Here is a 56248-nt window from a genome sequence, read left to right as displayed (position 1 = left end):
TCTTCCGGTTCCGGACCCGCGACCGCACCCGCTGACCGGCGGCGTCAGGCGCTGCGCTTGCGGGACGCCGTCTTCTTGGCCGTGGTCTTGGCGGTGCTCTTGGCGGCCGCGCTCCTGCCGGCGGTCTTCTTGGCGGTGCTCCCGGCCGTCGCCTTCCTGGCCGGCTGGGCGGACTTCGCCGTGGACTTCCCGGCGGCGGCCGTCGACTTCTTGGGGGCCGCCTTCTTCGCCGCCGTCTTCTTCGCCGCCGCGGACGTCGACTTCTTGCCGCCGGTCTCCTTGGGGGCCCGCCGGGACGACTTCTTGGCCTGGGGCAGGGGCCGGACCTCGGCCTCCTCCGCCCGGCCCTCGTCGCCGCCCCGGGACTCCCGCGCCGCCCGCACGCTGCTCTCCAGCGCGGCCATCAGGTCCAGCACCTTCCCGGGCTTCTCCTCCTCGCGGGCCTCGGGCGGGGCCTCGCCGGCCGACTTGGCGGCGATGACCTCCTCCAGGGCCTCCTGGTACTCGTCGTGCAGGTCGTCCAGGTCGATCTCGCCGAGCGTGTCCATGAGGGCGTCCGCGAGGTCCAGCTCCTGGTCGCGGACGGTGACACCGGAGTCCGGGGCGACGCCCTCGGGGGCGCGCACCTCGTCCGGCCAGAGCAGACCGTGCATGGCGATGGCGTCGCCGACGACCCGGAGCATGCCGAGGCGTTCCCGGCCGCGCAGCGCGAACTTGGCGATGGCGACCCGGTTGCTGCGCTTGAGCGCCTCGCGCAGCAGCGTATAGGGCTTGGCGGCGGGGGCGCCGCTCGCCGCGAGGTAGTACGCGGAGCCCATCTGGAGCGGGTCGATGCGCTCCTCGGGCACGAAGGCGACGATCTCGATCGTCCGCGCGGTCGGGATGGGCAGGTGGGACAGGTCGTCGTCGGTGATCGGGATCATCGAGCCGTCGGCGTCCTCGTACGCCTTGCCGATCTCGGCCTGGGTGACCTCGCGGTCCTCCAGCTCGCAGACCTTGCGGTAGCGGATCCGGCCGCCGTCCTCGGTGTGGATCTGGCGGAAGGAGACCGAGTGGCTCTCGGTGGCGTTCACCAGCTTGATCGGGATGCTGACCAGGCCGAAGGAGATGGCGCCGTTCCAGATCGATCGCACGTGCAGCACCTTTCCGGTCGGGCGGTTCGTCGGGCGTTTTGTCCGTGTTCCGTGCGATTCTCATGGTATGGCGCCTATCACGGAGGTGGAGGGGCGGCGGGTGGCCCTCAGCAATCTGGAGAAGGTGCTGTATCCCGCGTCCGGCTTCACCAAGGGCGAGCTGCTGCACTACTACGCGACGACCGCCGGGGTGCTGCTGCCGCATCTGCGGGACCGCGCGGTCTCCTTCCTGCGGTATCCGGACGGTCCGGACGGCCAGCTGTTCTTCACCAAGAACGTGCCGCCGGGTACGCCCGACTGGGTCACCACCGCCGAGGTCCCCCGCTCGGAGGGGCCCGCCCGGATGGTGCTGGTGCAGGACCTGCCGAGCCTGATGTGGGCGGCGAACCTGGTGACCGAGTTCCACACCCACCAGTGGACCGCCGACGACCCCGGCGAGGCCGACCGGCTGGTGTTCGACCTCGACCCCGGTCCGCCCGCGACGGTGGTGCACTGCTGCGAGGTCGCGGGGTGGCTGCGGGAGCGGCTGGCGGCGGACGGGATCGAGGCGTACGCCAAGACGTCGGGGGCCAAGGGGCTGCATCTGCTGGCGGGGGTGCGGGGGGCGTCCTCGGAGCGGGTGTCGGAGTACGCGAAGGCGCTCGCCGTGGAGGCCGAGCGGGCCCTGCCCCGGCTGGTGGTGCACCGGATGACGCGCAGCCTGCGGCCGGGGAAGGTGTTCGTGGACTGGAGCCAGAACGCCGCCCGCAAGACGACGGCCGCCCCGTACACGGTGCGGGCCCGCCCCGACCCCGCGGTCTCCACGCCGGTGACGTGGGACGAGGTGGCGGGCTGCCGGCGGGCGGAGGAGTTCGTGTTCCGGGCGGAGGACGTCGGGCCGCGGGTGCGGGACCACGGCGACCTGCTGGCGCCGCTGCTCGACCGGCGCCGGGCGGCGGCCCTGCCGTAGGCCCTGGGCCACCGGCACGATCCGAACGATCCGAACGGCGCCCCCTAGAGGCGCGTCCAGGTGGCGCGGTCGCGGGCCATGGAGTGCAGGGCCTCGACGTCCGCCGGTTTGAGCACCCCGCCCCGGCGGGCCAGGTCGGGCAGCTCGCGGTCGGTGAGGACACGGACCGCGCGCGGTGGCGCCGGGACGGTCACGTGGGCCGGGTCGACGAGGACGAGGACGGCGCGGACCTCGGCCGTCAGCGCGTAGGAGGCCCGGTCGGCGTCGGCGCGGACCCTGCGCAGCAGAGGACGCGGTTCCCGGCGGCCCAGCGCGACCAGGGGGTCGCCGACGTGCACCCGCTGCCTGCGGGCGGGCAGCACGTGCAGCGCGAAGAGCCCGCCGGGGCCGATCAGCAGGTGGTGGACGCGGTCGCCGCCGGGCAGCGGCACGGAGTGCAGGGTGTGCCAGCCGGCGCCGTCGAGGCGGTCGAGGGCCGTCCCCGTCGCGTGCTCGGCCGCCAGGGCGCGGCGGCGCGGGTCGGGGCGCAGCCGGTGCGCGGGCCCGGGGTCGCGCTCCAGGGCGATCAGCAGCGCCTCGCCGGGCCGGTTGGGGGCGAGGTCGTCGTCCGGGTGGAGGGAGAGCCGGGCCAGTTGGGCCGGGGTCGGGACCGGGGGCGGGCCGACGGCGACCGGGCCGGTGAGGAAGGGGCCCAGCGCCTGGAGGACCTCGTCCCGCCGGTCGTCGCTCAGCAGGTTGACGCGGGCCGCCTCACGGTCGTACCAGGCGACGTTCCCGCCGTCCGGGAGGCAGACGTAGAGGCGGTCCTGACCGTGCCGCCGGGCCGGTACGACGCGCAGTCCGTCCATCCACACCACCCCCTTCACCATGGGACCAGGCGGGGTGCTGCGGGGCAAGAACCCGGCTACCTTGGGGAGGAGTTGGCAGACCCCCGAGAGCCCCGGGCCGGAATGGGGAGGCGCTGTTGCGTACCCGCGGGATGGGATCCGACGTGCCGGCGCCGGGCCGGGCGTGGGACGAGGTCGTGCCGGGGCTCTGGATGGGCGGGCACGAGTTCCGGCGGCCGGGCGGGCGGGTGGAGTTCGCCGTGGTGCGGGACGAGTTCGATCTCGTACAGACGCTGCTGCGGCTGCCCGGGCACGGGCCGGCCGAGGGCGTCGAGCACCACGTGTGGCCGATCCCGGACGGGCCGCTGGACGGGACGCAGCTCGCCGGGGTGATGCGGCTGGCGGAGGCCGCGAGCGAGGCGCTGGACGGGGGCGGCAAGGTCCTCGTCCGCTGTCGTCACGGGTACAACCGCTCCGGGCTGGTCGTCGCGCACACGCTGATGCGCCGGGGCAGCGGCGCCGACGAGGCGGTCCGGCTGATCCGGGCCCGGCGTTCGCCGTGGGCGCTGCACAACGAGCTGTTCGTGGCGTATCTGCGGGCCGGACTGGCCACCGCGCGGCTGCTGGAGGACCTGGCCGAGTAGCCCGGCACACCCGGACGCACGCAAAATGGCCTTCCGTACCGAGAGGCGTACGGTGCCGCCCACAGCCGTGCGGGACCGTCGGCGCCGCTCACCGAACCCCAGGAGTGCAGTGCTCCCGATCCGCCGTGGGCGTCCCGCCCGCGTTCCCGCCGTCGTCGCGCTGCTCCTGGTGACCGCGGCGGCCGGTGCGCTGGCGGCATGCGGCGACTCGGGCGGGCTGCGGAGCGCGGGCGCGACCCCGGCGGCGCGGAGCCCGGCCCGGCTCTGGCCCGACCTGACCCCCGCGTCGAGTCCCGCGTACGACATCGGCGAGGTGGACAACGAGGTCGTCAAGGGCGTGCGGGTCCCCGCCGGCGGCATCCGCGAGGTGGACCCGGTGGCCGTCGTGCGGGAGGAGATCGCCGCGCACCCGGACGACTACGCGGGCGCCAAGGCGCGCTACCACGAGACGTCCGTCCGGATGGCGGACTGCGGTGCGGACGGCACCGCCGGTGACCGCGCGGGGTGCCCGGTGCTCCGGCCGTACTACCGCGACCTGACGGGTGACGGGCGCCCCGAGATGACGCTGGGCTTCCGGCTGCTGCCCGCGAAGCTGACCGCCGTGCGCGTCTACACCGTCGAGAAGGGGCGGCTCGTGCGGGTCATGTCCTACGACGACGCGGTGAGCGAGGTCGAGCTGGCCGGGCGGACGGTGATCGTCCGCTCGCCCTCGGAGGTCGCGGGCTACGAGTACCGCCTCCAGTGGACCTGGGACGCCGACCAGCGGGCCATGCTGCTCACCAGCGACGAGATGCTGCGCACCGACGACGGCGGCCTGCACACCGAGCGCCCGTCGCCGCGGCCCTCCGGGTCGCCGTCCCCGTCGCCGTCCGCGTCGCCCACGGCGAGCGCCCGGTGAGGCTCGCGCTCCCCCGGTGGGCCGGTCCGCTGGCGGTGAAGGCGGCCGTCTTCATCACCGTGATGTGCTGCGCGCTCGCCGCGCTGCTCGGCGTCCTGGTGCACGTCTCGGTCACCAACCAGACCGTCGGCCAGGCCCGTGACGTCGCCCTGACCAGGCTGGGCGAGGCGACGGAGGCGTACGAGGCCGGGGACCCGCTGCGCCGGGGCGCCGGGCTCGATCCGCCGGGGCTGCCGGCCCGGCTGCGCGAGCTGGCCGTGTCGGGCCGGCGGGGCACGATGGTCGCCGAGTCCGACGGGCGCCCCACGATGTGGGCGGCGGGCCCGGCGGGCGGTGGCCGGGCGCTGGCGGTGCGGGTCGACCACTCGCAGGGCGAGCGCACCATCGACGGCCTGGACGGCGCGATCGTGTGGTCCTCGGCGCTGGCGATCGGGGCGACGCTGCTGGTCGGCGCGTTCGCGGTGACCCGGGTGACGCGCCGGCTGCACGCGACGGCACGGGTGGCGCGGCGGATCAGCGCGGGCGACCTCGACGCGCGGGTCGGCGATCCCCGGGCGCAGGATCCGACGCGTCCGCAGGACGAGGTGGCCTCGGTCGCGGGCGCGCTGGACTCGATGGCCGCCTCGCTCCAGGGCAAGCTGCTGGCCGAGCAGCGGTTCACCGCGGACGTGGCGCACGAGCTGCGCACCCCGCTCACCGGTCTGCACGCGGCGGCCGAGCTGCTGCCGCCGGGGCGCCCCACCGAGCTGGTGCAGGACAGGGTGGCGGCGCTGCGCACGCTCACCGAGGACCTGCTGGAGATCTCCCGGCTGGACAGCGGGCGGGAGCGGCTGGAGGTGGAACCGGAGCCGCTGGGCGAACTGGCGGAGCGGGTGGTGCGCGGCTCGGGCACCGACACGCGGGTGGACGTCGCACGGGACGCGCGGGTGGAGACCGACCGGCGGCGGCTCGAGCGGGTGCTGGGCAACCTGGTCGCGAACGCGCACCGGCACGGCCGGGCGCCGGTGGTGCTGACCGTGGACGGGCCGGTGATCACCGTGCGGGACCACGGGGACGGCTATCCGGACTACCTCCTGGCGCACGGCCCGCAGCGGTTCCGCACCGAGAGCGGCAGCAAGGGGCACGGACTCGGGCTGACGATCGCGCTGGGGCAGGCCGAGGTGCTGGGCGCGCGGCTGGAGTTCACGAACCCGCCGGACGGCGGGGCGCTGGCCGCGCTGACGCTGCCTCAGCAGCCCTGAGCCGGCGGCGGGGCGCGCGGCACACGGTCCGGGCGGCGCGCTCCGATGGCGCAGCGTGACGGGCGGCCGGCACCGGGCGCTCCTAATGTGGCGAACAGTCAGCTGAAAAGCCGTTCGCTCCGGGAGGTACTCCCATGTCCCAGTTCTCCGCACCGTCCTCGCGCTCGCCACTGGCCCGCGGCCTCGCCACCGCCCTCGCGGCCGGCGCGCTCGCCACCGCCGTCGCCGTCACGCCCGCCGCCGCGAACGACGAGTGGGGCGGCGGGGACTCCTCCTCCAGCAGCGGCACCGGCGGGAACGGCGACGACTGGGGCGGCGACGACGGCCGCCGGGAGCAGGGCCGGTACCGGGGCGTGGTCACCACCGACCGGCTCCCCCTGCGCACCTCGCCGTCCCGCGGCAGCGAGGTCATCCGGTACGCCCGCCGCGGCGAGACCGTCCGCATCCACTGCAAGGCCCCCGGCAACCGGGAGCGCGGCAACCCCCTCTGGTACCTCCTGACGGACGGCACCTGGGCCTGGGGAGCCGCCCGCCACATCGACAACATCGGCCCGGCGCCGCGCTGGTGCTGACGCCGACGCCCCCCACACCACACCATTTGGGTAAGTTCCGGACATGACCAAGGCCGGACCCGGAACCGGGATCACCGTGGCACCAGCGGACACGCCCGCTCCCGTCGCCCGGCTCCCCCGGCGCCGGGGCATCGAACTCGCGCTCATCCTCATGGCCGTGCTGCTGTCGGTGTTCGGCTACTGCAACGTCGGACTCGCCCAGCACGGCACCCTCCCGCCCGGCGCCGCCGGTTACGGCGCCGGGCTCGGTGTGCTCGCGCTCCTCGCCCATCTGGCGGTACGGCTGCGCGCCCCCTGGGCGGACCCGCTGCTGCTGCCGATCGGCGTGCTGCTCAACGGGCTCGGCCTGGTGCTGATCTACCGGCTCGACCTGGAGACGCCGGGCGACCGGGCGGCCCCCACCCAGCTGGTGTGGTCGACGCTGGGCGTCGCGCTGTTCATCGTGGTCGTCCTGCTGCTGCGCGACCACCGGGTCCTGGCGCGCTACGCCTACGTCTGCGTCGCCGCCGCGCTCGCCCTGCTCACCGTGCCGATCTTCTTCCCGGCGGTGAACGGCGCCCGCATCTGGATCCGGATCGAGGGCTTCTCCATCCAGCCCGGCGAGTTCGCCAAGGTGCTGCTCGCGGTGTTCTTCGCCGCCTACCTGGCCGCGAACCGCAGCGCGCTGGCGTACGCGGGCCGCCGCGTGTGGCGGCTGCAACTGCCCACCGGCCGCGTCCTCGGCCCGATCCTCGCCGTGTGGCTGGTCAGCGTCGGGGTCCTGGTCCTGGAGCGCGACCTCGGCACCTCGCTGCTGTTCTTCGGCCTGTTCGTGGTCCTTCTCTACGTCGCCACCGGCCGCACCGGCTGGATCGCCGTCGGCCTGCTGCTGGCCTCGCTGGGCGCGGTCGCCGTGGGCTGGCTGGAGCCGCACGTGCACAACAGGGTGGAAGACTGGCTGCATCCCTTCGCGTCCATCGAGGCGGGCGACGGGCCCAACCAGCTGGCGCAGTCCCTCTTCGCCTTCGCGGCGGGCGGGGTGACCGGCACGGGCCTTGGCCTCGGGGACTCCATTCTGATCGGCTTCGCCGTCAAGTCCGACTTCATCCTCGCGACCGCCGGGGAGGAGCTGGGCTTCCTCGGACTGACCGCCGTCTTCCTGCTGTACGGGCTGCTGGTGGAGCGCGGCTACCGGGCGGGCCTCGCCGCGCGCGACCCCTTCGGCCGGCTGCTCGCGGTCGGCCTCTCCTCGATCGTGGCGCTCCAGGTGTTCGTCATCGCGGGCGGCGTGACCGGGCTGATCCCGCTGACCGGCATGGCGATGCCGTTCCTGGCCCAGGGCGGATCCTCGGTCGTCACCAACTGGGCGATCGTGGCGCTGCTGATCCGGCTCAGCCACGCGGCCCGGCGCGGGACGCCCTCGTGACCCGGCACATCCGGCACGCGGCCGTCTTCTGCGCCCTGCTGCTGGTCGCGCTGGTGGTGAACGCGGCCCGGGTGCAGATCGTCCAGGCCCCGGAGTACGACGGCAACCCGGCCAACCGACGCCCCGACATCGCCCGCTACAAGCAGCCGCGCGGCGACATCCTGGTCGGCGGCGAGGCGGTGACGGGGTCCCGGGACACCGGGCAGCACCTGCGCTACGAACGGACCTACGCGAACGGGCCGATGTACGCGCCGGTCACCGGCTTCGCCTCGCAGGCGTACGGGACGAGCCTGCTGGAGCACGCGGAGGACGGCCTGCTGTCCGGCGCCGACCCGATGCTCGCGCCGCTCCCGCTGTGGAACGACGTCACGGGCGCGCACAACCCGGGCGGCGACGTCGTGACGACGATCGACGGGGCCGCGCAGCGGGCGGCGTTCGAGGGCCTCGGCCGGCGCACGGGCGCGGTGGCCGCGATCGAACCGGCCACGGGCCGCATCCTGGCGCTGGTCTCCACCCCCTCCTACGACCCCCAGCTGCTGTCCGGCAACAGCGCGGCCGCCAACCGGACCTGGGACCGGCTGAACGGCGACCCGGACAAGCCGATGCTCAACCGGGCGGTGCGCCGGACCTATCCGCCCGGTTCGACCTTCAAGGTGGTCACCGCGGCGGCGGCGCTGGACGCGGGCGTGATCCGGGACCTGGACGAGCCGACCCGCTCCCCCGACCCGTACACCCTTCCCGGCACCCGCACCCGGCTGACCAACGAGGCCGACGGCTGCCGGAACGCCTCGCTGCGGGAGGCGTTCGAGTGGTCCTGCAACACGGTGTTCGCCAAGCTCGGCGTGGACGTGGGGGTGACGGACATGACCGCCATGGCGGAGGCGTTCGGCTTCAACGACGACGCGGTGCGGATCCCGTTCGCCGTCTCGCGCTCCACCTTCGACACCTCGGTGGACCGGGCGCAGCTCGGGCTGGCGTCGATCGGGCAGTACAACACCCGGGCCACCCCGCTCCAGATGGCGATGGTGGCGGCGGCCGTGGCGGGCGGCGGTCAGGTGCGCTCGCCGTACCTGGTGGAGCGGACCCTGCGGGCGGGCGGCAGCCTGGTGGCGACGGCCGGGTCCCGGCCCTCGCGCGAGGTGATGCGGCCGTCGACGGCGGCGCGGCTCAAGGAGCTGATGACCGGCGTGGTGGAGAGCGGCACCGGGGCGAACGCCGCGATCCGCGGGGCCACCGTCGGCGGCAAGACCGGCACGGCCCAGCACGGCGTCGGCAACTCGGGGACGCCGTACGCCTGGTTCGTCTCCTGGGCCCAGCGCGACGGCGACGTGGAGCCGAAGGTCGCGGTCGCCGTGGTGGTCGAGGGCACCGCGGCGGATCGTGAGCGCATCAGCGGGGGCGGACTGGCGGCACCGATCGCCCGGTCGGTGATGGAGGCGGTGCTCACCGGGTGAGACGCGGGGTACCGCACGACCGGGCACCGACTTATCGTCCGGTCCATGACCGACACCAGGTACGAACTCGCCCAGGTCAACATCTCGCGTCTCAAGGCTCCCCTGGACTCCCCGCAGTTGAAGGACTTCGTCGACGCCCTCGAGCCGGTGAACGCCACCGCCGACGCGGCGGACGGGTTCGTGTGGCGGCTGCAGAGCGACTCGGGCAACGCGACGGACGTGGCCGTGTTCGGCGACGACTGGCTCATCGTCAACATGTCGGTGTGGCGGGACGCGAACGCCCTGACCGCGTTCATGTACCAGGGGCGCCACCGCGAGCTGCTGGGGCGCCGCCGGGAGTGGTTCGAGAAGCTCGCTGAGGCGGTCACGGCACTGTGGTGGGTCCCGGCCGGGCACCGGCCCACGGTCGCGGAGGCGGAGTCCCGGCTGCTGCACCTGCGGACCCACGGCCCGACACCGTACGCCTTCACGCTGCGGACCTCCTTCCCGGCGGGGGCGACGGCGCCGGAGACGGGCCAGGTGCCGGAGGGTCTGGGCTGCTCGCTCTAGCGGCCTGAGCGCCACTCACTTCTTTACTCGCGGTCAACAAGTCGTGCGCGGGGGATTGACGAGCTTGCTGACACGCAGTCTCATAAGACGAGTCAGTCAGAGTGACCGCGGGTAACACGACTAGGTGGGACAGCCATGACGACCCTGACGGAAGCCGACGCGCTCGACGGTCTGCGCGACGCGCTCGGCCTGCTCAAGGACCGCGAGCAGGTGGCCGAACGGCTGCTCGACTCGTCCGCCAAGCACTCCTTCGACCCGGACAAGGAGCTGGACTGGGAGGCGCCGTTCGAGGACGGCAAGTGGTTCTGGCCGCCGGAGCTGGTGTCGCTGTACGACACCCCGATGTGGAAGCGGATGAGCGAGGAGCAGCGCATCGTGCTCTCCCAGCACGAGGCCGCCGCGCTCGCCTCTCTCGGCATCTGGTTCGAGCTGATCCTCATGCAGCTGCTGGTGCGGCACATCTACGACAAGGCGGCGACGAGCGCGCACGTGCGCTACGCGCTGACCGAGATCGAGGACGAGTGCCGGCACTCCAAGATGTTCGCCCGGCTGATCACCCGCGGCGAGACGCCCTGGTACCCGGTGAGCCCCGCCCACCAGCACCTCGGCCGCCTCTTCAAGACGATCTCCACCACGCCCGGCTCCTTCACCGCCACGCTGCTCGGCGAGGAGGTCCTGGACTGGATGCAGCGGCTGACCTTCCCCGACGAGCGGGTCCAGCCGCTGGTCCGGGGCGTCACCCGCATCCACGTCGTGGAGGAGGCCCGGCACGTGCGCTACGCCCGTGAGGAGCTGCGCCGCCAGATGGTGACGGCCCCGAAGTGGTCGCAGGAGTTCACCCGGATCACCTCCGGCGAGTTCGCCCGCGTCTTCTCCGTCGCCTTCGTCAACCCGGAGGTCTACACGAACGTGGGCCTCGACAAGCGCGAGGCGCTGGCGCAGGTCAAAGCCAGCGGCCACCGCCGAGAGATCATGCAGACCGGCGCGAAGCGCCTCACCGACTTCCTGGACGACATCGGGGTGCTGCGGGGGGTCGGCCGGCGGCTGTGGAGGTCGTCGGGGCTGCTGGCCTAGCGGGGCCGGTACCGGCCGCTCACGTGCGGGGTGGCGGGGAGGTGCGGGTTACGCTGCGGTTCATGACCCCGCAGGCTCCCACCCCCGCCTACCGCCGGCTCAGCGTCGAGGAACGCCGCGTCCAGCTGCTCGACGCGGCGCTCGCCCTCTTCGCGCACCGGCCCCCGGAGGAGGTCTCCCTCGACGACGTGGCCGAGCAGGCCGGGGTCTCGCGGCCGCTGGTGTACCGGTACTTCCCGGGCGGCAAGCAGCAGCTGTACGAGGCCGCGCTGCGGTCGGCCGCCGACGAGCTGCGGCTCTGCTTCGACGAGCCCCGCGAGGGACCGCTGCTGGCCCGGCTGACCCGGGCCCTGGACCGCTACCTCACCTTCGTCGACCAGCACGACACCGGATTCAGCGCGCTGCTGCGCGGCGGCAGCGTGGCGGAGACCTCCCGGACCTCCTCCATCGTGGACGGGGTGCGCCGGGCCGCCGCCGAGCACATCATGAGCCACCTGGACGTGGCCGAGCCCGGCCCCCGGCTGCGGATGACCGTCCGGATGTGGATCACGGCGGTGGAGGCGGCCTCGCTGATCTGGCTGGACGAGGAGAAGCAGCCGCCCCTCGACGAGCTGCGGGACTGGCTCGTGGAGCAGTTCCTCGCCGTGCTGACGGTCACCGCCCGCCGCGACCCGCAGACCTCGGCGCTGGTCGAGGCGCTGGCGGCGGACATCTGACACCGCCGCGCGGATCGCTGACACTGGTGCCGTGAAGAGCGAAGACACCCCCTTCGAGGGCGGCCCGATGGACGGGCGGGTGCTGCCCGTCCTGGTCGGCATGACCGGGCACCCGCCGAAGACGTACCGCATCCCCGTACCGGACCCGGACGGCGGGCCGCCCACGGTGCTCGTCTACCGGCGCGTGCCCCGCGACGGACGCGGCGGACTCGGGTTCGCCCGCTGGAAGTACGCGTACGACCCCGAGGGCAGGCTCGGCTCCGGCCGGAAGTGGCCCTGGTCCAAGCCGGACGCGAAGAGCGGGCCGGGCGCCGATCCAGACACCACGCCGGGCGGCAAGCCGGACGACGCCGACGGGTGACCCCGTTGCGCCGAACCGCCCACACTCGGCGCGCGGAACCCACGGGCCCGTCACAGGCTCGCGGTACGGAGCGGACCCGCCGCCCCGTACCGGAGGTGATGACGTGTCAGGAAGGCTTCTGCGCCTGGTGTGTACGGCGGCGATGGCGGCCGGGATCGCCCTGGCGCCCGGACCCGCCGCGGCCGAGCCCGAACCCGGCGGGACCGGCGGCGACCGCCCCCTGTCAGAGCTGCTGACGGACCTTCAGGAGCTGTACCGGGAGGCGGAGAAGGCCACCGAGACCTACAACGGCACCGAGGTCCGGCTGACCCGGCAGCGGGCCGAGGTGCGGCGGCTGGACGCCGAACTGGCCCGGACCCGGCACTCGCTGAGCGACAGCCGGGGCGCGGCCGGGCGGCTGGCCCGGCAGCAGTACCAGAACAGCAGCAACCTCTCCCCCTATCTGCGGCTGCTGCTGGCCCGCGATCCGCAGCACGCGCTCGACCAGGGGCATGTGATCGGGCAGCTGGCCCGGGAACGCGCCGAGACGGTCGGCCGCCTGACCGGCGACACGAAGAAGGCCGACGAGCTGGCCCGCCGGGCCCGCGAGGCCCTGGACGCGCAACGCTCCCTCGCCGTACGCCAGGTGAGCGAGCGGGACGACGTACGCGACCGGCTGCACGCCGTCGAGGAACTGCTCGCCTCGCTCACCCCCGAGGAGCTGGCCGCGCTGGCGGAGTTCGAGCGGAGCGGGATCGCCGACGCGCAGGAGCGGTTCATGGCGTCCGGCGCGCTCGGCGACGACGCCAAGCCGTCGGGGGCGGGCGACCGGGCGGTGCGCTTCGCGGTGGAGCAGCTCGGCAAGCCGTACGAGTGGGGCGCCGAGGGCCCGGCGTCGTACGACTGCTCGGGGCTGACCTCGGTGGCCTGGGACCGGGCCGGGACGGCGATCCCCCGGACCAGCCAGGAGCAGTGGGCCCGGCTGGACCGCGTGCCGCTCGGCGAACTGCGGCCGGGTGACCTCGTCGTGTACTTCCCCGAGGCCACCCACGTCGCGATGTACCTCGGCGACGGCATGGTCGTCCAGGCTCCCCGCCCCGGCGCCGACGTCAAGGTCTCCCCGATCGCCGCCAACCCGGTCCTGGGCGCCGTACGCCCCGACCCCGCCGCCGGGCCCCTGCGGCACTACGCGCCTCCGGCCCTCCCCGAGGGGGCGACGGACGGGTCGGACGAGGGGTACGCCGCCCCCTACGCGCCGGCCGGCGCTCCGGAGATCTCGGCCAGGTAGGCCTCGGTCTTCGTCGGCTCGTAGAAGAAGTTCTCGAAGTCGGACGGGTCGTTGAAGCCGTTGGCGAAGCGGTCGGCGGCGGGCTGGAGCTGACCGGCGGCGCCGATGAGGTTCAGGATGTGCTCCGGCGGCGGCGCGAGCATGGCGTTCGTCCACTTGGTGACGTGCTGGGCGGTCTGCCAGTAGCGGTCGAAGGTCTGCCGCATCCACGCCTCGTCGAACTCCCCGTCACCCTGGTCCAGGATCGAGGCGAGGTAGGCGGCCGCGCACTTGGAGGCGGAGTTGGAGCCCTGGCCGGTGATCGGGTCGTTGGCGACGACCACGTCGGCCACGCCGAGCACCAGGCCGCCGCCGGGGAGCCGGCCGATCGGGTTGCGGACGGTGGGGGCGTAGCGGCCGGCCAGCGTGCCGCCGGCGTCGGTCAGCTCGACCTTGGTGGCCCGCGCGTACTCCCACGGCACGAACTTCTCCATGAGCTCCAGGGTCAGGGAGAGGTGCTCGGCCGGGTCCTTGACGTCCTTGAAGGCGTCCAGCGGGCCGCCGGGTATGCCCTCCCAGAACAGGATGTCCGCGCGGCCGGAGGTGGTGAACGTCGGCATGATGAACAGCTCGCCGACCCCGGGGACCAGGTTGCAGCGGACGGCCTCGGTCTCCGGGTGCTCCGGGCGCGGGCCCAGCCCGTGCACGTAGGCCACCGCGAGGGCGCGCTGCGGCTCGCCGTACGGGGAGCGGGAGGCGTCGCGGGCGAACATCTGGACCAGCTCGCCCTTGCCCGCGGAGACCAGCACCAGGTCGTAGGCGCGGGAGAAGTAGTCCAGGTCGCCGACGGCCGCGCCGTGGATGACCAGCTGGCCGCCGCGCTGGGCGAAGGTCTCCATCCAGCCGGCCATCTTCACCCGCTGGTCGACCGACTGCGCGAAGCCGTCGAGCCGGCCCAGCCAGTCGATCGCCCGCTGGGTCGGGCCCGGGTCGTGCGAGCCGGGGGCGGCGACCGAGACGCCGAGTCCCTCGATCTTCGGGGCCTGGGACTCCCAGAAGTTCAGCTGGAGGTCGCGCTCGTGCTGGAGTGCCGTGTGGAACATGCACTGCGTCGACATGACCCGGCCGGTGCGGATCTCGTCCGCGGTCCGGTTGGACATCAGGGTGACCTCGTAGCCGTGCGACTGGAGGCCGAGGGCGAGCTGGAGACCGGACTGGCCGGCTCCGACGACGAGTATCTTCCGCATGCGGTTTCCGTCTCCTACTCGGGGGTTTCGTCGAGCGCGTGGCCCACGAGGGACAAGAGGGTCTCGATGGCCGAGATCCGACGGCGCGCATCCATGATCATTACAGGTATGTGCGCGGGGATCGTCAGCGCCTCCCGCACGTCCTCCGCCCCGAACAGCTCGCTGCCGTCGAAGTGGTTCACGGCGACGACGTACGGCAGTCCGCAGCTCTCGAAGTAGTCCAGGGCCGGGAAGCAGTCCTTCAGGCGCCGGGTGTCGGCCAGCACGACGGCGCCGATCGCGCCGCGCACCAGGTCGTCCCACATGAACCAGAACCGCTGCTGGCCCGGCGTGCCGAACAGGTAGAGCACCAGGTCGTCGTCGAGCGTGATGCGGCCGAAGTCCATGGCCACGGTGGTGGTGAGCTTGCCCGGGGTGGCGGTGAGGTCGTCGGTCTCCTCGCTCGCCTCGGTCATCAGCGCCTCGGTCTGCAGGGGCGTGATCTCCGAGACGGCGGTGACCAGCGTGGTCTTGCCGACGCCGAAACCGCCCGCCACCACGATCTTCGTGGCTATGGGCGCGCGGGTCGGGTCCGTCTGCCAGGGCTGTGCGGGCTCGTCGGGGTCGACGAGCGGGGAGACGCCGGAGGCGGCGGCGTCAGAGACGACGGAGTCCACTGAGCACCCTTTCGAGCAGAGCGCGGTCCGGGCGGCCCGTGCCGTGGCCGGTCCCGGTGCCGTACACACGGATCTTTCCCTGGTCCGCGAGGTCGCTGAGGAGCACGCGGACCACGCCGAGCGGCATCTTCAGCAGCGCGGCGATCTCGGCCACCGTACGCATACGGCGGCACAGTTCGACGATGGCCCGCATCTCCGGCATCACGCGGGAGGTCAGGCCGCCGTTCGTCAGTTCCTTGCGCTCCTCGGCGGCTTCGAGCGCGGCGGTGCCGGCCGTGGCGCCGACGAACGTCTCGACCAGCAGGACGTGGCCGAAACGGGTCCGTCCGCCGGTGAGCGAGTAGGGGCGTACGCGGGCGGGTTTGCGGTCGGCGCCGCGTACGGGGAGGTTCCCCCGGCTGTTCCCGGGACTGCTGCTCATCGGGGGCTCCCCGTCGACTCGGACTCCAGGGACTTCCGCAGCTCGCTGCGGAGTTCGGGCGTCAGGACGTGGCCGGCGCGGCCGACGAAGAGCGCCATGTGGTACGCGACGACGCTCATGTCGCAGTCCGCGGAGCCGTGCACGCCGAGCAGCGAGCCGTCGCTGATCGACATCACGAACAGGCTGCCCTCGTCCATCGCGACCATCGTGTGCTTCACCGGGCCGAAGTCCATCAGCCGGGCGGCGCCGATGGTCAGGCTGCCCACGCCGGAGACGACGGTGGCGAGGTCGGCCGCCGAGCCGCGCGGACCGGTGCGGGGCGCTTCGCGGACCTGCCGGGCCTCCTCGTTGCGACCGGGGTCGGAGGAGAGGAGCAGGAGGCCGTCGGAGGAGACCACCGCGACCGATTGGATGCCGGGCACCTCCTCGACGAGGTTGGTCAGCAGCCAGTGGAGATTGCGGGCTTCACTGCTCAGACCGAAGGTACTGGGCGCGGTCAACTGCTTGCCTCCTCGACGGTGCCCCCCGTGGCTTCTTCGGTTGTGTCCGCCGCGGCGATCTCCGCCTCGACGTCGCGTCGTCCGGCTTCCGCCCCCTGGCGGAATCCTCCCAGACGGCGGCGGAGCGCCTCGGCGTCGACGGAGCCCGAGGTGCGCGGCCGCGGTGCCGCCGCGGGTGTGCTGAGCTTCGGGGTCCGCTTGGGCAGGCCCTTGTCGGTGACGGGTTCGGCCTCGTCCGGCGCGCGGTCGTGGGCGTCGGGGCCGACGGCGTACGGGCCGGGAGCGGGCTCCGGGTCGGGAGCGGGCTCCGGGGCCGCGGCGGGCTCCAGGTCCGGTGGTCCGGCCTGGGCCGGGAGCAGGAGCGCCATCGTGGTGTCGTCGGGGAGGTCCCGGCCGGGGGCGGCGGTCTCGTCCCGGGTGCCGGGCGCGTCGGTGTCCGTTGCGGCGCTCTCCGCGACCGGTGCGCCCTCCGGTTCCGGCTCCGGCTCCGGTGCGTCCGGGGTGGCCGGTGCGGCGGGAGCGTCCGCCTCCGCGCGCCGTACCGCCTCCTCCGCCGAAGCCACCAGCGGGTCCGCGCTGTGCGCACCCTTCGTCGCGCGCCCGTGCAGGACGTTGGAGTTGGCCTCCGCGTCGGCGCCGGGCAGGGAGAAGGAACCCGTGCCGTCGGACACCGGCACGGTCGGGGCCAGTGCCGCCGGCGGGGCCGGTGCGAGCAGCGGAGCGGGCAGTACGAGGACGGCCGCGACCCCGCCCTGCTTCTGCTCCCGCAGCCGCACGCGCGCCCCGTGCCGGTGGGCGAGCCGGGCGACCACGTAGAGGCCGAGCCCGAGACCGTCCTCGCCCTCCTGGTCGTACGGCGCCTGCGGGTCGAAGTCGGTGAGGCGGGCGTTGAGCCGCTGGAGGCGGTCGGTGGCCATGCCGATGCCCTCGTCCTGGACGGAGAGCATCACCTCGCCGTTCTCCAGCAGCCAGCCGGAGACCTCGACGGGCAGGTCCGGCGGCGAGAACGAGGTGGCGTTCTCCATGAGTTCGGCGAGCAGGTGGGAGAGGTCGTCGGCGGCGAACCCGGCGACGTGCGCGTGCGGCGGCAGCGCGGCGATACGGACCCGCTCGTACCGCTCGATCTCGCTCACCGCGGCCCGGACCACGTCGACCAGCGGCACCGGTGAGGCGCTGTGCTGGACGTGTTCGGTGCCGGCCAGCACGAGGAGGTTCTCGCTGTGCCGGCGCATGACCGTGGCGAAGTGGTCGAGCTTGAACAGGGTGGACAGGCGGTCCGGGTCCTGCTCGCGCTCCTCCAGGCTCTCGATGACGGCGAGTTGCCGCTCGACCAGGCCGAGGGTGCGCAGCGCGAGGTTGACGAAGGTGCCGCCGATGCTCTTGCGCACCACGTCGAGGCGGGCGGCCGACTCGGCGAGTTCGGCGCGCAGTTCCTCGCGGGCGTCGGCCATCTTCTGGCGCTGGCCGACGAGGTGCTTGCGGTCGGACTCCAGCGTGTTGACCCGCTCGGCGAGCGTCGCGGCGTGCGCGTGCAGGGCGTTGACGGAGCGCACGACCTGGGCGAACTCGTCGTTGCGGCCGGTGAAGGCGACCGGCTCCTCGGCCGCCATGTCCTCCGCGCCGGCCAGCCGGGCCGATCCTCGGCGCAGCACCGACAGCGGGCGGGTGAGGGTGCGGGCCATGGCGGTGGCGATGCCGAGGGCGAGCAGGATCAGGGCGCCGAGGGCGGCGATCCGGATCTCCAGCGCGGTGACGTCGTCGTCGCGCAGCTGCTCCAGCGCCGTGGTGCGCTTCTCGTAGAGGGCGGACTCGGCGCCGCGCATCGCGTCGACGCGGGCGGAGAGCGCGGCGTCCAGCCGCTTGGCGCTGGTCCCGAGGTCGTCGTCGGAGAGCGTCGGTTCGTCGGTGAGTCCGGCGAGGTACTTCTCGGCGGAGTTGACCTCGGGTCCGGCGACGGTGGTGTCGAAGCTGCTCCGCGCCTCCTTGGGGGCGCCCTCGCGGAAGTCGGCGAGGGCGGCGTCGGAGCGCACCCGGGCCTGCTGGGCGGCGGCGGCGAGCGCGTCGCGCTGCTTGGCGTCCGCGTCCGAGGAGCTGGTCGTCTCGGTGGGCAGGCCGGTGATGGGGTCGATGACGGTCCGGGTGGTGCTGGGCACGGCGAGCGCCGCGAGCAGCAGGCCCCGGGTGGCGGCGGCCTGCTGGACGGCGGTGTCCAGTTCGGCCAGCGCGTAGGCGCCGGCGCCCGCGCGGGGCGGCATCCCCTCGGCCAGCTTCTCGGCCAGGGCGTGGAGTTCGGTGATGGCCTCGGAGTACGCCTGGTGGGATTCGAGGGCGGTGCTCTTGCCGGTGAGGGCGGCCCGGCGCAGGGCGGCGATGGCGTCCAGGTCCTCGCGCAGGGCGGAGGGCGTGTCGGTGTCGGCGCGCAACTCCTCGACCTGCCGGTCCACGCGGGCGCTGCGCTGCTCGGAGGGCGCCTTGTCCTCGGGCCGGCCGGCCGCGATGTAGGGGGTGACCTCGTCGCGCTCGTCGGCGAGGGAGTGGGCGAGGCTGAGCGCGCCCTGGGTGCGTTCGGCGAGCGTCACCAGTTCCTGGGAGTCGTGCAGTTGCCCGGAGGCGTTGACGACCGAGGGGGCACCGGCCGCGGCGACGGCGGCGGCCACGACCGCCACGGCGACGATGAGGCGGTTGCGTACGTGGGTGGGACGACCCTTGCCGACGGGGGTCTCCGGCGGTGCCGGGGTGGAGGTGCCGGGGGTGCGCTCCGCGCTCCCCGCGGGGGCCGTCTGCTTGTCTGTGCGACGAGGCCGCGTCTTCTGCACCGGTGCTCGCATTCCTCACTCGTGTACCCGTGGGCCCGGGTGGCGCTCCGTCAACTGGCCGGTCGGCGCAGGCATCCTCCGCCGAGCTCCGGGCCGTGCCCCGGCCGCCGGCAGCGCGTCGGGCGGGGAGACCGCGTGAGCGGGGCAGGCCCCCCACAGTTTCCCGACCCTCCCAGTGCCGGTGGGTGGTGAGCACGCATCATCCGACCCGCCACCCGAAGGAGTGAACCCCGGACGGGAGTTGGTGGGCAAGTTCCCCCGGCGCGTGCGACACGGGTGTGCGGCGCGCCGGTTGGACGTCTGCGACGGGCGGTGGCACTATGTGCCGCCACGTGTCGTCCGGGCATGTGATTCCACCCCAAATCAGGCGCCTGACCTGCATCGGCGCGTGGGTTCCGGGGGAATCCGTGGAGGGTGCCAGCCTTTTGCGGACGCTGTGAAGGGGTCGTGCAGACTGGCCGGATGCGCACCGAACTCGTCTCGGAACCCGGACTGGCCGACCACCCCAACGAGGACTTCGCGAGCGTCGGACTACCGGCCTCGGGACAGGGCGGCTCACTCGTCGTGCTGGACGGGGTGACGCCCCCGCGGACCGGGACGGGGTGTCTGCATTCCGTGCCCTGGTTCACGGCCCACCTCGGCGGCGCGCTGACCGAACTGACCGTTTCACTGCCGGATGTCCCCCTCGTCGACGCGCTGTCCCGCGCCATCGCGCGTACCTCCGCGGCACACGCGGAAACCTGTGACCTTTCTCACCCGCGCACCCCGCAGGCAACCGTGGTCCTCGCCCGCTGGTCCCCCGCCGAGGTCGAGTACCTGGTCCTCTCCGACTCCGCCCTGCTGGTGGAGGCGCCCGACGGCGCGGTCTCGGCCGTCCTGGACGACCGGCTGGCCCGGCTCCCCCGCTCGGCGCTCGCCACGGACGCGATGGTGGACGCCAACCTGCGCAACAAGGAGGGCGGTTTCTACACGGCCGCGGCCGATCCGGCGGTGGCGGCGCGCGCGGTGACGGCGGTGCTGCCGCGCGGCGAGGTGCGGACCCTGGCGGCGCTGACGGACGGGGCCGGGCGGTGGGTGGAGAAGTTCCGGGAGGGCGACTGGACGGACTGCCTCACGCTGCTGCGCAAACGGGGCGCGCAGGCCCTGGTGGATCGCGTACGGGAGCTGGAGCGGACGGACGCGGCGGGCGCCCGCGCGCACCTCGGCCGCAGCAAGACCCACGACGACGCGACGGTGGTGTACGCGGAGCTGTGACGCGCGGGGGCCGGGGCTACTTCTCCATCCCGCGGTTCAGTTCGTGCAGCAGGCGGGCCAGTTCCGAGACCTCGCGCGGGTCCCAGTCGGCGAGCCGGCCGGCGTAGCGGGCGCGGCGGGCCTCGCGTACCCGGCCGACGCGGTCCTGGCCCTCCGGGGTCAGGGTGACGAGCCAGGCGCGGCCGTCGGCGGGGTCGGGTTCGCGGGCGACGAGGCCGAGTTCCTCCAGGGCGCGCAGTTGCCGGGACATGGTGGCCTTGCCGACGCCGATGTAGGCGGCGAGGTCGGTGGCCCGCTGCCCGCCGCACTCGCCGAGCCGCACGAGGAGGCCGTACGCGGACGACTCCAGGTCGGGGTGGACCTCCCGGGCCATCTCGCCCTGGTTGGCCCGGGCGCGCCGCAGCAGCACCGTCAACTCCCGCTCCAGCGCAAGGAACTCCGGCTGGTTCACACCACTGCCGGCAAGCTCGGATTCGACTCCGCGACCGTCGCCGTTCCCGCTTTCGTGCACGTCAGCCCCTGCCTCGGTTCTTTTCCGGTTTTCCCGGTCCTGAAAGTTTCCGCCACGGCCCGCCATCGCCGCAGCTTGGCAAGTATTTCGCAGGCTTAGACCAACGGCAGCTTCCGGTCCCCCTTCCCACCTCCTGTTCTACGTGCGTAGCGTCTTCACCGGACCCCCGAATGGCATGCCCACGCCATGCACGGGTTCTCCTCCCCACTCGCGCATCCCCCACCGAGCACCACCACCGAGCCATCGGAGGCACGTCATGCTCGTGCACAGATCCGGATCGGCCCGCGGCCGGCGTCTCGCCGTCACCGGGATCATGCTCGCCGCCCTCTCCCTGGTCTCCGTCCTCCCCGCGCAGGCGGCGTCGGCCGCCGACACCCCGCCGCGCGGCTCGGCCCACATGGGCATGGGCGTCCTCGAACACGACGGGAGCCACGGCACCCCGGTCCCGGGCGACGCCGCCCAGACGGAGGGCGTCGACGTCTCCAGCCACCAGGGCAACGTCGCCTGGTCGACCCTGTGGAACAGCGGGTCAAGTGGGCCTACGTCAAGGCCACCGAGGGGACGTACTACACCAACCCGTACTTCGCCCAGCAGTACAACGGCTCGTACAACGTCGGGATGATCCGCGGCGCCTACCACTTCGCCACCCCGGACAGCGCGAGCGGCGCCGCCCAGGCGAACTACTTCGTCGACCACGGCGGCGGCTGGTCCAGGGACGGCAGGACGCTGCCGGGGGCGCTCGACATCGAGTGGAACCCGTACGGCGCCGCCTGCTACGGCAAGACGCAGAGCCAGATGGTCTCCTGGATCCGCGACTTCCTGAACACGTACAAGGCCCGCACCGGCCGTGACGCCGTGATCTACACGGCCACCAGCTGGTGGACCCAGTGCACCGGCAACTACGGCGGCTTCGCCGCGAACAACCCGCTGTGGATCGCCCGGTACGCCGCGTCGGTGGGCACGCTGCCGGCCGGCTGGGGCTACTACACGATGTGGCAGTACACGTCGTCCGGTCCGACGGTCGGCGACCACAACAGGTTCAACGGCGCGCTCGACCGCGTGCGGGCGCTCGCCAACGGCTGACCCGGCGTCGGCGCCGGCCGCCCGGGGTGGGGCGACCGGCGCCGGCCCGCGTCACCGGCCCCGGTCGCCGTCCCCCGCTCCGCGCCTCCCCGTCCGCACCGCGCCGACGCTCGCCGCCACCACCAGCGCGACGGCCAGGCACTGCGGCAGGGAGAGGCCCTGGTCCAGGACGAGGAAGCCGGCCAGCGCCGCGATCGCCGGGGCCAGGCTCATCAGGACCGCGAAGGTGGGTGCCGGGAGCCGCCGCAGGGCCAGGAGTTCCAGGGTGTAGGGCAGTCCGGAGGAGAGCAGGGCCACGGCCGCGCCGAGGCCGAGCACCGACGGCTGGAGCAGCGCCGTACCCGCCGACCCGATCCCCAGCGGGAGGCTCAGCAGCGCGGCCACGGTCATCGCCAGGGCCAGCCCGTCGAGGCGGGCGAAACGGGCGCCGGCCCGCGCGTTGAAGACGATGTACGCCGCCCACATCGCACCCGCGCCCAGGGCCAGGGCGACGCCCGCCGGGCTCAGTTCGGCGAAGCCCTCGTGCCCGAGGAGGGCGACCCCGGCGAGGGCCAGCGCGGCCCAGACCAGGCTCAGTGCGCGACGGGCGCCGAACACGCTCAGGGCGAGCGGGCCGAGTACTTCGAGGGTGACGGCCGGGCCGAGCGGGATCCGTTCGATCGCCTGGTAGAAGAGGAGGTTCATGCCGCCCAGGGCCACCCCGAACGCGGTGACGACGGCCCAGTCGGAGCGGCTGTGGCCACGCAGGCGGGGACGGCAGACCGCCATCAGCAGCAGCGCGGCGAGCGTCACCCGCAGCGCCACCACGCCGAAGGCACCGGCCTGCGGAAACAGCAGGGCGGCCACGGCCGAACCGAACTGCACGGAGACCGTGCCGGCCAGCACCATCGCGATGCCGGTCAGGCTGCCCGCGCCGGGCGGGGCGACGGCGGTGCGGGAGGTGGGTGTGACCGCGGGCTGCGCGGCGAGGGCCGCGGGGGTCGTCTCTGCCATGGCCCCCACGCTAGGAATCCGGGCGCGGCCCGTGAAATGCCTGTTGGTCCGCGGTTATGCTCATGAGGCATGACCATGGAGCTGCGCCACCTGCGGGCCTTCCTCGCGATCGCCGAGGAGGGCACGATCACGCGCGCCGCCGCGCGCCTGCACACCGGTCAGCCCGCGCTGTCCCGCACCCTGCGCCAGTTGGAGACCCACCTCGGCACGCGCCTCGTGGACCGTTCCACGCACCACCTGGAGCTGACGGCCGCCGGCCGCGGCTTCCGGGACCGGGCGGCGGCCGCGCTGGCCGCCGTGGACGCGGTGTTCGACCCGCGCTCGCTGGGCGCGCTGCCGCTGCGCCTCGGCCACCCCTGGGCGGCGCTCGGCGACCACACCGTCCCGCTGCTGCGCCGCTGGGACGAGGAGCACCCGGACGTACCGCTGGAGCTGCGCCGGATCGACGACCGCACGGCAGGGCTGACCCGCGGCGAGGTCGACGTGGCGCTGCTGCGCGGGGCGCTGGACGCGCCGGGACTGGTCACGGAGCTGCTGAAGCGGGAGGAGCGGGTGGCGGTGGTCCCCGCGGACAGCGAGCTGGCCGGACGGGAGACGCTGACGCTGGCGGACCTCCGGGCGTGGCCGATCGCCCTCAACACGGTGGCCGGGACCACCACCCTCGACCTGTGGCCGCCGGAGGTGCGGCCCACGGCGACGATCGAGGTCACCAACACGGACGAGTGGCTGACCGCGATCGCCGCGGGCCGGGCGGTCGGCGTCTCGACCTCGGCCACCCCGCGGCTGCACCTCCACCCCGCGATCGCGTACCGGCCCCTGACGGACGCGCCGCCGGTGCCCCTGGTGCTGGCCTGGAAGCGCGGCGTCCCGGCCCACCCGGCCATCCCCGAACTGGTCCGCCTGGCCCGCGAGGTGGTCCCGCGGGGGTAGGACCCCAGGTACGGCGAAGGCCCGGGCCCCCTCACAGGGTCCGGGCCTCCGTCTCATCCGGCAGCGTCCGTCACGCCGCGACCGGAGTCGTGCGCACCGCCCCGTTGGTCGCGGGGGCGAGCGCCAGTTCCAGCACCTGCCGGACGTCGCTGACGGCGTGGACGTCGAGCTTGTCCAGCACCTCCGCCGGGACGTCGTCCAGGTCGGGCTCGTTGCGCTTGGGGATGATCACCGTGGTGACCCCCGCCCGGTGCGCCGCGAGCAGCTTCTGCTTGACCCCGCCGATCGGCAGGACGCGTCCGGTCAGCGACACCTCGCCGGTCATCGCCACGTCGGTGCGGACCAGCCGGCCGGACAGCAGCGAGGCGAGGGCCGTGGTCATGGTGACGCCGGCGCTCGGGCCGTCCTTGGGGACCGCGCCCGCCGGGAAGTGGATGTGCGCTCCCCGGTCCTTCAGGTCGCCCACCGGCAGTTCCAGCTCGGCGCCGTGGCTGCGCAGGAAGCTCAGCGCGATCTGCGCCGACTCCTTCATCACGTCGCCCAGCTGACCGGTCAGGGTCAGCCCCGCCGCGCCCGTCTCCGGGTCGGCCAGCGACGCCTCGACGTAGAGGACGTCGCCGCCCGCGCCGGTGACCGCGAGGCCGGTGGCCACGCCGGGCACCGAGGTCCGCCGCTCGGCCGGGTCCTGGGCGGACTCGGGCACGTGGTGCGGCCGGCCGATCAGGGCGCGCAGGTCGGCGTCGGTGACGGTGAACGGCAGCTCCCGCTCGCCCAGTTCGTGCTGGGCCGCCACCTTGCGCAGCAGCCGGGCGATCGACCGCTCCAGGGTGCGCACGCCCGCCTCACGGGTGTACTCGCCCGCGAGCTTGCGCAGCGCGCCCTCGTCGACGGTGACCTCCCCGTCGTCGAGTCCGGCCCGCTCCAGCTGGCGCGGGAGCAGGTGGTCACGGGCGATGACGACCTTCTCGTCCTCGGTGTAGCCGTCCAGGCGGACCAGCTCCATGCGGTCGAGCAGCGCCTCCGGGATGGCCTCCAGGACGTTGGCGGTGGCGAGGAAGACGACGTCGGACAGGTCCAGCTCGACCTCCAGGTAGTGGTCCCGGAAGGTGTGGTTCTGGGCCGGGTCGAGGACTTCGAGCAGGGCCGCGGCGGGGTCACCGCGGAAGTCGGAGCCGACCTTGTCGATCTCGTCCAGCAGGACGACCGGGTTCATCGACCCCGCCTCCTTGATCGCCCGCACGATCCGGCCGGGCAGCGCGCCGACGTACGTACGCCGGTGGCCGCGGATCTCGGCCTCGTCGCGGACCCCGCCGAGGGCGACGCGAACGAACTCGCGGCCCATCGCGTGGGCGACGGACTCGCCGAGCGAGGTCTTGCCGACGCCGGGCGGGCCCACCAGGGCCAGTACGGCACCGCCGCGCCGGCCGCCGACCACGCCGAGGCCCCGGTCGCCGCGCCGCTTGCGCACGGCGAGGTACTCGGTGATGCGCTCCTTCACGTCCTCCAGGCCCGCGTGCTCGGCGTCGAGCACGGCCTGGGCGCCCTGGATGTCGTAGGCGTCCTCGGTGCGCTCGCTCCACGGCATCTCCAGGACCGTGTCGAGCCAGGTGCGGATCCAGGAGCCCTCGGGCGACTGGTCGGAGGACCGCTCCAGCTTGTCGACCTCCTTGAGCGCGGCCTCGCGGACCTTCTCGGGCAGGTCGGCGGCCTCGACACGGGCGCGGTAGTCGTCGGACTCCGCACCGTCCTGCTCGCCGTTGATCTCGCGCAGCTCCTTGCGCACCGCGTCGAGCTGGCGGCGCAGCAGGAACTCCCGCTGCTGCTTGTCGACGCCCTCCTGGACGTCCTTGGCGATGGTCTCGGCGACGTCCTGCTCGGCGAGGTGGTCGCGCAGCTGCTGGGTGGCGAGCTTGAGGCGGGCGACCGGGTCGGCGGTCTCCAGCAGCTCGACCTTCTGCTCGGTGGTGAGGAACGGCGAGTAACCGGAGTTGTCGGCCAGCGCGGAGACGTCGTCGATGGCCTGGACGCGGTCGACGACCTGCCAGGCGGCGCGCTTGCGCAGCCAGGCGGTGGCGAGCGCCTTGTACTCCTTCACCAGCTCGGCGACCTGGCCGGGCAGCGGGTCGGGCACGGTCTCGTCGACATGGGTGCCCTCGACCCAGAGCGCGGCGCCGGGGCCGGTGGTGCCGGCGCCGATCGCCACCCGGCCCCGGCCGCGGATCAGCGCGCCCGGGTCGCCGTCGGCCAGCCGGCCGACCTGCTCGACGGTGCCGAGGACGCCGGTGGCGGCGTGGGTGCCGTCGATGCGCGGGACGAGCAGGACCTTGGGTTTGCCGGGCTCGGACCGGGCGGCGGCCTGGGCGGCCTCCACCGCGGCCCGTACCTCGGCGTCGCTCAGGTCCAGGGGGACGACCATGCCGGGCAGGACCACGTCGTCGTCGAGCGGCAGCACGGGCAGGGTGAGCGGTGTGAAGGCGGCGGACTCAGCAGCCATGATCTCCCCTTCGGCAGTCAAGTTGAGTTACATCGACTCAATGAAAGGGAGTCCCCGATTGTTCCCCCGAGGCCGTTCGCTGTGAGCGATCAACGGTCGGGGCGCCCGGAGCCGGTGCAGGAAAAGCGCTCCCGGCCCGCGCGGCATTCCTGCCAGGATGGGCCGATGGCCATCACTTCCCCCGACTTCCGCGAGGCCCCCGAGGTGCTGGACCGGCGTGAGGGCCCGTACGGCGAGGTCGTCCTGCGCCGGCACGGGGCGCTGCTCCAGATCATCGCGAACGGCTGCTTCCTGATGGACACCTCCGACGGGCGCTCCGAGCGGCGGCTGGTCGACGCGGCGGCCGACGCGCTCGCCGGGTCCGGCGGACCGGCCGCGCCGCACCTGCTCATCGGGGGACTCGGCGTCGGCTTCTCGCTCGCGCACGCGGCGGCCGACCCCCGCTGGGGCCGGATCGCGGTCGTCGAACGCGAGCCCGCCGTCATCGACTGGCACCGCGACGGGCCGCTCTCCGCGCTGTCCGGGCGGGCGCTGGCCGATCCGCGCGCGGAGATCGTCGAGACGGACCTGGTGACCTACGTCAATGAGACTTCCGACACGTACGACGCGCTCTGCCTGGACATCGACAACGGCCCCGGCTGGACCGTCACCGAGGGCAACGACGGACTGTACGGACCGTCCGGACTGGCGGGCTGCGCACGGCTGTTGAGGCCCGGCGGGGTACTTGCCGTATGGTCTGCGCAGCCCTCTCCGGAATTCGAAGAAACCTTGCGTAATGCCGGTTTCCAGCAGGTGCGTACCGAAGAGATCCCCGTTGCCCGGGGCGTTCCGGACGTCGTCCACCTCGGCGTCGGTCCTGGATAGCAATGCCGTGGGGACTCCCCGTACGCTGCTGCTCTGACACGGATCATTCAAGCGTCAATCGCAGTCATGGGATCACCCCACGGATTCCGGAAAGCACACCTCAGGGGCGGGCGATGGAGCAGACACAGACCTCCCACAACGGCTCGGCCGCGGCCACCCAGGGCGCACAGCGCCGGGTGCTGGTGGTCGAGGACGACCAGACGATCGTGGACGCCATCGCGACCCGCCTGCGCGCGGAGGGGTTCCTGGTGCAGACGGCGGGCGACGGTCCGTCCGCCGTCGACACGGCCGAGGCATGGCAGCCGGACCTGCTGATCCTCGACATCATGCTGCCGGGCTTCGACGGCCTGGAGGTCTGCCGCCGTGTGCAGGCCCAGCGGCCGGTGCCGGTGATGATGCTCACCGCGCGCGACGACGAGACGGACATGCTGGTCGGGCTCGGCGTGGGTGCCGACGACTACATGACCAAGCCGTTCTCGATGCGCGAGCTGGCCGCGCGCGTGCACGTGCTGCTGCGCCGGGTGGAGCGGGCCGTCGTGGCCGCCTCGACGCCGCGCAGCGGCATCCTGCGCCTCGGCGAGCTGGAGATCGACCACGCGCAGCGCCGGGTGCGCGTGCGCAGCGAGGACGTCCACCTCACCCCCACCGAGTTCGACCTGCTGGTCTGCCTGGCGAACACCCCGCGCGCGGTGCTCTCCCGTGAGCAGCTGCTGGCCGAGGTGTGGGACTGGGCGGACGCCTCCGGCACCCGGACCGTGGACAGCCACATCAAGGCGCTGCGCCGGAAGATCGGCGCCGAGCGCATCCGTACGGTGCACGGCGTGGGCTACGCGCTGGAGACGCCGACGCCATGAGCCGAGGGCGGGAGGCCGCACGGAGGAGCCCCGGCCCCCGAAACTCCGGGGAGCCCTGGGGCGGCGTACGCCCGTTCTCGGTCAAGACCAAGCTGGGCGCGCTGGTCGTCACGTCGGTGCTGATCACCACCGGTCTCTCGGTGATCGCGGTGCACACCAAGACGGAGCTGCGCTTCATCACGGTCTTCTCGATGATCGCCACGCTGCTGATCACCCAGTTCGTGGCGCACTCGCTGACCGCGCCGCTGGACGAGATGAACGCGGTGGCCCGGTCCATCTCGCACGGCGACTACACGCGCCGAGTGCGCGAGAACCGCCGCGACGAGCTGGGCGACCTGGCCGTCACCATCAACCGCATGGCGGACGACCTGGAGGCGCAGGACCTCCAGCGCAAGGAGCTGGTCGCGAACGTCTCGCACGAGCTGCGCACCCCCATCGCGGGCCTGCGCGCGGTGCTGGAGAACATCGTCGACGGCGTCACCGAGGCCGATCCGGAGACCATGCGGACCGCGCTCGGCCAGACCGAGCGGCTCGGCCGGCTGGTGGAGACGCTGCTGGACCTCTCCCGCCTGGACAACGGCGTGATACCGCTGCGCAGGCGGCGCTTCGAGGTGTGGCCGTACCTCTCCGGCGTGCTCAAGGAGGCCAACATGGTCGCGTCGGCCCGCGCGGGCATCGCCTCCGGCTCGGGCAACCACACACGTACCGACGTGCACCTGGCGCTCGACGTCTTCCCGCCGGAGCTGACCGCGCACGCCGACCCCGAGCGCATCCACCAGGTCGTCGCCAACCTCATCGACAACGCGGTCAAGCACAGCCCGCCGCACGGCCGCGTGACGGTCCGGGCGCGCCGCGGGGAGCTGCCCGAATCGCTCGAGCTGGAGGTTCTCGACGAGGGTCCCGGCATTCCGCGCTCGGAGTGGCGCCGGGTGTTCGAGCGGTTCAACCGGGGTTCGGTGTCCCGGCCGCACGGTCCCGGCAGCGACGGCGGCACCGGTCTGGGCCTCGCGATCGCGCGCTGGGCGGTGGATCTGCACGGCGGCCGGATCGGCGTGGCCGAATCCGAGCGCGGCTGCCGGATTCTCATCACTCTTCCGGGCCTGCCGTCGACGCCGGGTTGACGTAGGGTTCGAAGCGGAGCTTCAAGATCCACGAGTATCCGCCCTGGCGGACACGTGTGATCAGGGACAGGCCCGCGTTTTCCCGGCGCCGGGTCCCGCTCCGCCCTTCCCACGCGCAGCAGAACCTCGCTTGTTTCCCGCCATTTCCAGCGCCGAAACACCGTCTGCAATGTGACTTACGCGACGATGAACGGGCCCGACCTGACCTTCGGGGTCGGCAAGGCGTAGCCTTGATTCCCGCTGTCCACCATCTTGTGAAGCGGAAGAGGGCGGTTCTCGCCGTGTCGCCACAGTCCCCCAGTAACTCGAGCATCTCGACCGACACCGACCAAGCGGGCAAGAACCCCGCTGCCGCGTTCGGTGCCAACGAGTGGCTCGTTGACGAGATCTATCAGCAGTACCTCCAGGACCCCAATTCCGTGGACCGAGCCTGGTGGGACTTCTTCGCCGACTACAAGCCCGGGGCGCCCGCGGCCCAGGCCGCCGCCCCCGCGGCCACGGCCACGGACTCCGGCAGCGCGCCACAGGCCGCCCCCGCACCACAGGCGCAGGCTCCCGCCCCGGCCCAGCCGAAGGCGGCCGCCCAGCCGGCCGCCCCCGCGAAGCCCGCCGCCGCGGCTCCCGCGGCTCCGGCCGCCAAGCCCGCCGCCGCGCCGGCCAAGCCCGCGGCCCAGCCGCAGGCGAAGGCCGCCGCGCCCGCGAAGGACGCCGCCACCGCCACCGAGGGCCCCGAGCTGGTGACCCTGCGCGGCCCGGCCGCCGCGGTCGCGAAGAACATGAACGCCTCGCTGGAGCTGCCCACGGCCACGTCCGTGCGCGCCGTCCCGGTGAAGCTGCTGTTCGACAACCGCATCGTCATCAACAACCACCTCAAGCGGGCCCGGGGCGGGAAGATCTCCTTCACGCACCTGATCGGCTACGCGATGGTGCAGGCCATCAAGGCCATGCCGACGATGAACCACTCGTTCGGCGAGAAGGACGGCAAGCCGACCCTCGTCAAGCCCGCGCACGTCAACCTCGGTCTCGCCATCGACCTGGTCAAGCCCAACGGCGACCGCCAGCTGGTCGTCGCGGCGATCAAGAAGGCCGAGACGCTGAACTTCTTCGAGTTCTGGCAGGCCTACGAGGACATCGTCCGCCGCGCCCGCGACGGCAAGCTGACGATGGACGACTTCTCCGGCGTCACGGTCTCCCTGACCAACCCCGGCGGCCTCGGCACCGTCCACTCGGTGCCGCGCCTGATGCCCGGCCAGTCGGTCATCATGGGCGTCGGCTCCATGGACTACCCCGCGGAGTTCCAGGGCACCAGCCAGGACACCCTGAACAAGCTCGGCATCTCGAAGGTCATGACGCTCACGTCGACCTACGACCACCGGGTCATCCAGGGCGCCGCCTCCGGCGAGTTCCTGCGCCAGGTCGCCAACCTGCTCCTCGGCGAGAACGGCTTCTACGACGAGATCTTCAAGGCGCTGCGCATCCCCTACGAGCCGGTCCGCTGGCTCAAGGACATCGACGCCAGCCACGACGACGACGTCACCAAGGCCGCCCGCGTCTTCGAGCTGATCCACTCCTACCGGGTCCGCGGCCACGTCATGGCCGACACCGACCCGCTGGAGTACCAGCAGCGCAAGCACCCCGACCTGGACATCACCGAGCACGGGCTCACCCTGTGGGACCTGGAGCGCGAGTTCGCGGTCGGCGGCTTCGCCGGCAAGTCCCTGATGAAGCTGCGCGACATCCTCGGCGTGCTGCGCGACTCGTACTGCCGCACCACCGGCATCGAGTTCATGCACATCCAGGACCCGAAGCAGCGCAAGTGGATCCAGGACCGCATCGAGCGCTCGCACACCAAGCCGGAGCGCGAGGAGCAGCTGCGCATCCTGCGCCGGCTGAACGCGGCGGAGGCCTTCGAGACCTTCCTGCAGACGAAGTACGTCGGCCAGAAGCGCTTCTCCCTGGAGGGCGGCGAGTCCGTCATCCCGCTGCTCGACGCGGTCATCGACTCGGCGGCCGAGTCCCGCCTGGACGAGGTCGTCGTCGGCATGGCCCACCGCGGCCGGCTGAACGTGCTGGCCAACGTCGTCGGCAAGTCGTACGCGCAGATCTTCCGCGAGTTCGAGGGCAACCTCGACCCGAAGTCGATGCACGGCTCCGGTGACGTGAAGTACCACCTGGGCGCCGAGGGCACCTTCACCGGCCTGGACGGCGAGCAGATCAAGGTCTCGCTGGTCGCCAACCCCTCGCACCTGGAGGCGGTCGACCCGATCCTGGAGGGCGTCTCGCGCGCCAAGCAGGACATCATCAACAAGGGCGGCACGGACTTCACCGTCCTTCCGGTGGCGATCCACGGCGACGCGGCCTTCGCGGGCCAGGGCGTGGTGGCCGAGACCCTGAACATGTCGCAGCTGCGCGGCTACCGCACCGGCGGCACGGTCCACGTCGTCATCAACAACCAGGTCGGCTTCACCGCCGCCCCGGAGTCCTCGCGCTCCTCGATGTACGCCACCGACGTGGCCCGCATGATCGAGGCCCCGATCTTCCACGTGAACGGCGACGACCCGGAGGCCTGCGTCCGCGTGGCGCGGCTGGCCTTCGAGTTCCGCCAGGCGTTCAACAAGGACGTGGTGATCGACCTCATCTGCTACCGCCGCCGCGGGCACAACGAGACCGACAACCCGGCCTTCACCCAGCCGCTGATGTACGACCTGATCGACAAGAAGCGCTCGGTGCGCAAGCTCTACACCGAGTCCCTCATCGGTCGCGGCGACATCACCCTGGAAGAGGCCGAGCAGGCGCTCCAGGACTACCAGGGCCAGCTGGAGAAGGTCTTCACCGAGGTCCGCGAGGCGGCGTCCCAGCCGGCCGCCGCCGAGCCCTCGGAGCCGCAGGCCGAGTTCCCGGTCACGGTGAACACCGCGGTCACCGCCGAGACGGTCAAGCGGATCGCCGAGTCCCAGGTCAACATCCCCGACCACGTCACCGTGCACCCGCGGCTGCTGCCGCAGCTGCAGCGCCGGGCGGCGATGGTCGAGGACGGCACGATCGACTGGGGCATGGGCGAGACCCTCGCGGTCGGCTCGCTGCTCCTGGAGGGCGTCCCGGTCCGGCTCTCCGGCCAGGACTCGCAGCGCGGCACCTTCGGCCAGCGCCACGCGGTCGTCATCGACCGTGAGACGGGCGACGAGTTCACGCCGCTGCTGTACCTGTCCGAGGACCAGTCCCGGTACAACGTCTACAACTCCCTGCTCTCCGAGTACGCGGTGATGGGCTTCGAGTACGGCTACTCGCTGGCCCGCCCCGACGCGCTGGTGATGTGGGAGGCGCAGTTCGGCGACTTCGTCAACGGCGCGCAGACGGTCGTGGACGAGTTCATCTCGTCGGCCGAGCAGAAGTGGAACCAGACGAGCGGTGTGACGCTCCTGCTCCCGCACGGCTACGAGGGCCAGGGCCCGGACCACTCCTCGGCCCGCCCGGAGCGGTTCCTCCAGCTCTGCGCGCAGAACAACATGACGGTCGCGATGCCGACCCTGCCGTCGAACTACTTCCACCTCCTGCGGTGGCAGGTGCACAACCCGCACCACAAGCCGCTGGTCGTCTTCACCCCGAAGTCGATGCTGCGCCTGAAGGCCGCGGCCTCGAAGGCGGAGGAGTTCACGACGGGCCAGTTCCGCCCGGTCATCGGCGACGACTCGGTCGACCCGGCCGCCGTCAAGAAGGTCGTCTTCACCGCCGGCAAGGTCTACTACGACCTCGACGCCGAGCGGAAGAAGCGCGGGGTGACGGACACGGCGATCATCCGCATCGAGCGCCTGTACCCGCTGCCGGGTGCCGAGCTCCAGGCGGAGATCGCCAAGTACCCGAACGCCGAGAAGTACCTGTGGGCCCAGGAGGAGCCGGCGAACCAGGGTGCCTGGCCGTTCATCGCGCTCAACCTGATCGACCACCTGGACCTGGCGGTCGGCGCGGACATCCCGCACGGCGAGCGCCTGCGCCGGATCTCGCGCCCGCACGGCTCGTCCCCGGCCGTGGGTTCCGCCAAGCGGCACCAGGCCGAGCAGGAGCAGCTGGTGCGTGAGGTCTTCGAGGCCTGATCGCACACGGAGGCGACAGGAGGGGCCGGTCCCGGGAACGGGGCCGGCCCCTCCGGCGTCCCGCGGTCGTCCCGCGCTCCGGCCGTCAGATGGGCTGGGGTTCGAAGTCCCAGTAGGGGTGGTGCCGTTCCTGGATCTGCCGGACGTGCGGATGGTCCGCGCCGAACAGGGCGGTGAGCCTGGCGTCCACGTCCCGGCGCAGGGCCTCGGCCTCCTCGCGCTCCCCCAGGGCCGCCAGGTCCAGCGCCAGTCCGGCCCGGAGGCTGACGGTGAGGACGTGGTTCTCGCCCAGGGCGCGGACGGACCGGGCGCAGGCGTCCCGGCCCAGGGCGGCCGCGGCGTCCCGCTCCCCGGCGCCGGCGAGCGCGGCCACCTCGTTCTTCGCACAGCCGACGGACCAGGGATGGTCCCGGCCCACCGCCTTCTCCATCCGCGCGGTGCACTGCCGGGAGAGTTCCAGGGAGGCGCGGGTCTCGCCCGAGTCGCGCGTGATCACGGCCACGTTGTCCCGCGCCCCCACGGTGTACGGGTGGTCCTCCCCGAGCTGCGCCGCGTAGTGCGTCGCGGTGGCCTCGGCCAGGCCGCGGGCCTCCTCCGTCTCCCCGAGCTGACGCAGCAGCATCGCGTAGTCGCAGGAGACCAGCAGCGACTCGGGGTGCAGGGCGCCGCGCCGGCGCAGCAGCTTCTGCCGCACGCCGCGCATCATGGCGTGGGCGAACTGGAGGTCGCCGACCCGGCGGGAGCACAGGGCGAGGTTGTGCTCGGCGTGCAGGGTCTGGCCGTGGTTGCGGTCGAGGACCTGGCTGTGCAGGCGGGAGTTGTGCCCCTGGATCTCCAGCGCCTCGCGGTAGTTGCCGAGCAGTCGCAGCATCCAGGCGGTGCGCAGCGCCGAGTTGAGCGTGAGGGCGTCCTTGCCGCCGAGCAGTTCCACCCGGGCCTCGAAGATCCGGCGGTGCAGGGCGAGGGACTCGGTGTAGTGGCCCTGGAGGCCGAGGGCCATGGCGAGGTTGCTGCGGACGGTGAGGGTGCGCGGGACCTGTTCGCCGCCCAGCTCGACGGCCGCGGTCCGGGCGGCCTCCTCGAACAGGGCACGCGCCTCCGCGTACCGGCCGAGGGCCATGAGCGTGCCGCCCAGCCCGTCCTTGGCGCGGATCAGCTCGATGGGGCGGACCCCGGTCGCGGCCCGCAGCCGGCGGATCGTCTCGCGTCCGGTCGCCTCGGCCTCCGCGTACCGGCCGAGTCTGCGCTGCATGTTGGCGAGCTGGTGGACGGCGACCAGGACGGCCCGGTCGGTGTCGCCCGAGGTCTCGCGCCAGCGTTCCACGGCCCGCCGGCTCAGCCGCCGGCCGTCGTCGTACTCGCCGCGCATCCGCAGGTACTCGATGCAGTTCAGGACGAGGTCGCGGACGTCCTCGTCGGACGAGTCCAGCGCCCCGGCGGGCTCCAGGTGCGGGATGAGCGCGCCGTAGCGGGTCCAGTTGCCCGGCGCGGAGGAGTCGCGGGGGTCGGCGGAGACCAGGAGCCGGCGGGCGGCCGCGAAGTGGCGTTCGGCGTCCTCGGGCGACTGGACGTACCGGACGTAGCGGTGGAAGAGCCGGTGCATGCGCAGGGTGCCGACGGTCTGGGTGTCGAGGCGCGGGCCCTGCTCGTACTCGATGCGCATGGAGGTGATCTCGGAGAGCTTGCGCAGGGCGGAGTTCCAGCTGCTGGGCTCGGCGACCAGTTCGGCCAGTTCGGGCGGCAGGTCGGTGTGCCGGGCGGTCTGCAGCAGCCGGACCGGGACCACTTCGGGGGAGAAGCAGACCAGCAGGTTGAGCAGGTGCCAGGCGGGTTCGGCGCCCTCGCGCAGGGTGTTGAGGAGCTTGGCCCAGGCGACCTGGAAGCTCTCCGGATAGTCGCGGGAGGGCATGTGGCCGAAGCGGTCCGGGCTGCCGTCGCGGATGTCGCTCACGTACTCGTCCACGGACATGGCGGGGTTCGTGTCGAGCCAGGCGGCCGTCTGGTCGAGCAGCAGCGGCGTGTCCTCGACGGCGTCGGCGAGCCGGTCGGCCTGGTCGGTGCTGAGCCGGGCGGTGCGCCGGGCCACGAAGGCGATGCTCTCCCGGCGTTCGAAGACCGGGACCTGGAGGGTCTCGCCCTGTGCCGCCCACTCGGTGCGGTGCGTGGTGACCAGGACGTGTCCGCGTCCCTCGGGCAGCAGGTCGAGCACCTTCTCGGGGTCGCCCGCGCCGTCCAGCACGAGCAGCCAGGGGCGGGCGGTGCGGTCGAGTTCCCGGCGTACGGCCTTGATGGTGGCGGCCAGGTCCCCGGCGTCCCGGAGGTCCAGTTCGGGTGCCAGGTCGGCGAACTGCGAGCGAGCCATGACGCGCTGGGCGGCGGTGATCCACCAGACGATGTCGTACTCGCCCGCGAACCGGTGGGCGTACTCCAGGGCCAGCTGCGTCTTGCCGACGCCGCCGGGGCCGCGCAGCGCGAGGACGGCGCCGTCGTGTCCGGCGCCGGTGAGGGCCTCGTACATCCGCTCCAGGAGTTCGGTGCGGCCGATGAAGCGGCGGTTGCGGCGCGGGACGTGCCACACCTCGGGCGGGTCGTCCGGGAAGCGCGGTCCGCGGCGCAGGTCGACGAGGAGGCCGGGGGCCGGGATGCCGGCGCATTCCAGGACGCGGGCGCGGGCCACCTCGGGCCGCAGGCCGCGCAGTTCGACGGGGGCGAGGGGTACGACCTCGGCGGGCAGCGGCTGCGCCGTGACGCTCACGGCGGCGACGCGGTCGCGGATGTCGGGCAGCACCTCGCGGAGCACCGCGGCCCAGGCCTCGAACCGCTCGGTGCCCAGCCGCTCGTACCAGTCGTCGATGACGAGCAGGATGCGGCCGGGGGCGCCCAGCAGGTCGGTCAGGGCGTCGGCGGTCGGCGGGCGGCGCAGCGGGTTCCAGCGCACCAGGGTGGTGGTCCGGCCGGCGGCGCGGACCTGGTGGTCGATCCACTTGGCCCAGGATTCGCTCTGCCCGGCGAAGACCACCGTGACGTGTCCCAGCTCCGTCACCATCTCGCAGTCCCCTCAGCTGAAACCTGGTCACGACTGAGCACAGGTTAGTCAATTGTGCGTCAAAGCGGCTTGTTGTGTGCGGAGTTGGGCGTGACGTCCCGTTCATGTGCCGGTGCGGACGGTTTGTTCCAGCCGGTGTGCGGCGTGCCGGATCAGCCGCTCCAGGTCGGCGCAGTACACGCTGGGGTGGCGGAAGCCGGTACCGGGCGCGTACCGGTGCACGTAGTTGCCGCCGCCGCACACCCGGACCACCGGGCAGCCGCGGCAGTCGGCGGCGAGGGCGCGCTCGCCGAGCTGGCGTGCGGTGACGCCCGGGTGGCGCAGGACCGTGTCGAAGGAGTGCCGGAACACGTCGAGTCCGGTCTCGGCGGCGCCCCGGTAGGCCGACCTGAGCGAGTCCACCTGCTCGATGGTGCCGTCGGTCTCGACGACGACGGCGGCGACCGGCGACAGGCCCACGGCCTCGGCGGCGCCGGGCGAGCCGAGCAGCAGGGCGGCGATCTCCTGGAAGAGCCGTACGCGGGTGCGCGGCCGGCCCCCGTCCCACCAGGCGTCGAAGACGGTGGCGAGCCAGTCGCCGTAGGGCGTGGGCGCGGGACGGTGCCTACCGGGGCGGCCGCCGCGCAGGCCGGGCGGCGGCCGGTCCCAGTTGGCGTGCGGGAGGAGGAGGTCGAGGCGGGGCGGGGCGAGTTCGAGCAGCGAGTGGTAGACGTCGAGCGGGTCGGCGGCCAGGTCGACGGTGCACAGGATCCCGGCGTACGCGTCCGGGTGCGCGGCGAGGCGGCGGGCGGTGGCGAGCGCGGCGGGCCAGGCCGGCCGGCCCGCGTGGTCGACCCGGCGCCCGTTGTGGGCGGCGCGGCCGCCGTCGAGGCTGAGGCCGACCCGGATGCCGTCCTCGGTGAGCTGTTCCAGGGCGCGCTCGGTGAGGCGGGTGCCGTTGGTCTGCACGGTGGCGGTGACCCGGCAGCCCTCGGGGACGGCGAGGCGGACGGCGCGGGCGTAGGCCAGGACGGGGGCGGGGCCGGTGAGCAGGGGTTCGCCGCCGTGCAGTTCGACGCGGACGTGGTCGAGGCCGTGGGCGCGGACGTGCTCGGCGATGCGGGCGGCGGCCCGGTCCATGGTGCGGGCGTCGGTACGGGCCGGGCGGTCCCGCCAGCCGCTGTCCTGGCCGCGGTAGAGGTAGCAGTAGGTGCAGTCGAGGTTGCAGCGGCCGTGCACCTTGAGCACGAACTGCCGCAGGGGTGTGGGGACGTGGTCCGCGGCGTCGAGCCCGGTGTGCGGCCAGACGGGGTGGGCGGGCGGCCGGGGCCGGGCCGTCACGGCGCGTCCTCGTAGTGGGCGACGACGGTGGTCTCCCCGTCCCGGACGCGGAGTTCGGCGAGGACCGCGGCGAGCACCGGATGGTCGGTGCGGGCGGGGCGGTGGAGGACGGGCAGGGGTATCTCCGTCTCGTCGGTGGGGTCACTCACGCGTCGGCCGTTCCGGAGGTGAGGCGGAGGATGTCGGTGCGCAGCCGCCCCGCGAGGGTGACGTCCGTGGTCAGACGGAGGGCCTCGCGGTAGTCGGCGAGGGCGGGGCGGGTGCGGCCGAGGCGTTCCCGGGCGCCGGCCCGGCCGCGCAGGGCCAGAGCGGTCAGGCCGTCCGCGTCCGCCTCCCGGGCGTGCCCGACGCCGCGGGTGAAGTGCTCCACGGCCTTGTCCAGGTGGTCGGCGGTGCCCAGCCGGTCGTGCAGGTACTCGGCGACGGTGCCGCGCAGGATCAGGCACAGCGCCAGGAAACGCGGCTCCTCGGAACCGCGGACCGCCTCGCCCAGCAGCCAGTCGGCCTCGTACAGGTCGGACAGCACGTGCGCGTGCCGGTAGCGCCCGACGTGGGCGGCGGCCAGCAGGTGGCGGCGCGAGGGCAGTTCGGGGTCGTCGGGGAAGGTCTCGTCGACGGCCCGGCGCAGGGCGTCGACGGCCCGGTGGGCGTCCTGGGGTGCGTCGTGGTGCTCGCCGCGCCGGTGCAGCGCGGTGCCGTGGTCGGTCAGCACCGCGGGCAGCCGGGGGTCGTCCTCGGGCAGCAGACGTACGGCCGTGTCCCAGGCGTCCACGGCCCGGTCCAGCAGGGCGGGGTCGCCGGTGCGTTCGTAGCCGTCCCAGTGGGCGCGGGCGGTGCGGGTGTGGCATTCGAACCGCAAGTCCGTGTCGTGCCCGGCGGCCTCGGTGGCCCTCTCCAGCGCGTGGATCAGCAGACGGTGGCCGCCGCGGTCTTCACTCGTGATCCAGGAGAGGCCCATCGCGGACGCCAGGTCCAGCCAGGCCCGGCAGCGCTCGGCGCCCTGGAGGAAGTCCTCTCCGCCGTGCGCGGCCTTGGGGTTCTGGTGGGCCACCCCGTCATAGAGGTCATCGATGGCCGAGGCGGCCGCGGCCCGCGCGAGGTCCAGCTGGACGACCGAGGCGGGAAGCTGCCCCTGGCCGGCGAACTGGCGCGCCAGATCGAGCCAGAGGCGGCCCCGCTCCACGCGGGTGGCGTGGGAGGCGGACAGGTTGACCGCCGTGGTGGCCGCGTCGAGGGCTCGGTACAGGTGTGCGCGGTACCACTCCTCCGGTCCGCCGCCGTCCGGATAGGGGCCGTCCGGCCCATGCCGAGCCGCACCCGCCAGCGCGATGAGGCGGCGCAGGTCCATCAACGCCCGGGCGCTCGCGTGGAGCCGGTCCTCGTCCTCGCCGGGCGTGTCCAGCACGGCCTGGAAGTCCCGGTCGGCGAGAAGTAACAACACCGCCCGGGCGAACTCCACCGGGTCCTGGCCGCCCCGCGCCACGTCGACGGCCCAGTCCCGCAGGTCGTCGCCGATCCCCGGGAACCCGATGCCCTCCTCCCGCAACGCGACGGCCTGGTCCCGGACGACCGTGCCCCGCAGGAACCTCCCGCGCCCCGTGAGCCCCGGCAGCTCCGCCAGCGCCTCCCAGGCCTCCCGCAGGTCCTCACCGTCCGCGCCCGCCTGCCACCGGCGCAGCAGCGACAGCGCCAGTTCCTCCGCGGCCTCCACGCGCCGCTCCCCCGGGCCCGCGGCGGCGAGTGCCCGGCGCAGATGGCCGACCGCGTCGTCCAGGGCGCGGGTCAGCCCCTCCGCCTCGAAGCGGGCCTGCGCCTCTCGCCCCCGCTCCAGCAGTTCCGGCACGCTCAGTTCGGGGCCCGCGGCCGGTCGCGGCATCCGCGCCCCGAGGTCCCGCAGCACCTCCGCCGAGACCTCGGCGAAGGCGCGCAGCCCGGCGGGCTCGTCCGGGCCGGGGCCGGTGACGGGCGCCAGCCCCTCCCCGGGGGTGACGGTGCCGCGCAGGTACGCCCCGGCCAGGGCCGGGAAGTTGCGCACGCTGCGGCCGAAGCGGCGCTCCACGTACTCGGAGCAGTGCTTGAACAGCAGCTCCACGTCCTCGACCGTCAGCCGCGTCCGCAGCTCGGTGGCGACGTCCGGCAGGAAGGCGTACCGCACGGCCTTGGGATCGTCGGCGTCCGGGCGGCGGCGCAGCAGCCCGCCGAGCAGCACCTCGGAGAGCACGTCGGGGCCGCTCCCGGCGAGCATCGCGTGCTGGACCAGCTGCATCACCGGCAGGTAGAGCGGCACCGCGGACAGGTACACGGCGAGGCGGCGGGCCTCCGGGGAGGCGGGGCGCCAGAACGCCCGGACCCGGTCCGCGCCGCCCAGCTCCTCGGCGGCGCGCACCGGAGCGGCGGAGGCGGAGTGGTCGGCGCGCACCCAGCCCGCGGCGGCGGCCAGGGACTGCCCGGTGGCGCCGGACACCAGCCGCGCCCAGCCCTCCACCGACGGCCGGCGCAGCGCCAGTACGGGCACCGGCAGGGCACCCCGCTCGGGTCCGCCCCGGTCGGGGAGGAACTCCAGCGCCCCGGCCGGGCCCTCGCGCCGGTGCAGCAGTCCGCGGCGGGCCGGGAGGTGGGTGCGGACCCACATCCGCTGCGGCAGCGGCTGGACGACGGCGACGGGCGCGGTCGCCGCCCAGCGGTGCAGCAGGCGCTGCATGCGGCCGCTGCGCCACATGGGTCCGGCGCAGTCGCTGAGCACCAGGGTCACGCGGCGTCCCGTCGGGTCGCTGAGCTGCTCGGGCGCGTGCAGCGGGCCGCCGGTCCCCGGCCGGGAGGAGCAGCCGGGCAGGCCGCCCGGTCCTTCGTGCAGGTACTGCACGGCCAGCTCGCGGAACGCGCCGGCGCGGGCGCACACCTGGCGCAGTTCGTCGAGGGCCTGCTGCCAGACGACGGTGGAGGTCGAGACGTCCATCAGGAGCAGCAGCCGGGCTTCCCGGCGCCGGTCGGTGCGCAGGACGGGCAGGACGAGTCCGGACTCGGCGGCCCGTTCGGCGGTGGCCCGTTCGTCCAGGGTGCGCGGGACCGGGCGGACGGGGGCGCGGTAGCGCTGGAGGGGCCGCAGGCCGCGCTGGAGGGCGAGGGGTTCGGGCAGGGCGGGCGCGGCCGGGACCCGTATGGGGGCCAGGGCGCCGCCGGTGCCGCCCTCGCCGGTGCCGGCGCCGTCCCCGGCGCCGGGGGCGAACAGCCAGGCACTGTCGGGCGGCGTGGTCTCGCCGTGCGCGGCGGGCGGCACGGGGGCCCGTGGCGGGGCCGCGGTGCCCGGTCCGCCGGGCGGGTCACCGGCGGGGCGGTCCGCGCCGGGGGCGCCGGGCGCCTGCGGACGGGCGGGGCCGGGCAGCCAGCGGGCCAGCCACAGCGCGTCCGCCAGCTCCTCGACGCCCGGCCCGATCCCCGCGTCCCGCATACGCGAGACCAGCGCGGCGAGCACGGGTGCCGCGCCGTCGGCCGGGGGCGGGGGTTCCTGGGCGGCCATCGGCTACCGCAGCCCGCGGTCCAGGGGCTGCATCAGCAGATCCGAGATCTCCTCCCGCCGGTGCGCGGCGTCGCGGGCGGCGTACTGGGCGAGGAAGATCGCGTTGAGCAGCTGGTCGGTGGGGCGCAGCGCGCCGTCCGTCTCGGCGCGGGTGAACTGGTCCACGATGTCGCGGTTGTCGTCGTACGCCCCCTGGCCGAAATGGGCCTGCACCAGGGCGGCGAGGCGCTCGTCGCGCGGAGCCCTGAGGTCGAGCGGGATGCAGCGGCGCAGCAGCGGGGCGGGGAACTCGCGCTCGCGGTTGCTGGTCATGACGACGAACGGGAAGGCCCGGCACCCCACCTGACCGCCGGTCACCGCGACCCGCCCGCCGTCGGCGGTGAGGACCTCGACGACCGGGGTCCGGTCGGCGATCCGCTCCAGCTCGGGGATGGCGAAGGCGCCTTCCTCCAGCACGTTCAGCAGGTCGTTGGGCAGGTCGATGTCGCTCTTGTCCAGCTCGTCGATGAGCAGCACCCGGGGCCGGTCGGCGGCGAGCAGGGCGGTGCCGAGCGGGCCGAGCTTGATGTACCGGCCGATGTCCGGGGAGCGGGGGCCGTCCGGGAGCTGGGCGTCCTGGAGGCGGCCGATGGCGTCGTACGTGTAGAGGCCGTCGCGCAGTTCGCTGCGGCTGACGACCGGCCACTCCAGGACCCGGCCGAGGCCGAGTTCGTAGGCGATGGAGTGGGCCAGGGTGGACTTGCCGACACCCGGTTCGCCGGTGACGAGGAGGGGGCGGCGCAGGTACAGGGCGGCGTTGACCAGTTCGAGGGTGCCGGGGTCCTGGATGGGCAGCGGGACGGCGCGCGCGCCGAGGCGGCGCCGGGTGGAGGAGCCGAGGTCCGGTACGTCGTAGTCCACGGCCGGGGTGTCGAAGGCCCGCCACGGAGGCGGTTCGGGCAACTGCCCGATCCGCTCCGGGTCCGGTTGCCCGGTGCCCCGGTAGATGAACCACTCGCCCATTCGGTGCTCCTCGTCGACGGTCGGTGGTTGTCCACGGCCTGGCCGACGAGGGCGTCGCGCACCCACAACGGGCCCCTGCGAATGTACCCGCGGCGTCCCTCGGGAACGACCGTTTCCGGCCAGTTCACCCCCTCCCTCACAGCGGGGCGTCCAGGGTGCCGCCCTCCTCCGAGGGCAGGGGCCGGCGCGGATCGTCGTACAGGAGCGCGACCGGTTCGGCCCAGGCCCGGTCGGCCCGCAGCTCGCTGACGTCCTGACGCACGTGGCGTATCAGGTCCGGCAGTTCGGCGAGGGAGCCGAGTGTCCCCAGGAGTTCCTCCGCCCGGGCGTACAGGGTGTCGCACGAGGCGGGGCAGGCGCCCGAGGAGTGGCCGTCGACGTGCCAGAGGGCGACGCCGTGGCCGCTCTCCAGGGCGAGCCTCATCGCGGTGCGCCCGGGGCCGCGTCCGGCCGGCCGGCACATGACCGGGATGCGGTCGAAGGCGGCGTCGCGGTAGCCGTGTACGCCGGGGAAGTCGCCCTGCGCCGCGGTGCGCCAGCCGCTGAAGGCCTGCTGGGCGGCCATGGCCTGCCAGCGCTCGGACCAGAGTTTGTCCGGATCTCCCCGGCGCTCGAGGGCGCGCAGGACCACCCTGCGGCGCGCCCCCAGGTGTCCGGCGTCGTTCAGTTCGGCGATGTCGTCGAAGCGCCAGCGGTGCACCGCGGTGTCGAAGTACTCGCCCGGCAGCGCGACTTCGAGCGGCACCGGCCGGCCCTCCTGGTCCTTGGCCCGCAGCAGCGCGCCCAGCGGTCCGCGCATGGCCTGGACGAGGGCGGCGGGGTCGTGACCGTGCACGGAGCCGTCGGCCTCGTGGAGTTCGGGCTCGCCGTGTCCGTCGTCGTACCAGATCTGCCAGAAGAAGCGGGCGGGCCGCGCGCCGATGACCGGGTCGAGCAGGACCGCGACGGTGCCGCCCTCGCCCGGCCCGGGGTACGGGATCACGATGCGTTCCGGCCCGCCGTCGGGCGCGGGGTGCAGGGCCTCGGGGAGGCGCGCGTCGCGGACGAAGTCGTGCATGTCCCGGCGTGGTTCCCGGCGCAGGCGCGTGCCGATCCAGCGGCCGAGGGCGGTGGCGTCGCCGCCCCGAGAGGCGGTGTACAGCTCGACGTGGCGCAGGTAGCGCAGGAACGTCAGCGCCTCCAGCGGGCGGGCGCCCTCGTAGAGCAGTCCCGCGCCGTCCCGCCAGGTCAGCAGCGCGGGGGTGCCGCCCGGCCACTGGTTGTGGCTGCGCGCCTTCTTCGCGAGGAGTTCGACGGTGGGCGCGTCCGGCGGCGGGGGCAGTTCGGCCAGCAGGCGCAGGGCCTCGCGGCGGTCGGCGGGGGTCCAGTGCTCGCCGCCGCCGGCCGGCGGGCCGCCCTGGAGGTCTATCCAGTTGTCGCCGGCCGGGGACTGCGGCTCGCCGCCGTGCCAGCGGTCGTGGGCGGCCATGACGGTGCGGTACGTCCGCCCGAAGCGGCGCAGCGCGGAGATCGCGACGGCCTTGCCGCCGTCCTGCTGCTTGCGCCGCGACTTGATCAGCCCGACCACGGCGCCGGTCTCCGGGTCGAGGAGCGGGCCGCCCGAGACTCCGGACGGGAAGTCGATGTCCGGTTTGATGATCAGTCCGTGCCGGTCCTCGTGGCCGTTGATCTCGGCGTCGACGATCCGGAAGTGGGTCTCGGGCGGGCCGGGGTAGTAGCCGCACACCTTGAGGACGCCGGAGTGGCGCACCGCGCGGTCGCCGAGCCACACGCACTCGTGGTGCTGCTCGTCGGGCTCCCCCGCCAGCCGCACCAGGGCCAGGTCCTCCTCCAGCGGTACGGGGGTGCGGCGGGGGTCGGTGAGCAGCCACTGCTCCAGCCGGGCCTCGGCGTCGACACCGTCGCCGCGCACCCGGAAGACGGTGCCGGTGTCCTTCGCCAGGTGCGGGCGCAGCACGTGGGCGGCGGTGAGCACCCATCCGGGCGCGACGAAGAAGCCGCTCCCCCACAGGGGCGTGTCGGCGCCCCGTGCGGGCAGCAGGTGGACGGTGGCGGCGCGGGCGAGTTCGTAGAGGCGGTCGTTCCCCTCGCTCATGCCCGGTCGAACTGCCAGGTCAGCGTGACCTCCAGCGACACCTTGGCCTCGCCCCGGGCGAGCACCGCGACGGCCACCCCCTCCTTGGCGGTCAGCTCCACGCCGAAGGTGATGGCGGCCTCGCTGGGTCCGGCCTCGCGGGCCGCGTTCAGCACCGAGGAGCCGACCCCGGTGATCAGCTCCTGGAGGTGCTCGACCTTGGCGACGGCCTTCTCCGCGAAGCCGACGTCCTCCTGGTCGTCGTACCCGTCCGCCTCGCTGATGCGGGCGGTGATCACCGTGCCGTCCGGCAGTTCCACGTCCTGGATGCGGCTCATCTCGCTCCCCCGTCGAGTCCGCCGCTCCCCTAACCGCGCGCGGAAACCGGCCACTTGACCTCGAGGCTAATACCCAGTCCGGCCCCACGCGACCCCCGCCGCCACACCGGGAGGGCGGGCCCGGCCGCACGGTCTACGCTGGAAAGACACGCCGTGGGCACGCCCGTGGGCACGCTCGTGGGCACGCCGCACCCGCATCAGGAGCATGAGTTGTACTTCACCGACCGAGGCATCGAGGAACTGGAGAAGCGGCGCGGCGAGGAGGAGGTCACCTTCGAGTGGCTGGCCGAACAGCTGCGGACCTTCGTCGACCTGAACCCGGACTTCGAGGTACCGGTCGAGCGCCTGGCGACGTGGCTGGCACGGCTGGACGACGAGGACGAGGACGAGTAGTCCCGGTAGTGAGGACGTGTAGTCCCGGTAGTACCGGCAGGACTCGTCAGTACCGGTGACTGGTCACCGGTCGTACGGACAGGACGCCGGTCGTCGGCGTCAGGCCCGCCGCGACAACGCGTACGCCGCCCCCAGCGCCCCGTGGGCGGTCAGCAGCAGCCCCGCCGTGGTCCAGCCGCCGCTGCGGTGCCGCACTCCCCAGGCGGTGAGGGGCAGACCGGCCGCCATCTGGGCGAGCGCGAGGACCCGGGCGCCGGGGCCGCCGATCCATGGCATCCAGGGGGCGAGGCGGCTCTCGTCGGCGGTCGGGCGGCGCGCGGCGGTCGCGGTCCGGCGGGCGTCGGGCAGGGCGCCGGCGGCCGCGCCGAGACGGCCGGCCGGTGCGCCGGGGGCGAGGCTCTCGGGGAGGGCGACTCCCGCGCGCGTGAGGACGGCGAGCAGTCCGCCCAGCCTGGCGCGCGCGTCGGCATCGGGGTCGGGCTTGGTCAGCCGCTCCAGGGACTCGAGGTCCAGGACCGGGTCCAGGCCGAGGCGGGCGGCGAAGGTGCGCATCGCCTCGTCCTCGGCGACGGGCGTGCCGTCGGTCAGCCACACGTAGCCGACCGGGCGGTGGAATCCGGACGCCAGGGTGTAACCGGCCCGGTCGGCGTCCCACCACAGGGCGAGTACGGGCCAGGGGGCGCCGACGGCGAGCGCCGCGGCCCAGCCGGTCACCACGCGGTCGACCGGTTCGCCGCCGTGCCGCCAGGGCCCACCCTCGGGGACCAGCACGCTCCACTCCCCGCCCGCTCCGGCCAGGGGCATGCGCTCGCCGAGCAGCGGGGCGACGGCGGCGACGGAGTCCGGCTCGGCGCGGCACAGCAGCAGGGCGCCGGCCGCGGGCTCTCCCCCGGACTCTTCCGTTGACATGATCACAAGGTAGGGCAATTCATCCCACTCGGCCGATCGTTGATCGTCAGAACGGGTGTCTTGACTTTCCGTGCCCGCGATATATCGTGAATGGCGGAGGACGCGATATGGCGCGTTCGGTCGAGGAGGTCTGCACCATGTCCGAGTGGTCCGTCGCGGAGCCCAGGAAACTCACCTTCGACGAGTCCGTGAGCCGGCTGCACGTACGCATCGTCAATGGAACGGTGAACGTCGTGGGCACGGACGAGGGTTCCGCCCGCCTGGAGGTCTCCGAGATCGAGGGACCACCACTGATCGTCACCCACGAGGACGGCGCGCTCACCGTGGCCTACGAGGACCTGCCCTGGAAGGGCTTCCTCAAGTGGCTCGACCGCAAGGGCTGGCACCGCAGCGCGGTGGTCTCCCTGGCGGTGCCGACCGGCACCCGCGTGGAGGTGGGCGCGGTCAGCGCCGCGGCCGTCGTCTCCGGGCTCGACGGGCACGCCGAGGTCAAGGGCGTCTCCGGCGACACCACCCTGGTGAGCCTGGCGGGCCCGGTCCGCGCGGACACCGTCTCGGGGAACGTGGAGGCCCAGGCCCTCACCGGAGACCTGCGCTTCAACTCCGTCTCCGGTGACCTGACGGTGGTGGAGGCGGGTTCCTCCGTGCGGGCGGACTCGGTGAGCGGGTCGATGATCGTCGACCTGGACCCGGCCGGCGGGCCCACCGACGTCAGCCTGACCAGCGTCTCGGGCGAGATCGCCATCCGGCTGCCCCAGCCCGCCGACGCCCAGGTGGAGGCCAACACCGCCAGCGGCGCGGTCTCCAGCGCCTTCGAGGACCTCCGGGTGGGCGGCCAGTGGGGCGCCAAGCGGATCACCGGGCGGCTCGGCGCGGGCAACGGGCGGCTGAAGGCCACCACGGTCTCCGGCTCGATCGCCCTGCTGCGGCGCCCGGCCGCGGCGGACACTCCGTGGGAGCGGGAGCCGCGGGACACCGGCCCGGCGCACGACGCGCCGGCCGACTCGGGGGACAATTCCGCTTCCGTCCGGGACCACGGCGACACCGCCGCCCCGTCGGACGGCACGACCGACAAGAAGGTGCTCTGACATGCCCCCCGTCTTCGCCCACGGCCGACTGCGCCTCTATCTCCTCAAGCTCCTGGACGAGGCCCCGCGCCACGGCTACGAGGTGATCCGGCTCCTCGAAGAGCGCTTCCAGGGCCTCTACGCCCCTTCGGCGGGCACGGTGTACCCGCGCCTGGCCAAGCTGGAGGCCGAGGGGCTGGTCACCCACACCACCGAGGGCGGACGCAAGGTGTACGCCATCACGGACGCCGGCCGCGCCGAGCTGGCCGAGCGCAGCGGCGAGCTGGCCGACCTGGAGCTGGAGATCCGGGAGTCGGTCGCCGAGCTGGCCGCCGAGATCCGGGCCGACGTGCGCGGCGCGGCGGGAGACCTGCGCCGTGAGATGCGGGCCGCGGCCAGCGCGGCGCGCCGGGGCGCCGGATCGGGGACGCAGGACGAGGCGGGCGTGGCCGGGGGCGTCGACGACAAGGAGGCCTGGCGGGCCGCCAAGGAGGAGATGCGCCGGGTCAAGCAGGAGTGGAAGGAGCAGGCCCGCCGCGCCAAGGACGAGAGCAGGCGCGCCCGTGACGAGGCCCAGCGGGCCCGGCGTCAGGCCAAGGAGGCCCAGGAGCGGGCCCGGACCCAGGCGCAGGAAGAGGTGCAGCGCATCGCCCAGCGGGTCCAGGAGCAGGTGCAGGACCACTTCTCGCGGGGCGACTGGCCCACGGGGCTGCGCGAGGGGCTGAGCGAACTGGCGAAGGAGGTCGGCGACTTCGGCAAGGACTTCGGGAAGGAGTTCGGCAAGGACTGGGGCTTCGGCCGCACCGACGCGGGCTCCACCACCCCCCGGCCCGAGTACTCCGCCACCCCCGAGGACTTCCCCGCGGGATACGCCCCGGCCTGGGCCCACGAGGACGCCGCGGACTCCACCGGGGACCCGGCCCGTGACCTGGACCGGCTGCTCGACCGTTTCCGGGACGACATCCGTGACGCCGCCCGGGACCAAGGCGTCACGCCCGACCAGCTCCGTGACGCCCGTCGTCAGTTGTCGGCGGCCGCGGCGCACATCGGGGCGATCCTGCGGACGCCGAAGGCCTGAGCCCCGGGGCGCGCACGGCCCCCGGCACCCGGCCGGGGGCGTCGCGCGGGGCGTCGGGCTCGGCCGCGCCCGCGCCCTCTCCGGAGTCGCCGCCCAGCACCCTGGTCAGCGACTCGTGGGTCACCCCGTGGTCGGCGAGCACCTCCGCGGGCACGCCGGGGCGGATCGTCAGGGCGAGCAGGAGGTGCTCGTCCCCGATGCGCCGGTCGTGCCGGGCTACGGCGACCCGCAGCGCCTTCTCCAGGACCTCCTTGGCGCCAGGGTCGAAGCCGCGGTGCCCGGACCACCGGCGCCCACCCTTCCGCTCGCCGGACATGACCCCGACACCGTGGACCTCCTCCACCCGGGCGACGATCTCCGAGACGTCGATCCCCAGTCCGGCGAGGGCGTCGGTCTCGGCCTGCGTCAGACCGGCCCGGCGCCGCGCCTCCGCCAGCGCCCGGCGCACCGAGTCCCGGCGCTCGCCGCCGGCCCCGAGTGCCGTCAGCGCGAAGGAGGCGCGGCTGCCCTCCCGGTCCAGCAGGGCGAGCAGCAGGTGCCCGGTGTCGACGGTGCGCGCATCCGCGGCCTCGGCGTGCTCGACGGCCCCCTGCACGACAGCTCGGGCATCCTTCGTGAATCGCTCGAACATCAATGCCTCCCGTACTTCTTGTGCACGGCCTGCCTGCTGACTCCGAGCTCCGTGGCGATCTCCTGCCACGACCACCCCTGGTGGCGCGCGCTGCGCACCTGCACCGACTCCAGCTGCTCCAGCAGCCTCCGCAGTGCGGCGACGGCCCGCAGCCCGACCCTGGGGTCGCGGTCACCCGCACGCGTGGCGAGATCCGTTGCTTCGCTCATACTCGTCAACTTAGATTGACATCCGCTGGACGTCAACCCCAGTTGACATCGCTGGGTCAGGAGCCGCTGAGCACGATCTTGCCGAACAGCTCCCCGGAGGCCATCCGCTCGAAGCCCTCACGGGCCCGGTCCAGCGGGAGCACGTCGTCGATGACGGGACGTACCCCGGTGGCGGCGCAGAAGGAGAGCAGGTCCTCCAGTTCGTCCTTGGTGCCCATCGTGGAGCCGACGACCCGCAGCTCCAGGAAGAAGATCCGGGTCAGCTCCGCGTGGGAGGGCCGGTCGCCGCTGGTGGCGCCGGAGATGACGAGCGTCCCGCCCGGCCGCAGCGACTTCACCGAGTGCGACCAGGTGGCGGCACCCACGGTCTCGATGACGGCGTCCACCCGCTGCGGCAGCCGCGCACCCGGCTCCACGGCCTCCACCGCGCCCAGCTCCAGGGCCCGCTTCCGCTTGGCCTCGTCCCGGCTGGTGGCGAAGACCCGCAGCCCCGCGGCCCTGCCGAGCACGATCGCGGCCGTGGCCACCCCGCCGCCGGCGCCCTGCACCAGCACGGAGTCGCCGGGACGCACCCCGGCGTTGGTGAACAGCATCCGGTACGCCGTCAGCCAGGCGGTGGGCAGACAGGCGGCCTCCGCGAAGGACAGCTCCTTCGGCTTGGGCAGGATGTTCCAGGTGGGCACGGCGACCTGCTCGGCGAACGTCCCCGGGTAGCGCTCGGTGAGGATGGAGCGCGGTTCCCGGGGGCCGACCCCGTGGCCGGTCTGGCCGATCACCGAGTGCAGGACGACCTCGTTGCCGTCCGCGTCGACACCGGCGGCGTCGCAGCCCAGGATCATCGGCAGCCGGTCCTCCGGGAGGCCGACACCGCGCAGCGACCAGAGGTCGTGATGGTTGAGGGAGGCGGCCCTGACATCGACGACACTCCAGCCGGGCCGGGCCTCGGGAGCCGGACGCTCCCCCAATTCCAGGCCGGTCAGCGGCTCGTCGCGGTCGATTCGGGCGGCGTAGACAGCGAACATGGCCCTGACGATAGGTTCCTCGCCCGCCGACCGGAACCACGACGCCCTGTGACACACACCCTCTTGCCATCCCCGGAAAACGAGCGGCCCCGCCCGCCGGAACTCGATCCGGGGACGGGGCCGCTCAGCGCACACGTCTCACACCGTCACCGGCGCGCGACACCCTCCGCACGGGCCGCGGCCGCCACCGCCGCCGTGACCGCCGGGGCGACCCGCTCGTCGAACGGGGACGGGATGACGTAGTCCGCGGCGAGGTCGTCGCCCACCACGGAGGCCAGCGCCTCGGCCGCCGCGAGCTTCATGCCCTCGGTGATCCGCGACGCCCGCACCTGGAGCGCGCCCGCGAAGATGCCCGGGAACGCCAGCACGTTGTTGATCTGGTTCGGGAAGTCCGAGCGCCCCGTGGCGACGACCGCCGCGTACTTGTGGGCGACCTCCGGGTGCACCTCGGGGTTCGGGTTGGCCATCGCGAAGACGAAGGCGCCCTTCGCCATCGAGGCCACCGCCTCCTCGGCCACCGTGCCGCCGGAGACGCCGATGAAGACGTCGGCGCCCGCGAGCGCGTCCTCCAGCGAGCCGGCCAGCCCCGCCTTGTTGGTGAAGGAGGCCACCTCCTGCTTGACCGGCGTGAGGTCCGCCCGGCCCGCCGAGATGATGCCCTTGCGGTCGGCCAGCGCGACGTCCCCGATACCGGCCTCCACCAGCATCTTGGCGATGGCGACACCAGCCGCGCCCGCGCCCGAGATCACCGCGCGCAGCTCGCCCAGCGTCCGCCCGCTCAGCCGCGCCGCGTTGCGCAGCGCCGCCAGCGTCACGACCGCCGTGCCGTGCTGGTCGTCGTGGAAGACCGGGATGTCCAGGCGCTCCTGGAGCTTGCGCTCGATCTCGAAGCAGCGCGGCGCCGAGATGTCCTCCAGGTTGACGCCGCCGAACGAGGGCGCGAGGCGGACCACGGTCTCGACGATGTCGTCGGCGTCCGTGCAGTTCAGGGCGATGGGGACCGCGTCCACCCCGCCGAACTGCTTGAAGAGGATCGCCTTCCCCTCCATCACCGGGAGGGAGGCCTCGGGCCCGATGTCCCCGAGTCCCAGCACCGCCGTGCCGTCCGTCACGACCGCGACGACCGAGGACTTCCAGGTGTAGTCGTGGACGAGGTCGGGCTGCTCGGCGATCGCGCTGCACACTTTCGCGACGCCGGGCGTGTACGCCAGGGACAGGTCTTCCTTGTCACGGACCGGCACGGTGGCCTGCACGGCCATCTTGCCGCCGCGGTGCAGCGCGAACGCGGGGTCGAAGGAGTCGAGCGGCTCCGCGCCCGCCTCCTGCTCCGCACCGGCTCCGTTGTCGCTGCGAGGATTGACGATCTCCGCTGCCACTTTGTCTTACCCCTTAAGAGTTCATGGTTTGAGGGTTGTCCACTCCTGGTGAGGAATGGGCGGGCACCGCGCGGGAGGATGGCTGTCTGGGCCACGAGGCCCCGCGCGACGGGCGCGCCGCACACGCGCCCTGAGCCCCTGATGAGGGGTGTAAAGAACCTTCTTACCCGACGGACGCCTCCGGCGACGAGTCGGATAAGAGCAAGCTCACATGTCGGACCCCGAACGCCGCATGTCGGTGACATGGCTCATAGCCAGGGATCAGGACAACCTCGCGGCACCCCTTGACAGACCGGGAGAAGCCGCCTTCAACGGCCGTACGCACTGACGATCCATGCCCGGATAACGAGAAATTCCGCAGATCTTCCGGCCGGAGGGGCAGATTCCCGTAAAGGTTCGGTCGTGATGTACCGACCTGATGCGGTTCGGGGGGTGACCCGTTATCCGATTTTGACATGACGGCCCCCCTGAATGGCCGAGTCCGAATGGCAAGATGCCGTAATCACACGAGGTCGCGGCACTCGAAAGTGTGTGCTCTCGTCGACCCACGGCGCCCGCCGGTCCCCCGGCAGGCGTCCCGCTCCATCGGAACACCACCGTCCCCATCGGCAACTCCATTCATCCGCCGGAGGAACCACCATGACCGCAAGCTCCACCCGTCGTACGACCGCCGCGCACTCCCGGCTAGCAGCGGTCGGTGCGATCGCGGTCGCAGGCGCGCTGCTGCTCACCGGATGCGGCGACCAGACCGAGAACAGCGACTCCGGCAGCGACAACCAGTCCTCGAGCGGTGCTCCGCTGGCCGACAAGCTGCCGCAGTCGATCCGCGACAAGGGCACCGTCAAGGTCGGCTCCGACATCGCCTACGCGCCCGTCGAGTTCAAGGACGACTCCGGCAAGACGGTCGGGATCGACCCCGACCTCGCGGACGCCCTGGGCAAGCAGCTCGGCGTGAAGTTCGAGTTCGAGAACGGCACCTTCGACACCCTGATCACGGGTCTGCGCTCCAAGCGGTACGACATCGCCATGTCCGCGATGACCGACACCAAGGACCGCCAGGAGGGCATCGACTCGGACACCGGCAAGAAGGTCGGCCAGGGCGTCGACTTCGTCGACTACTTCACCGCCGGTGTCTCCATCTACACCAAGAAGGGCGACGACCAGGGCATCAAGACCTGGTCCGACCTGTGCGGCAAGAAGCTCGTGCTCCAGCGCGGCACGGTCTCCGAGGACCTGGCCAAGGCCGAGAACGAGAAGTGTCCGGCCGGCAAGAAGATCTCCATGGAGGCCTTCGACAACGACCAGCAGGCCCAGACCCGCCTGCGCGCGGGCGGCGCCGACGCCGGCTCCTCCGACTTCCCGGTGGCGGCGTACGCGGTGAAGACCTCCGGCGGCGGCAAGGACTTCCAGATCGTCGGCGAGCAGGTCGAGGCCGCGCCGTACGGCATCGCGGTCGCCAAGGAGAACACGCAGCTGCGGGACGCCCTGAAGGCGGCTCTGGACGCCGTGATCGCCAACGGCGAGTACAAGAAGATCATGGACAAGTGGGGCGTGGCGGAAGGCGCCGTCACGGAGGCCACCATCAACGGCGGCAAGTGACCGCGCGGCGGGCACTGAAAGGCAACATCCGTGACTGTTGACATCGACAAGACGGGCTCCGGCCCGGCGGACACCCCGCCGGCCGGCCCGGAGGCCATCAAGGCCATCCCGGTCCGGCACTACGGCCGCTACATCACCGCGGTCGTCGCGATCGCGCTGCTGGCCGCGGTCGTGTTCGCGTTCTCCCAGGGCAAGATCAACTGGGGTGCGATCCCGGACTACTTCTTCGACGACCGGATCCTGTCCGGCATGGGCAAGACGCTGCTGATCACCGTCCTGGCCATGCTCATAGGCATCGTCGGCGGCATCATGCTCGCGGTGATGCGGCTGTCGAAGAACCCGGTGACCTCGTCCATCGCGTGGTTCTACATCTGGTTCTTCCGCGGCACACCGGTCCTGGTGCAGCTGGTCGTCTGGTTCAACCTGGGCCTGGTCTTCGAGTACATCAACCTCGGCCCGTTCTACCGGGACGAGTGGTCCGACTTCATGACGCCGTTCCTGACGGTGCTGCTCGGGCTCGGCCTCAACGAGGCCGCGTACATGGCGGAGATCTGCCGCGCCGGTCTGCTCGCGGTCGACGAGGGCCAGACCGAGGCCGCCCAGGCGCTCGGCATGAGCCACTCGAAGACACTGCGCCGGATCGTCATCCCGCAGGCGATGCGCGTGATCGTGCCGCCGACGGGCAACGAGGTCATCAACATGCTGAAGACGACCTCGCTGGTGTCGGTCGTCCAGTACTCCGAGTTGTTCAGAGTGGCCCAGGACATCGGCCAGACCTCGGGCGCACCGGCCGAGATGCTGTTCCTGGCGGCGGCCTGGTACCTGCTGCTGACCTCGGTCTTCAGCGTCGGCCAGTACTACCTGGAGCGGTACTACGCCCGCGGCTCCAGCCGCAGCCTGCCGCCGACGCCGATGCAGAAGATCAGGGCGAACCTGTTCTCCCTGTCGAACCGCTCCAGCACGACGGGAGGTGCCGCATGACCGCCATGGTCAAGGCCGAGGGCGTCCACAAGTCCTTCGGCCTCATCGAGGTCCTCAAGGGCATCGACCTGGAGGTGAAGTCGGGCGAGGTGTTCTGCCTGATCGGCCCCTCCGGCTCCGGCAAGTCCACCTTCCTGCGGTGCATCAACCACCTGGAGAAGATCAACGCCGGACGGCTCTACGTCGACGGCGAGCTGGTCGGCTACCGCCAGAAGGGCGACAAGCTCTACGAGCTGAAGGACAGCGAGGTCGCGGTCAAGCGCCGGGACATCGGCATGGTCTTCCAGCGCTTCAACCTGTTCCCGCACATGACGGCGCTGGAGAACGTCATGGAGGCGCCGATCCAGGTCAAGGGCGTGAGCAGGGCGCAGGCCAGGGAGCGCGCGGGCGCCCTGCTGGAGCGGGTGGGCCTGGCCGACCGGGCCCGCAACTACCCCTCGCAGCTCTCCGGCGGCCAGCAGCAGCGGGTCGCGATCGCGCGGGCGCTCGCGATGGACCCGAAGCTGATGCTGTTCGACGAGCCGACCTCGGCCCTGGACCCGGAGCTGGTCGGTGACGTCCTCGACGTCATGCGCGACCTCGCCGAGTCCGGCATGACGATGGTCGTCGTCACCCACGAGATGGGCTTCGCCCGCGAGGTGGGCGACAGCCTGGTCTTCATGGACGACGGCGTGGTCGTCGAGTCGGGCAACCCGCGCGACGTCCTGACCGATCCGCAGCACGAGCGGACGAAGGCGTTCCTGTCCAAGGTCCTCTGAGGCACTGAGGACGCTTGCGGGCCTTGAGGGTCTCGCGGCAGCGCGAGGAGGGGCGGTACGGAAGACCCGTACCGCCCCTCCTCCTGTCACGGTCTCACTTCTCACTTCACCGCGAGCAGCAGCGTGTCCGACGGCGAGCACCACACCGGCCGCGCCTCGCCGAAGCCCTTCTCGCGCAGTACGCGCGCGTGCCAGGCCGCCGAGGGCATCTCGCCGTCGGCGTGCTCACCGTAGATCTCGAAGCGGCGGGCGGTCGGTCCGGCGAGGACCGGGTCCTTGGCGGCGAGCTGCCACCACTCGGCCCAGTCGAGCGCGCCCCCGCTCTTGGCCGCGTCCATCTGCGCGTGCCGCTGTGCCCGCTCGGCCGCGTTGATCCGGGGCGTCGTGTCGTCGATCATGTGGTCCGCGTTCATGAAGACACCGCCGTCGCGGACCAGGCCCGCGACCCGGCCGTAGAGATCCGCGAGGGGTTCGGCGTGGAACCAGTGCAGGGCCGTGGCGGTCAGGACGGCGTCGTACGAGTCGTGCGGCAGCTTCGCCGGCCAGTCGGGGTCCTTGAGGTCGGCGGTGACGAAGGAGACCCGGTCGTCACCGGCGAAGGTGCCCTCGGCGATCGCGAGCAGCGCGGGGTCGAGGTCCACGCCGGTGCTGGTGGCCCCGGGGAAGCGGGCGAGGAGCCGGGCGGTGATGGTGCCGGTGCCGCAGGCGAGGTCCAGCACGCGCGGTGCGGTGCCGACGAGCGCCTCGACCATGTCGAGCATGATCCGGAAGCGGTCCTCCCGGTCCGGCATGTACCACTCCTGCTGCCGGTCCCAGCTCTCCTGCCAGGCCCGCCAGTCGGCGCCGGCCGTGGTGGCGTCGGTGGTGTTCGTGGTGTCGGCGTCCGTCATCGGGCCCCTCCGTGCATGCGTGACGTAATACCCTGGAAGCACGATCAGCTGTTACCTGACCGCAGGCACGACCATAGAGCCCCTTCGTAAGGACTACAAGTGGAACTGGCCTATTACTCGGATTACGCCGTACGTCTCGTCAACACCGAGGAACCGGCCCGAGGGCAGGACTCCCTGACCTCGGTCGAGGCCGTCCGCGAACTGTTCGGCGCCAACCAGTCGGCGGCCCGGCGGGCGGCCGACTCGGACGTGACCCGCTTCCGCTCGGTCCGGGGCAGGCTGCGCGCGGTCTTCGAGGCGGCGGACGGCGGCGACGAGACCCTCGCGGTGGACCTGCTGAATTCGCTCCTCCTGGAGTTCCCGGTGAGCCCGCAGATCTCCGGCCACGACCACCGCGACGACGACGGCCGCCCGCTGTGGCACATGCACCTGGCGGACCACCCGTCCAACGCCACCGCCGGTTTCGCCGCCATCGCGGCGATGGGCCTCGCCTTCCACCTGACCGAGTACGGCGTGGACCGTCTGGGCCTGTGCGAGGCGTCCCCCTGCCGCAACGCCTACCTGGACACCTCCACCAACCGCTCCCGGCGCTACTGCTCCGACCGCTGCGCGACCCGCGCCAACGTGGCGGCCTACCGGGCCCGCAAGCGCCTGGAGGCCGACCGGGCGGCCGGCACCGGCCTGACCGCGGACAGCGCCCAGCGGGCCACGGCGAACGGGGAGCGCTGACCCGCCCGCGGCGGCCGGTACCGCAGGCGCACCCTGCCGAGCACCAGGTCCTCGGGGACGACCCCGTAGTCGGTGCTGTCCCCGCCGGCGAAGGCGTTGTCCCCGAGCACCCACCAGCCGGTCCCGCGTCGCTCGACGGCCCGCTTGACCACCAGCAGGTCCTGCTGGAAGGGGTGCCGCAGCACGACCACGTCACCCGGCCGGACCCGCGCCCCCCAGTGCACGAGCAGCACGTCACCGTGGTGCAACGTGGGCACCATCGACGGCCCGGTCACCTCGGCCGGCCCGAAGGGCAACGCCCCTCTCGCGCGTTCGGTCTCCTGCGACAGCCGCTCCGGCATCACCCGGCACCTCCCCGGTCTTTCCTCCACCAGTCTCAGTCTCACCCCCGGACTTTTGTCCTAA

49 protein-coding genes and 2 pseudogenes (1 of these 51 running past the window's edge) are annotated in these 56248 nt (G+C 73.1%); 27 read left to right on the top strand and 24 right to left on the bottom strand.

Annotation, left to right across the window (positions count from 1 at the left end; genetic code table 11):
- Nucleotides 1–35 carry the end of a hypothetical protein gene (locus tag ACFC1X_RS26130; RefSeq protein WP_376357482.1) on the top strand. 760 nt of this gene lie to the left of the window's left edge, so only the last 35 of its 795 coding nucleotides appear in the window; its start codon lies beyond the left edge, outside the window; the stop codon is at nt 33–35.
- 9 nt (nt 36–44) lie between these two features.
- Here ACFC1X_RS26130 and ACFC1X_RS26125 read toward each other — a convergent pair whose 3' ends face one another.
- Nucleotides 45–1133 carry a Ku protein gene (locus ACFC1X_RS26125; protein WP_376357480.1) on the bottom strand — a complete coding sequence of 363 codons (1089 nt, stop codon included), beginning with the start codon at nt 1131–1133 and terminating at the stop codon, nt 45–47.
- Between the two features lie 67 nt (nt 1134–1200).
- Between ACFC1X_RS26125 and ligD the strand changes: the two genes are divergently transcribed.
- Nucleotides 1201–2082, top strand: coding sequence for a non-homologous end-joining DNA ligase (gene ligD, locus ACFC1X_RS26120; RefSeq protein WP_376357478.1), 882 nt, complete (start codon nt 1201–1203; stop codon nt 2080–2082).
- Nucleotides 2083–2126: 44 nt separating this feature from the next.
- Here the strand turns inward: ligD and ACFC1X_RS26115 are convergent, their stop codons facing one another.
- Complete coding sequence (locus tag ACFC1X_RS26115; RefSeq protein ID WP_376357560.1) at nt 2127–2930, bottom strand: nuclease-related domain-containing protein; 804 nt, start codon at nt 2928–2930, stop codon at nt 2127–2129.
- A gap of 143 nt (nt 2931–3073) precedes the next feature.
- Here ACFC1X_RS26115 and ACFC1X_RS26110 point away from each other — a divergent pair, with 143 nt between their 5' ends.
- The 11 genes from ACFC1X_RS26110 (at nt 3074) to ACFC1X_RS26060 (ending at nt 13090) form a co-directional block, all read left to right on the top strand.
- A complete protein-coding gene (locus tag ACFC1X_RS26110; RefSeq protein ID WP_376357558.1) occupies nt 3074–3553 on the top strand; it encodes a dual specificity protein phosphatase family protein in 480 nt (159 codons plus the stop codon).
- Between the two features lie 109 nt (nt 3554–3662).
- Nucleotides 3663–4451, top strand: coding sequence for a hypothetical protein (locus tag ACFC1X_RS26105; protein WP_376357477.1), 789 nt, complete (start codon nt 3663–3665; stop codon nt 4449–4451).
- On the top strand, nt 4448–5692 hold the full coding sequence (locus tag ACFC1X_RS26100; protein WP_376357475.1) for an ATP-binding protein: 1245 nt from the start codon (nt 4448–4450) through the stop codon (nt 5690–5692). The genes ACFC1X_RS26105 and ACFC1X_RS26100 overlap by 4 nt, the downstream gene beginning before the upstream one ends.
- Nucleotides 5693–5826: 134 nt before the next feature.
- A complete protein-coding gene (locus tag ACFC1X_RS26095) occupies nt 5827–6264 on the top strand; it encodes an SH3 domain-containing protein (protein WP_376357473.1) in 438 nt (145 codons plus the stop codon).
- Between the two features lie 43 nt (nt 6265–6307).
- Nucleotides 6308–7669, top strand: a complete 1362-nt coding sequence (locus tag ACFC1X_RS26090; protein WP_376357471.1) for an FtsW/RodA/SpoVE family cell cycle protein — start codon at nt 6308–6310, stop codon at nt 7667–7669.
- Nucleotides 7666–9123 carry a penicillin-binding transpeptidase domain-containing protein gene (locus tag ACFC1X_RS26085; protein ID WP_376357470.1) on the top strand — a complete coding sequence of 486 codons (1458 nt, stop codon included), beginning with the start codon at nt 7666–7668 and terminating at the stop codon, nt 9121–9123. The genes ACFC1X_RS26090 and ACFC1X_RS26085 overlap by 4 nt, the downstream gene beginning before the upstream one ends.
- 45 nt (nt 9124–9168) lie before the next feature.
- Complete coding sequence (locus ACFC1X_RS26080; RefSeq protein WP_376357468.1) at nt 9169–9672, top strand: DUF3291 domain-containing protein; 504 nt, start codon at nt 9169–9171, stop codon at nt 9670–9672.
- Between the two features lie 135 nt (nt 9673–9807).
- Nucleotides 9808–10746: a diiron oxygenase gene (locus tag ACFC1X_RS26075; RefSeq protein ID WP_376357466.1), complete on the top strand. Its 939-nt coding sequence runs from the start codon at nt 9808–9810 to the stop codon at nt 10744–10746.
- 62 nt (nt 10747–10808) lie between these two features.
- Nucleotides 10809–11462: a TetR/AcrR family transcriptional regulator gene (locus ACFC1X_RS26070; protein ID WP_352156546.1), complete on the top strand. Its 654-nt coding sequence runs from the start codon at nt 10809–10811 to the stop codon at nt 11460–11462.
- A 31-nt stretch (nt 11463–11493) separates the two neighbouring features.
- Nucleotides 11494–11823, top strand: a complete 330-nt coding sequence (locus ACFC1X_RS26065; RefSeq protein WP_376357464.1) for a hypothetical protein — start codon at nt 11494–11496, stop codon at nt 11821–11823.
- A gap of 103 nt (nt 11824–11926) precedes the next feature.
- Nucleotides 11927–13090: an NlpC/P60 family protein gene (locus tag ACFC1X_RS26060; RefSeq protein WP_376357462.1), complete on the top strand. Its 1164-nt coding sequence runs from the start codon at nt 11927–11929 to the stop codon at nt 13088–13090.
- Here ACFC1X_RS26060 and ACFC1X_RS26055 read toward each other — a convergent pair.
- The 5 genes from ACFC1X_RS26055 to ACFC1X_RS26035 are packed head-to-tail and all read right to left on the bottom strand — an operon-like array spanning nt 13051 to nt 18721.
- On the bottom strand, nt 13051–14316 hold the full coding sequence (locus ACFC1X_RS26055) for a styrene monooxygenase/indole monooxygenase family protein (RefSeq protein WP_376357460.1): 1266 nt from the start codon (nt 14314–14316) through the stop codon (nt 13051–13053). The genes ACFC1X_RS26060 and ACFC1X_RS26055 overlap by 40 nt on opposite strands.
- A 14-nt stretch (nt 14317–14330) precedes the next feature.
- On the bottom strand, nt 14331–14972 hold the full coding sequence (locus ACFC1X_RS26050; protein WP_122616199.1) for an ATP/GTP-binding protein: 642 nt from the start codon (nt 14970–14972) through the stop codon (nt 14331–14333).
- A complete protein-coding gene (locus ACFC1X_RS26045) occupies nt 14953–15393 on the bottom strand; it encodes a DUF742 domain-containing protein (RefSeq protein ID WP_122616198.1) in 441 nt (146 codons plus the stop codon). The genes ACFC1X_RS26050 and ACFC1X_RS26045 overlap by 20 nt, the downstream gene beginning before the upstream one ends.
- Nucleotides 15390–15893 carry a roadblock/LC7 domain-containing protein gene (locus tag ACFC1X_RS26040; protein WP_376357458.1) on the bottom strand — a complete coding sequence of 168 codons (504 nt, stop codon included), beginning with the start codon at nt 15891–15893 and terminating at the stop codon, nt 15390–15392. The genes ACFC1X_RS26045 and ACFC1X_RS26040 overlap by 4 nt, the downstream gene beginning before the upstream one ends.
- Nucleotides 15890–18721, bottom strand: coding sequence for a nitrate- and nitrite sensing domain-containing protein (locus ACFC1X_RS26035; RefSeq protein WP_376357456.1), 2832 nt, complete (start codon nt 18719–18721; stop codon nt 15890–15892). Before ACFC1X_RS26035 ends, ACFC1X_RS26040 begins: the two co-directional genes overlap by 4 nt.
- Before the next feature lie 450 nt (nt 18722–19171).
- Here ACFC1X_RS26035 and ACFC1X_RS26030 point away from each other — a divergent pair, with 450 nt between their 5' ends.
- Complete coding sequence (locus tag ACFC1X_RS26030; protein WP_376357454.1) at nt 19172–19963, top strand: protein phosphatase 2C domain-containing protein; 792 nt, start codon at nt 19172–19174, stop codon at nt 19961–19963.
- A 16-nt stretch (nt 19964–19979) separates the two neighbouring features.
- Here ACFC1X_RS26030 and ACFC1X_RS26025 read toward each other — a convergent pair whose 3' ends face one another.
- Nucleotides 19980–20474, bottom strand: coding sequence for a MarR family transcriptional regulator (locus ACFC1X_RS26025; RefSeq protein WP_355836399.1), 495 nt, complete (start codon nt 20472–20474; stop codon nt 19980–19982).
- Nucleotides 20475–20730: 256 nt separating this feature from the next.
- Between ACFC1X_RS26025 and ACFC1X_RS26020 the strand changes: the two are divergent.
- A pseudogene (locus ACFC1X_RS26020) lies at nt 20731–21557 on the top strand (lysozyme).
- Nucleotides 21558–21608: 51 nt separating this feature from the next.
- On the opposite strand, the gene ACFC1X_RS26015 reads toward ACFC1X_RS26020, so the two are convergent.
- The gene (locus ACFC1X_RS26015) at nt 21609–22550 is read right to left on the bottom strand and encodes a DMT family transporter (RefSeq protein ID WP_376357452.1); all 942 of its coding nucleotides are present in this window, start codon (nt 22548–22550) and stop codon (nt 21609–21611) included.
- Between the two features lie 69 nt (nt 22551–22619).
- Between ACFC1X_RS26015 and ACFC1X_RS26010 the strand changes: the two genes are divergently transcribed.
- Nucleotides 22620–23480 (top strand): LysR family transcriptional regulator, encoded by an 861-nt coding sequence (locus ACFC1X_RS26010; protein ID WP_376357450.1) that lies wholly within the window; start codon nt 22620–22622, stop codon nt 23478–23480.
- A 70-nt stretch (nt 23481–23550) separates the two neighbouring features.
- On the opposite strand, the gene lon is transcribed toward ACFC1X_RS26010, so the two are convergent.
- Complete coding sequence (gene lon / locus ACFC1X_RS26005) at nt 23551–25974, bottom strand: endopeptidase La (RefSeq protein WP_376357448.1); 2424 nt, start codon at nt 25972–25974, stop codon at nt 23551–23553.
- Between the two features lie 165 nt (nt 25975–26139).
- Here lon and ACFC1X_RS26000 point away from each other — a divergent pair, with 165 nt between their 5' ends.
- The 4 genes from ACFC1X_RS26000 (at nt 26140) to ACFC1X_RS25985 (ending at nt 32904) form a co-directional block, all read left to right on the top strand.
- On the top strand, nt 26140–26838 hold the full coding sequence (locus ACFC1X_RS26000) for a spermidine synthase (protein ID WP_376357446.1): 699 nt from the start codon (nt 26140–26142) through the stop codon (nt 26836–26838).
- Nucleotides 26839–26951: 113 nt separating this feature from the next.
- Complete coding sequence (locus ACFC1X_RS25995; RefSeq protein ID WP_064729795.1) at nt 26952–27692, top strand: response regulator transcription factor; 741 nt, start codon at nt 26952–26954, stop codon at nt 27690–27692.
- Nucleotides 27689–28813 carry a sensor histidine kinase gene (locus tag ACFC1X_RS25990; protein ID WP_376357444.1) on the top strand — a complete coding sequence of 375 codons (1125 nt, stop codon included), beginning with the start codon at nt 27689–27691 and terminating at the stop codon, nt 28811–28813. Before ACFC1X_RS25995 ends, ACFC1X_RS25990 begins: the two co-directional genes overlap by 4 nt.
- Nucleotides 28814–29094: 281 nt before the next feature.
- Nucleotides 29095–32904: a multifunctional oxoglutarate decarboxylase/oxoglutarate dehydrogenase thiamine pyrophosphate-binding subunit/dihydrolipoyllysine-residue succinyltransferase subunit gene (locus ACFC1X_RS25985; protein WP_376357442.1), complete on the top strand. Its 3810-nt coding sequence runs from the start codon at nt 29095–29097 to the stop codon at nt 32902–32904.
- Between the two features lie 85 nt (nt 32905–32989).
- Here the strand turns inward: ACFC1X_RS25985 and fxsT are convergent, their stop codons facing one another.
- The 7 genes from fxsT to ACFC1X_RS25950 form a co-directional block, all read right to left on the bottom strand.
- The gene (fxsT, locus tag ACFC1X_RS25980; RefSeq protein WP_376357440.1) at nt 32990–35950 is read right to left on the bottom strand and encodes an FxSxx-COOH system tetratricopeptide repeat protein; all 2961 of its coding nucleotides are present in this window, start codon (nt 35948–35950) and stop codon (nt 32990–32992) included.
- Nucleotides 35951–36052: 102 nt separating this feature from the next.
- On the bottom strand, nt 36053–37270 hold the full coding sequence (locus ACFC1X_RS25975) for an FxsB family cyclophane-forming radical SAM/SPASM peptide maturase (protein ID WP_376357438.1): 1218 nt from the start codon (nt 37268–37270) through the stop codon (nt 36053–36055).
- Nucleotides 37267–37419 (bottom strand): hypothetical protein, encoded by a 153-nt coding sequence (locus ACFC1X_RS25970; RefSeq protein WP_307015085.1) that lies wholly within the window; start codon nt 37417–37419, stop codon nt 37267–37269. Before ACFC1X_RS25970 ends, ACFC1X_RS25975 begins: the two co-directional genes overlap by 4 nt.
- Nucleotides 37416–40787: an SAV_2336 N-terminal domain-related protein gene (locus tag ACFC1X_RS25965; RefSeq protein ID WP_376357436.1), complete on the bottom strand. Its 3372-nt coding sequence runs from the start codon at nt 40785–40787 to the stop codon at nt 37416–37418. Before ACFC1X_RS25965 ends, ACFC1X_RS25970 begins: the two co-directional genes overlap by 4 nt.
- A gap of 3 nt (nt 40788–40790) precedes the next feature.
- Nucleotides 40791–41789, bottom strand: a complete 999-nt coding sequence (locus tag ACFC1X_RS25960) for an AAA family ATPase (RefSeq protein ID WP_376357435.1) — start codon at nt 41787–41789, stop codon at nt 40791–40793.
- Nucleotides 41790–41925: 136 nt separating this feature from the next.
- Complete coding sequence (locus ACFC1X_RS25955; RefSeq protein WP_376357433.1) at nt 41926–43884, bottom strand: trypsin-like peptidase domain-containing protein; 1959 nt, start codon at nt 43882–43884, stop codon at nt 41926–41928.
- On the bottom strand, nt 43881–44201 hold the full coding sequence (locus tag ACFC1X_RS25950) for a CU044_2847 family protein (protein WP_376357431.1): 321 nt from the start codon (nt 44199–44201) through the stop codon (nt 43881–43883). The genes ACFC1X_RS25955 and ACFC1X_RS25950 overlap by 4 nt, the downstream gene beginning before the upstream one ends.
- Before the next feature lie 210 nt (nt 44202–44411).
- On the opposite strand from ACFC1X_RS25950, the gene ACFC1X_RS25945 reads away from it, so the two are divergent.
- Nucleotides 44412–44594, top strand: a complete 183-nt coding sequence (locus ACFC1X_RS25945; protein ID WP_003961784.1) for a DUF6104 family protein — start codon at nt 44412–44414, stop codon at nt 44592–44594.
- Nucleotides 44595–44693: 99 nt separating this feature from the next.
- Here ACFC1X_RS25945 and ACFC1X_RS25940 read toward each other — a convergent pair whose 3' ends face one another.
- On the bottom strand, nt 44694–45503 hold the full coding sequence (locus ACFC1X_RS25940) for a hypothetical protein (RefSeq protein WP_376357429.1): 810 nt from the start codon (nt 45501–45503) through the stop codon (nt 44694–44696).
- A 137-nt stretch (nt 45504–45640) separates the two neighbouring features.
- Between ACFC1X_RS25940 and ACFC1X_RS25935 the strand changes: the two genes are divergently transcribed.
- A complete protein-coding gene (locus tag ACFC1X_RS25935) occupies nt 45641–46591 on the top strand; it encodes a DUF4097 domain-containing protein (RefSeq protein ID WP_376357556.1) in 951 nt (316 codons plus the stop codon).
- 1 nt (nt 46592) lies between these two features.
- Complete coding sequence (locus ACFC1X_RS25930; RefSeq protein ID WP_376357427.1) at nt 46593–47648, top strand: helix-turn-helix transcriptional regulator; 1056 nt, start codon at nt 46593–46595, stop codon at nt 47646–47648.
- 67 nt (nt 47649–47715) lie between these two features.
- On the opposite strand, the pseudogene ACFC1X_RS25925 reads toward ACFC1X_RS25930, so the two are convergent.
- The 4 genes and pseudogenes from ACFC1X_RS25925 to ACFC1X_RS25910 all read right to left on the bottom strand — a co-directional run.
- Nucleotides 47716–48279, bottom strand: a pseudogene (locus ACFC1X_RS25925) (Clp protease N-terminal domain-containing protein); the annotation flags it as partial.
- Nucleotides 48279–48488, bottom strand: coding sequence for an HTH domain-containing protein (locus ACFC1X_RS25920; protein WP_122616179.1), 210 nt, complete (start codon nt 48486–48488; stop codon nt 48279–48281). The pseudogene ACFC1X_RS25925 and the gene ACFC1X_RS25920, both read right to left, overlap by 1 nt.
- Nucleotides 48489–48544: 56 nt before the next feature.
- Complete coding sequence (locus tag ACFC1X_RS25915; protein ID WP_234954737.1) at nt 48545–49510, bottom strand: zinc-binding dehydrogenase; 966 nt, start codon at nt 49508–49510, stop codon at nt 48545–48547.
- 146 nt (nt 49511–49656) lie between these two features.
- The gene (locus ACFC1X_RS25910; RefSeq protein WP_376357424.1) at nt 49657–50886 is read right to left on the bottom strand and encodes an NADP-dependent malic enzyme; all 1230 of its coding nucleotides are present in this window, start codon (nt 50884–50886) and stop codon (nt 49657–49659) included.
- A gap of 639 nt (nt 50887–51525) precedes the next feature.
- Here ACFC1X_RS25910 and ACFC1X_RS25905 point away from each other — a divergent pair.
- The 3 genes from ACFC1X_RS25905 to ACFC1X_RS25895 are packed head-to-tail and all read left to right on the top strand — an operon-like array spanning nt 51526 to nt 54224.
- Nucleotides 51526–52485 (top strand): ABC transporter substrate-binding protein, encoded by a 960-nt coding sequence (locus ACFC1X_RS25905; RefSeq protein ID WP_376357422.1) that lies wholly within the window; start codon nt 51526–51528, stop codon nt 52483–52485.
- A 30-nt stretch (nt 52486–52515) separates the two neighbouring features.
- Complete coding sequence (locus tag ACFC1X_RS25900; RefSeq protein ID WP_376357420.1) at nt 52516–53466, top strand: amino acid ABC transporter permease; 951 nt, start codon at nt 52516–52518, stop codon at nt 53464–53466.
- The gene (locus tag ACFC1X_RS25895; protein ID WP_376357418.1) at nt 53463–54224 is read left to right on the top strand and encodes an amino acid ABC transporter ATP-binding protein; all 762 of its coding nucleotides are present in this window, start codon (nt 53463–53465) and stop codon (nt 54222–54224) included. Before ACFC1X_RS25900 ends, ACFC1X_RS25895 begins: the two co-directional genes overlap by 4 nt.
- Nucleotides 54225–54325: 101 nt before the next feature.
- On the opposite strand, the gene ACFC1X_RS25890 is transcribed toward ACFC1X_RS25895, so the two are convergent.
- A complete protein-coding gene (locus ACFC1X_RS25890) occupies nt 54326–55114 on the bottom strand; it encodes a class I SAM-dependent methyltransferase (RefSeq protein ID WP_376357416.1) in 789 nt (262 codons plus the stop codon).
- Nucleotides 55115–55213: 99 nt separating this feature from the next.
- On the opposite strand from ACFC1X_RS25890, the gene ACFC1X_RS25885 reads away from it, so the two are divergent.
- Nucleotides 55214–55843 (top strand): CGNR zinc finger domain-containing protein, encoded by a 630-nt coding sequence (locus ACFC1X_RS25885; protein WP_376357414.1) that lies wholly within the window; start codon nt 55214–55216, stop codon nt 55841–55843.
- Here the strand turns inward: ACFC1X_RS25885 and sodX are convergent.
- Nucleotides 55747–56184 (bottom strand): nickel-type superoxide dismutase maturation protease, encoded by a 438-nt coding sequence (sodX, locus tag ACFC1X_RS25880; protein ID WP_376357412.1) that lies wholly within the window; start codon nt 56182–56184, stop codon nt 55747–55749. The genes ACFC1X_RS25885 and sodX overlap by 97 nt on opposite strands.
- Nucleotides 56185–56248: the final 64 nt, after the last annotated feature.

It is taken from the genome of Streptomyces sp. NPDC056128 (assembly GCF_042263835.1).
Classification (GTDB): Bacteria; Actinomycetota; Actinomycetes; order Streptomycetales; family Streptomycetaceae; genus Streptomyces.
Note: the sequence above shows the minus strand (reverse complement) of the source record. Positions and strands in the feature narration are given on the sequence as shown.

What these genes read in the sequence shown, in the direction of transcription:
- ligD (WP_376357478.1), top strand. Translation starts at nt 1,201, where the DNA reads ATGGCGCCTATCACGGAGGTGGAGGGGCGGCGGGTGGCCCTCAGCAAT.
- ACFC1X_RS26115 (WP_376357560.1), bottom strand. Translation starts at nt 2,930, where the DNA reads ATGGACGGACTGCGCGTCGTACCGGCCCGGCGGCACGGTCAGGACCGC.
- ACFC1X_RS26095 (WP_376357473.1), top strand. Translation starts at nt 5,827, where the DNA reads ATGTCCCAGTTCTCCGCACCGTCCTCGCGCTCGCCACTGGCCCGCGGC.
- ACFC1X_RS26090 (WP_376357471.1), top strand. Translation starts at nt 6,308, where the DNA reads ATGACCAAGGCCGGACCCGGAACCGGGATCACCGTGGCACCAGCGGAC.
- ACFC1X_RS26080 (WP_376357468.1), top strand. Translation starts at nt 9,169, where the DNA reads ATGACCGACACCAGGTACGAACTCGCCCAGGTCAACATCTCGCGTCTC.
- ACFC1X_RS26075 (WP_376357466.1), top strand. Translation starts at nt 9,808, where the DNA reads ATGACGACCCTGACGGAAGCCGACGCGCTCGACGGTCTGCGCGACGCG.
- ACFC1X_RS26070 (WP_352156546.1), top strand. Translation starts at nt 10,809, where the DNA reads ATGACCCCGCAGGCTCCCACCCCCGCCTACCGCCGGCTCAGCGTCGAG.
- ACFC1X_RS26055 (WP_376357460.1), bottom strand. Translation starts at nt 14,316, where the DNA reads ATGCGGAAGATACTCGTCGTCGGAGCCGGCCAGTCCGGTCTCCAGCTC.
- ACFC1X_RS26045 (WP_122616198.1), bottom strand. Translation starts at nt 15,393, where the DNA reads ATGAGCAGCAGTCCCGGGAACAGCCGGGGGAACCTCCCCGTACGCGGC.
- ACFC1X_RS26035 (WP_376357456.1), bottom strand. Translation starts at nt 18,721, where the DNA reads ATGCGAGCACCGGTGCAGAAGACGCGGCCTCGTCGCACAGACAAGCAG.
- ACFC1X_RS26030 (WP_376357454.1), top strand. Translation starts at nt 19,172, where the DNA reads ATGCGCACCGAACTCGTCTCGGAACCCGGACTGGCCGACCACCCCAAC.
- ACFC1X_RS26015 (WP_376357452.1), bottom strand. Translation starts at nt 22,550, where the DNA reads ATGGCAGAGACGACCCCCGCGGCCCTCGCCGCGCAGCCCGCGGTCACA.
- ACFC1X_RS26010 (WP_376357450.1), top strand. Translation starts at nt 22,620, where the DNA reads ATGACCATGGAGCTGCGCCACCTGCGGGCCTTCCTCGCGATCGCCGAG.
- lon (WP_376357448.1), bottom strand. Translation starts at nt 25,974, where the DNA reads ATGGCTGCTGAGTCCGCCGCCTTCACACCGCTCACCCTGCCCGTGCTG.
- ACFC1X_RS26000 (WP_376357446.1), top strand. Translation starts at nt 26,140, where the DNA reads ATGGCCATCACTTCCCCCGACTTCCGCGAGGCCCCCGAGGTGCTGGAC.
- ACFC1X_RS25995 (WP_064729795.1), top strand. Translation starts at nt 26,952, where the DNA reads ATGGAGCAGACACAGACCTCCCACAACGGCTCGGCCGCGGCCACCCAG.
- ACFC1X_RS25990 (WP_376357444.1), top strand. Translation starts at nt 27,689, where the DNA reads ATGAGCCGAGGGCGGGAGGCCGCACGGAGGAGCCCCGGCCCCCGAAAC.
- fxsT (WP_376357440.1), bottom strand. Translation starts at nt 35,950, where the DNA reads ATGGTGACGGAGCTGGGACACGTCACGGTGGTCTTCGCCGGGCAGAGC.
- ACFC1X_RS25965 (WP_376357436.1), bottom strand. Translation starts at nt 40,787, where the DNA reads ATGGCCGCCCAGGAACCCCCGCCCCCGGCCGACGGCGCGGCACCCGTG.
- ACFC1X_RS25960 (WP_376357435.1), bottom strand. Translation starts at nt 41,789, where the DNA reads ATGGGCGAGTGGTTCATCTACCGGGGCACCGGGCAACCGGACCCGGAG.
- ACFC1X_RS25955 (WP_376357433.1), bottom strand. Translation starts at nt 43,884, where the DNA reads ATGAGCGAGGGGAACGACCGCCTCTACGAACTCGCCCGCGCCGCCACC.
- ACFC1X_RS25950 (WP_376357431.1), bottom strand. Translation starts at nt 44,201, where the DNA reads ATGAGCCGCATCCAGGACGTGGAACTGCCGGACGGCACGGTGATCACC.
- ACFC1X_RS25940 (WP_376357429.1), bottom strand. Translation starts at nt 45,503, where the DNA reads ATGTCAACGGAAGAGTCCGGGGGAGAGCCCGCGGCCGGCGCCCTGCTG.
- ACFC1X_RS25935 (WP_376357556.1), top strand. Translation starts at nt 45,641, where the DNA reads ATGTCCGAGTGGTCCGTCGCGGAGCCCAGGAAACTCACCTTCGACGAG.
- ACFC1X_RS25930 (WP_376357427.1), top strand. Translation starts at nt 46,593, where the DNA reads ATGCCCCCCGTCTTCGCCCACGGCCGACTGCGCCTCTATCTCCTCAAG.
- ACFC1X_RS25920 (WP_122616179.1), bottom strand. Translation starts at nt 48,488, where the DNA reads ATGAGCGAAGCAACGGATCTCGCCACGCGTGCGGGTGACCGCGACCCC.
- ACFC1X_RS25915 (WP_234954737.1), bottom strand. Translation starts at nt 49,510, where the DNA reads ATGTTCGCTGTCTACGCCGCCCGAATCGACCGCGACGAGCCGCTGACC.
- ACFC1X_RS25905 (WP_376357422.1), top strand. Translation starts at nt 51,526, where the DNA reads ATGACCGCAAGCTCCACCCGTCGTACGACCGCCGCGCACTCCCGGCTA.
- ACFC1X_RS25895 (WP_376357418.1), top strand. Translation starts at nt 53,463, where the DNA reads ATGACCGCCATGGTCAAGGCCGAGGGCGTCCACAAGTCCTTCGGCCTC.
- ACFC1X_RS25890 (WP_376357416.1), bottom strand. Translation starts at nt 55,114, where the DNA reads ATGACGGACGCCGACACCACGAACACCACCGACGCCACCACGGCCGGC.
- sodX (WP_376357412.1), bottom strand. Translation starts at nt 56,184, where the DNA reads ATGCCGGAGCGGCTGTCGCAGGAGACCGAACGCGCGAGAGGGGCGTTG.